We start from the raw sequence: 54,829 nt of genomic DNA on the forward strand, positions 1-54,829 counted from the left end.
ATCTTTCCCACACGCCACGCCGGCGTGATGACGCTGCTCGATCTCATCCGAGGACGCTTTCGGGACGATGCCGCCCTGGTCTATGCGGGGCGCTCCGGCTTCATCACCTTGGAGCAAGCGGCCGGGGCAAGCGCCGACATTGCCTCCGCCAACTGGCACGCCACGGCCTCTCTCGTCGCCGCGCACGTGCGCGATGCGCTCTTCGTCGATATGGGGTCCACCACCACCGACCTCATCCCCGTCTGCGACGGGACCGTGGCGAACGCCGGCTACACCGATGCCGAGCGCCTTCTGACCGGGGAACTCGTCTACCAGGGCTTTACGCGCACCTTCCTGTTCGGCGTCGCCGCGTCGGCGCCGGTGGGTGGCTGGCTGACCCCCCTGATGAACGAGTATTTTGCCTCGATGGCGGACGTCCATCGCATTCTCGGCGTGCTCGACGAGGACGACGACAGGCATCCTGCGGCGGACGGCAAGGAGAAGACCCCCGCCGCCTCGATGGCGCGAGTGGCGCGCATGGTCGGCCGCGACGCGTTCGAGCTTGGTGGCCGCGAATGGCGGGACGTTGCCCGATGGTTCAGCGAGCAGCAGTTGCGGACCCTGCACGACGCGGCATTCCGGGCCGCAGCATGCGTTCCCGATGGAGCACCCTTGGTCGCCGCCGGCAGCGGACGCTGGCAGATCAGGCGGCTGGCGGAGCGGCTCGACCGTCCCTTTGTCGACTTCGCCGACATCATCCCGGTCGAGGATGCGGTCCGCAGCGCCGCCAGCAGTGCGGGGCCGGCCGCTGCGGTGGCGCTGCTGGCAGACAGCGCTTGAAGCTGCTGCGGGAACGCCTGCTATGCCCGCGCGTTGTGAGGCATGAGGACAATCGTTCTGGGCATGATGATTGCCTATGTGGCTACGCCGCACGCGCTGGGCCAGGACGGTCAGATGGCCTTCAACAACAGCTGCCGCACCTGCCACACGACGAAAGAGGGCGACAACCGCCAGGGGCCGCACCTTGCCGGTATTGTAGGCAGAAAGGCCGGCTCGCTGCCGGACTTCAACTACTCGTCATCCATGAAGCAGTCCGGCATCACCTGGGACGAGGCGACCCTCGACAGGTTCATCGCCGATCCCGACGCCGTCGTCCACGGCAATACGATGAAGCCCTATGCCGGGATCACCGACGCGGCACAGCGCACGTCAATCATCGAATTCCTGAAATCGGGCGGCTGATGCCGGGGAGCTTGGGGGAAGATCCTAGACCTTCCTCCGAAAATGCCTGGTCACGCGCTCCATGAGCCAGCCCCAGGCTTCCTTCTCCTCCGCCCCGGCAGTCTTTTCAATGGCGATCGCGAGGTAGGCGATCTCCGCCTCGATCTTTTCGCGCGGCAGCATGTCCAGCCGGCTCACCAGGATGGCGAGTTCGAGGACTGCGGCCTTGGCGCGGTTGAAGCCGGTGAACGGCGCATGGGTCGCTTCGCCGACGATGCGACAATGGTGGCGCGGCCGCATTTCGTCGTCGGTCACGCTTGTCACCTCGAGCGCCGAATGGGCGAGGGCGGCTTCAAGTCTCGGAACGGGAAACCCTTTTACAGGAACGGTCGGCCAGTCTTTCCGGCCGGTCAGGCACCCGGCAAAAATGCGAACGTCGTCGGTGTAGCTCGCCACGGCGAACGGTGTATCCGCGAGATTGTCGAGGGTGATCGATGGACGGAAGGGCGCGATCACCCAGCCGTCCCTCTCGGCGATGATGCCGATCGGCGCGATGTGGACCTTGCCGCTCGAGTCAACGGTCGTGATGATCGTCTCGCGGATGTAGGGCATCGCCTATTTCGCCTTCCTGGCTTGAAGCGTGTGGCCCGCCTCGGCCAGCCGCGTGCGGTCCGTTTCGGTCGGCGGCGCGGCCACGCCCCAGGACAGCGGCTCGTCCTGCACATAGCGTTTGCCGAGGCGCCAGGCGATTTCCGCCTTCATCAGTTCGGCGCCGAGATAGAAAGCGTGCGCGCCATCGGCTTCGACGCCGAGGCCGGGGAAGAGGTCGAACGCGTCGGTAGCGTGGGCGCGGCCTCTCGCATTGAAGACGTGGATTCCGTCCTGCGCAGTCATGATGCGAAAGTTGGCGTCGCGGATATCGGCCGCCAGGGCGTCGATATCCTCCGTCGAGGCCGGGTACGGCTTACGATCATGGACCTGCAGGAGCCCGAGATGGTAGCCGCGCGGCAGCGCGCTGTCGGAGCGGGCCGCGAACATGGTGCGGCGGGCGGCGTCGTGTTCTTCCACCGTGCGCACCGTATGCGGGCTCACATGCACCACCAGAACGTTGCGGATCGCCAGTTCCGAGCAGAACCCGGCGAGCATGGCGGTGACGCCTGAGCTGTCGGCGTCGGTCAGTTCCGTGAGGTTCCCCGTGCCCATGAGCAGTTCGACCTCCGGCCAGCGCCGTCGCGCCTCGAGGAAGCGGCCGAGCGAGGCGGCGAAGCCGAAATGGATCGGATCGAGCACGGCGTCGGCAATGAACGGGATCCCGGCTTTCTGCGCCCCCTCGATGGCCCGGCCGAGCGAATCGAGATCACCGGGAGTCGCCGGCACGATGATCGGCGTTACCGGATGCTCGAAGGCGAGCGTCAGTGTCTTCTCGTCGAGGCTCAGCAGGAAATCGGCGCCCGCCGCGGCGCCCGTGCGCAACTCGTCGGCGTTTGCCGAATCGACGCTGACCGAAAACCCCTCAGCCTTCAGCGTCTGCACGGCTTCGCCCAGCAGCGGAAATGGCGTCTCCGGCAGGCAGCCGAGGTCGATCACGTCCGCGCCAGCCGCGGCAAGCCTGGTCGCCTGCTCGAGCACTTGTTCGATCGAGAGGGCGGGTGCGTCCACGATCTCGGCGAAGATGCGGATGTCGTGGCGGGACAGGTCCGGCGGCGCTCCTTTGCGGCCGAGGTAGCCCGGCAGGTCGGCGATCTCGTCGGGGCCGCGAAGGAAGGGTACGCCGAAATGCGCCGTGAGCCGGTCGAGCTCACCCCGATAGCGGCCGGGGAGGATCACCCGTGCCTCGCCGCCACCGAGCTTCAGCCGGCGCTTGATGATCTCCTCCGTCATCAGCGCGGCGACTTTTACGCCGATGTCGACGATCTCCCACGAAAACTCCGTCTCGCCGAGGCCGGCAAGCAGCCTCTCCAGCCGCGCCCGGGCGAGGTGTCCGGTGACGAAGATCAGCCGTTCAGCCATCGGCTTCCAGCTCTGCCTGGCGATTGCGGACCGCCGCCCTGAGCTCCGCCAGCGACTCGACCACCAGGGTGCGCTGGAAACCCTTCAATCGCTCGGTATTCTCCAGGTCGATCGGGCGAGGGTAGACTTTCACGAGACCGTGCGGCGCCATGGTTTCGAGCTCCGGCGCCGTGTCGCAGGCAAAGACGATGGCTGGCACGCGGCATTTGCCCGCCTGGGCAAAGACGTTGGTGGCGAGGGTGTCGGAGATGCCCGACACGCATTTCGCGACCGTGTTGGAGCTGGCCGGAGCAATCACCACCGTATGATAGACGCCGTGGTAGAACTCTCCGACCGGGACAGCGCTGGCGGTTTTGTCGTGCAGCACGCGCATGGTCTCGGGAAAATCGAGCTTGAGCTTGTACATGCGCAGCACCTCGTTCGCCGCTTTCGAAACGAAGATATCGCAGTGCTCGAGTTCGTGGATCAGCTGAAAGCTCTCGGTGAAGAAGTGGCCGGACCCGGTCAGCACCCATGCCCAGCGCGGTTTGTGCAGTTTAGCCATCAATCAACCGGCCCTGCGCATGCGGGCAGCGCGCAGCCGCAGTCCGGGAAGCGTGCCCGAGGCCAGCGCGGTTCCGGCGGAGGCAGCGTCATCGGGGCCTGCGAGCCAGAGCTCCACGCCCCGAGGCAGCATGGCCGCGAAGGCAGCGTCGACGATGCCCCTGGCGGTCAGGTCGTGTAGATCGTCTTCCTCTTCGAAGCGTCTGGTCTGCTTGACGAGCAGCAAGGTGTCGGCCCTGACTTGGCCCGCGAGCCAGGCAGCCAGTGAATCCGACGTAACCCTCCAGGAGGCGGCAATGTCGGCTTGCGCAAGGGCGAGGGACGAGGGCAGCCAGACGGGAATGCGCTCGCCTGCGGTCGCCCGGTCCATGTCCGCCAGCGAACGACTTGCGACGAAGCGAGCGTGCCGGTCCAGGATCACGTGGCCGAACTGGTCCATGGCGAGGATCGCCATGGCGTGCGCAGCCGCGTCCGAGTAGCCGATCTGCCGTTGTTCGTTGCGAACCTGGTCGGCGAAAGACCCGCCTCCGGGTACGATGACGAGCGGCACGCTGGAGGCGGCCAGCCCTGTGATCCACGCATCAAATTCAGGCCCCGTCGCCGTGCTGCCACCCAGCTTGACGACGAGCCGCCTCACAATCGCGTGCCCTGTATGCCTCGCGGGCTGACTGCCGCTGGGTCGTCCGGCACGGCAGGCCGCAGCGACGCGTGCTGCTGGCGCGTCCGCTTGCGCTCGATCTCGACGCCCACGCCGCCCGGACCGAGCTCCAGCTTCTCTACCTTCACCACCACCCGAACCACGCGGGGATCCTCCAGAACATGGGCCGCGACCTGCTCGGCCAACGCCTCGCTCAGTTCGACATGGCCGCGCGCGACGATGGTGCGGATGCCGTCCAGGATGAGATCGTAGGAGACGACATGGCGCATGTCCTCAGGGTTTGAGGTCATCCGCAGCACGTCGGCGGCAACGTCGAAGCGAACTTTTTGGGTGTGGCCGTGTTCGAAGCTATAGGCCCCGATGTTTACGGGCAGGACGAAATCCCGCACGAAGATCCTGTCGGTTCCGAGCGCCGCGTCGGCCGCACCCGGCGAATAGCCGCGCGCGGCGAGGAGGCGGTAGTCGACGGTCGCGGAACGACCCGCCAACGGTTCCGCGGGGATAAGCGCCCGGATTGCGCCGACTGCTTCCGCATCGATCGATGCCGTGCGCCGGGCCCGGACGCAGAGTGCGCCGCGGAAGCCAAGGAAGTCGGGGGAAAACGGCAATAGCCGTGGCACATCAGGAGGTTCGATGGATCCGCTGAGGCCTGTCTTGAGGCCGAGCGCCTGCGCGGGGCCGACGAAGTCCGGCATGCGCTCCGGCGGCAGATGATCGAGCAGCCGACCCTTGGACTTGTCTGCGGTGTCAAGCATGGCACCGTGGAAGCCATGTTGGGCGAAAGCCGGAAGCAGGCCGAAATCGGGCGCCCGGTCAGCGAATAGCACGGCGATCAGCTTCGTCCCGGCGGCGAGCGGTTGCAGCGCCTTCATGCACGCTTCGACGGCATCCGTCGGAAAGAAGCCCACCTTTACGTAGTCCACGCCGGTCCCTGCGATTTCCTCTGCCTTCATACGCAGTGTTTCCGGCTCCATCGGCAGGTCGCCGCAGACGGCGCTGGTTTCGCACCGTCCCGCAATGGCGAGGACAGTGCGCCGGATCGTCTCGATCGCGAGTGCGCCCAATGCCCCGGCCGTCGGGTCTTTCAGGTCGATGATGTCGGCACCGCCCCCGATCGCGATTTCGGCTTCGTCCGCGCCGGTCACGCTGGCCAGCATTTGGGTCATTTCTTCAGCTTCTCCAGGCGGGGCCACAGCAGGTTCTTGTAGAGGTAGTCGATGGCGCGGCGCCAGGATTCGTCGGTGTTGCCGCGAAAGTCCACGGCTGCGCTGGTCAGCGGCGTCGCCGTGGCGGCGTCGTGGACGCGCACGTTCATGCTGAGGATAAGCTCCGAGACCTTGTTGACGACGCCGGTGATGGCGTAATCCGCCCCGAGTTCCTGGGCCCAACCGTCCGCGCACGCGCTACATGACCGCAGGTTCGTCGCCGCCGCCTTTTCCGCTACGGGCCCGATGTCGACCATGGAGAGCCCCGAAGCGGCAAGGTGTTCGCGCAGGCGCTCGCTGATCATGATCAGCCGCTTTTCCTCCGCTGTCCGATGGTCGGGCGCACCCTGGACCAGATCGCCGTGCTGAATCTCGAATGCGAACACCGCAACACGTTGCGTCGCCTCCGCCGGAAAATGGGAGAGGATGGCGCAGACAACTGCACAAAGAATTGAACGGACGGGCTTTGTGATCTGAAAAAGTCGGGTTACGTTCATGTCGGCACCATTTTCCCGCACCGGTTGAACCGACCTAGGTCGGCCGACGTCGTGCGGCAAGCGGACAATTGGCTTTGAAGAGCATGGTGCCAAACACTCTCGCAATCTTCATCGGACTTTTTTTGGCGGGCGTCAACGCAGGCGGCGCGCTGGCGCAGGAGAGCGGGCAAGCCGCGCAGACGACGGCGGCAAAGGCTGAAAAGGCGGTCGTCGAGATCAGGATCGGCTATCTGCGGGCCTACGCGCCGCAGTTGGCCCTGTCCGTCCTAGACGTGCCGCCGCGTGACGAGGGCGTCGCCGGCGCCAATGTGGCGATCGGCGACAACAACACGACGGGCAGCTTCCTTGGCCAGAAGTTCACGCTCGACGTCACCGAGGTGAAGCCCAGCGACGATGTCGTCCCCGTGTTCAAGGAGATGGTCGCCAGGGGCGACCGCTATCTTGTGGCCGACATTTCAGCCGCCCAGCTGCTGTCGATCGCGGACCTGGCCCGCGACAACAACGTGCTGATCTTCAACGCGGGCGCCGTCGACGACATCCTGCGGGAAGAAGAATGCCGGGCCAATGTCTTTCACACGGCTCCGACGCGAACGATGCTGGCCGACGGCCTGGCGCAATACCTCATCTGGAAGCAATGGCCGCGGTGGGTTTTGCTCTACGGCTCGCACGATCGGGACAAGCTTTTCGCCGAGGCCTTGCGCCGGGCCGCAACCCGCTTCGGCGGCGAGATCGTCGCCGAAAAACTGTTCGCGGACACCGGCACCGCCCGGCGCACGGATTCCGGCGTCGTCCAGATCCAGCGGCAGATGCCGGTGTTCACACAGGACCTGCCTGACCACGATGTCGTGCTGGTTGCCGACGAAAGCGAGGTATTCGGCACATTCGTGCCGTTCCGGACCTGGATCCCACGACCTGTCGCCGGCACGGCAGGGCTGATCCCCTCCGCCTGGCACCCGGCCAGCGAGCAATGGGGCGGAACGCAGATCCAGAACCGGTTCGCCAAGGTGAACGGCAGGCGCATGCTCTCGAAGGATATGTCGGCGTGGACCGCAGTGCGGATCCTGGGAGATGCCGCGACGCGTACGCAAAGTGCCGACCCGGAGAAGATAGGCGCCTTCATCAGGGCCGACGATTTCTCGATTGCTGCCTTCAAGGGGCAGAAGCTGACGTTCCGCAAGTGGAACTGGCAGCTCAGGCAGCCGATCTTCCTCGGCGACGGGCGCTCGGTCGTGACGACGTCTCCCCAGGAGGGATTCCTGCACCAGGTGTCTGAACTGGACACCCTTGGCATCGCTCAACCGGAGACCAAATGCACGCTTAGATAACCGTGAAAAAGGGAGGAAGCGCATGCGACGACGACTATCGATACTGACAGCCGCCATGCTGGCGGGACTGACTGCCACGCCGGCGTCGGCCTACATGGTCTACGTCTCGAACGAGAAGGACAACACCATCAGCGTCGTGGACGCCAAGAGCATGGAGGTCGTCAAGACGGTCGATGTCGGCCAGAGGCCCCGCGGCATCACCATCTCCCACGACGGCAAGTTCATCTATCTGTGCGCCAGCGACGACAACACCATCGAGGTCATCGACACCGCGACGCTCGAGATTATCGGCTCGCTGCCTTCGGGCCCCGACCCTGAACTGTTCGTGTTGTCGCCCGACGGCAAGACCCTCTACGTCGCCAACGAGGACGACAACCTGGTGACGGTCATCGACGTCGAGGGCAAGAGCGTGCTGAGCGAAATCCCGGTTGGCGTCGAGCCCGAGGGCATGGGCGTGAGCCCCGACGGCAAGACCATCGTCAACACGTCGGAAACGACCAATATGGCGCATTTCATCGACACAGCGACACATGAGATCACCCACAACGTGCTGGTCGATTCTCGGCCGCGCTTCATCGAGTTTACGCCCGACGGCAAAGAGGCGTGGGTGAGCGCCGAGATCGGCGGCACGGTCTCCGTCATCGACAACGAGACCCGAGAGATCAAGCACAAGATCACCTTCGAGATCCCCGGCCTGCGTGCGGAATCGATCCAGCCGGTCGGCATTCGCATAACGGCCGATGGCAAGAAGGCCTATGTGGCCCTGGGTCCGGCGAACCGCGTGGCGGTGATCAATACGCAGACCTACGAGGTGGAGAAGTATGTGCTGGTAGGCCAGCGCGTGTGGCAGCTCGCCTTCACCCCGGACCAGAAGACGATCATCAGCACGAATGGCGTCTCGAATGACATCACCTTCATCGATGTTGCCTCCGACGAACCCGTGCAGTCCGTGACCGTCGGCGCGCTGCCGTGGGGGGTCGTGGTTTCACCCAACTGAGCTTTCAGAAATCAATGGAAGGGCAGGATATCATGAGGAAATTTCAGGCATTCGCACTCGCTTCGCTGGTCGGCCTGGCGTTGAGCCTCGGGCAGGTCTGGGCGCAGGACAACGACGATGACGACGACGCGCCAGCCAAGGCCGAAGCATCCGCCGCCGAAAAGCCCACCCGCGCCAGCAAGGACGTGCCGGAGCTGATCCTCGGCGCCAAGGATGATCAGTTCACGGTGAACCAGAAGGACTTCGAGCTCATCTCGGGGCAGGGCTACCGTTGGAAGATCTCCGCGGCGGGCGGCCTGGAATACAAGTTCCACACGGATCTTTTCCGCAACGTCTGGAACAACCAGATCGTTATCAGCGATCTCGAGGTGCACATGAATGGTGCGCCGGCATGGCTGGAGTTCGACGCGGACGGGACGATCCAGGTCCAGTTCACCACGGTCAGGCCGGGCGTATATACATGGTCGGTACCGGACCTCGTCGACAAGGGCATGAAGGGCAGGATCACGATCAAGTAGGAGCGCGCTCCTTCCCTCGATGACCCGGAGGAAGCAAGGCACGTGCAGCATGTGAGGACAGGTGGACCCGGGAATGGCGTGGCTGCGCTGGACGTGGCCGGCGTCAGCCATTCCTACGGGCAGAAAAAAGCGCTGGACGATGTCTCGTTCTCGATCGCACCGTCCACCTTTACTGTGCTGCTCGGCCTGAACGGCGCGGGCAAGACGACGCTGTTCTCGCTCATCAGCCATCTCTACAATACGCGGCATGGCGCGATCCGTGTGTTCGGACACGATATCAGCCAGACGCCCGGCGAGGCGCTGCGCCGCCTCGGCATCGTGTTCCAGGCGCGCACCCTCGACCTCGACCTCAGCGTGTTCCAGAACCTGTCGTATCACGCCTCGCTGCACGGAATTGGCTCCGCCGAGGCGCGCCAGCGGATCAATGCCGTCCTCGATACGGTCGAGATGGCGGGACGCCTTGGCGACAAGGCGCGCAGCCTGTCGGGCGGGCAGATGCGGCGCATCGAGATCGCGCGTGCCCTCCTGCACCGGCCGCCCCTGCTTCTGCTCGACGAGGCCACCGTGGGCCTGGACGTACAGTCGCGCGCCGGCATCCTCGCCAACATCCGCAGGCTGGTGGCGGCAGAGGGCATCAGCGCCTTCTGGGCAACGCATCTGATCGATGAAGTCGACGAAGGTGACCATGTCGTCGTGCTGGACGAGGGCAGGGTGGCCGCCGACGCCAGGGTGAGCGAGGTCGTCCGCGCGACGGGCGCGAAGGACATAGGCGAGGCGTTCGCAAAACTCTGCCGCAAGCCCTCTGCGACCGGGGTGGAGCGTTCGACATGACGACGCCGTCCGCCGGCGCGGCCGAATCCCGCGCAAGGCCGCTGCCGGCGTCGGCTTTCGGCATCCGCGCCTATCTGGTCTGCCTGAAGGGAATCCTGGTTCGGGAGGGATTGCGCTTCCTCAACCAGCGCGAACGCTTCATCTCCTCGCTGGTGAGGCCGCTGCTTTGGCTCTTCATCTTCGCCGCAGGTTTCCGTCAGGTGCTCGGCGTCTCCATCATCCCGCCCTACAAGACCTACGTCCTCTACGAGGTCTACATCACGCCCGGGCTCTGTGGCATGATCCTGCTCTTCAGCGGCATGCAGTCGTCGCTGTCCATGGTCTACGACCGCGAGATGGGCAACATGCGCACCCTTCTGGTGAGCCCTTTCCCACGATGGTTCCTCCTTGTCTCGAAACTGCTCGCAGGAGTGAGCGTTTCGATCGCCCAAGTCTACGTCTTCCTGCTCATCGCGCGGTTCTGGGGGGTGAAGGCGCCGCCGCTCGGCTACCTTATGGTGCTGCCGGCGCTTTTCCTGGCTGGCCTGATGCTGGGGGCGCTCGGACTGCTCCTGTCGTCCCTGATCAAGCAGCTGGAGAATTTCGCCGGCATCATGAACTTCGTGATCTTCCCGATGTATTTCGCCTCGCCGGCTCTCTACCCACTCTGGCGGATACAGGAATCGAGCCCCCTCCTTTACAAGATTTGCCTCGCAAATCCATTCACTTACGCGGTGGAGTTGATCCGTTTCGCGTTTTACGGGCAGGTCGAATGGACGTCGCTGGGCGTCGTCGCGGCGTTCGCGGCGCTGTTCATGGCCGGCGCGATCCTCGCCTACGATCCGTCGCGAGGGCTGATGACGAGGAAGCAGGACACGGGAGGCAACGGGTGATACGATCGATGCTCATGCTGCGCGCGCTCGCCGCTACGGCGTTCATAGGGACGGGGGCGCTCGCCGCGTCGGGCAGCGATCCCGACTGGCCCTGCATCCAGCGCAAGGTGCCGGAACTGTCGATGGGGCAGATCTGGAACGGACCCGAATTGCCATCGGCCGCACGGGATTGGTCGAAAGACAAGGATGTCTCGGATCTGATCAAGGAGGTCGCGGCCCGGCGGGTGCCGCTGGCTGAGGCGCAGCAGGAGATCCGCGAGTTTATCGCGAAGCTGCCCGCCGGACAGTCGCACGATGGCATGACCAAGCTGGTGCAGGGATTGTTCGAACACATGAACGCGGAGCGTTCGCAGATCATCTCGGGCATTGCGCGGTATGCGCACAGGCAGCGCGACCTTGCCGGGGCGTTGCGCAAGGAAGCCTCGGAGCTGGACGCATTGCGCACCAGTCCCGATGCGGACGCCAAAGAAGTTGACGCGCGCACCCAGCAGCTGACGTGGGAGACCCGCGTCTTCGAGGAGCGGGTCCAGTCGCTGACCTACGTCTGCGAGGTTCCCACGCTCATCGAGCAAAGGCTTTATGCGCTGGCGAAGACCGTCGCGGACGTGATGGCCGGGAAGTGAGCGGCATTCCAGGCATCGCCGGGACCGTTGCCTGGCCAGCCGTGCTGACGCGCCGTATCAGGAAGGGCGTGCCGAGCAGCGGGTTGCACCGCAGCCTACGCATCAGACGACCTCTACAATCCCTTTAAGATCTGGCTATACCTCATTGTTACAAAGTCATGTATTCGTCCGCTGACGCTGGAACGAAACATTTCCATGAACGCCAAGTCGCGACCGTTACGGGTGTTGACCCACGGATCAAGGGCGATCTTCGGAGGCTGAAACCCGGCCGCCGCGCCGCAGGATGAGCCTTCGTTGGGCAGACGTCCGCGCGATCCAGGCGCTGGCGTCCTCTGCTTACGGGAATTGCTTCAGATAGGCGATCACATTGGCGATGTCGGCGTCGTCCTTGAGGCCGGGGAACGCCATCTTGGTGCCCTTCACGATCGCCTTCGGCGCCCTCAGGTATTCCGTCAGCTTCGCCTCGTCCCACACCAGTCCGCCCTTGCCGGCTTCGACCATGGCGGGGGAATATTTGAAGCCCTCATGTGTTCCGGCCGTCCTGCCGATGACGGCCTTCAGGGATGGTCCGACCTTGTTCTTGTCCTCGTCAGCGATATGGCAGGCCTTGCACTTGGCGAAAACCTTTTCGCCCGCTGCGGCGTCCTGGGCCGACGACTGGCCGGTCGCCAGCAGGGTGAGGCATAGTGCGGAGAATGCTGCGGTGATGCGCATGGCGTTTCCTCTGTCGATCCTCATGGGTGCCCTGAGTGATCATTGCATATGCCGATGCTGATACCCGCCGACATAGGCATTTTGGCGCGGGAAAGCGCATGTGCCGATTTTCCTTACAGGACCTGCGGCGCTCGCATGAGGCGAAAAGCTAGACACGCCTAGGGCGAAGTCAACCGTACCAAGGTGCAGTGCCAAGCGGGCGGCCCCGGAAGCCGCAGCGCGTGTTGACGCTCGATAGTCAACCGCGTAGCCTTCGAAAGGCTCTCCGCTCGGGCACCTGCGGAAGCACAGGACGATTGATGCTCCATGTGGGGCGGGCATGCTTCGCGCAGGCGAGGCAAAGGTGCTGAAATGGACATGATCGACCTTGTCTTGACGGTCTGCCTGATCGCCAATCCGGCCGAATGCCACGAAGAGCACCTCTATTTCGAGAGTCACGGATCGCTGGTGCAATGCACCTTCCTGGCGCCGCCGCAAATTGCGAGATGGGCGCTGAAGCACCCCAAGTTCCAGATCGCACGCTGGAAGTGTTCTTTCCCGGACAAGGGCAGGGAGATATGACCGGCGCGCCGCCCTTTCAGATTGACGCCGGAACGAAGACGATGATTTCAAGACGCAACGCGATCTGCCTCGCTGCTGTCGGCGCCCTTTCCGCCCTCGTTCCACACGCGGCTGATGCCGCGGTTGCCAAGGTTCGTGTGGGAGCGCTGAAGTTTGGGACTGTCAGCTGGGAGCTCGATGCGCTCAAGCACCACAGGTTCGATGCGGCCAACGGGATCGATCTGGAAGTTGTCTACTTTGCGGGAGAGGACGCGACGAATGTTGCGATGCTGGCCGGAGAGATCGACGTGATCGTCTCCGACTGGCTTTGGGTATCGCGGCAGCGTTCGGAAGGCAGCGACGTCACGCTTGTCCCGTATTCGACCGCAGTCGGCGCCGTCATGGTCCAGGAAGGTTCACCAATCCGGACGGTTGCCGACCTCAGGCAAAGGAAGATCGGCGTTGCTGGCGGGCCGCTGGACAAGAGCTGGCTGCTGATTCAGGCCCTTGCGTTGCGTGACTACGGCATCAACCTCCCGCAGGATAACGAAATCGCCTACGGCGCGCCGCCGCTGCTGTCGGAGAAAGCCCGGCAGGGCGAACTCGATGCGGTGCTGAACTTCTGGCACTTCTGCGCCCGCCTCGAGGCCAACGGCTTCCGGCGCGTGATCGGCGCCAATGACGCCGCCATCGCGCTCGGCGCCTCGGGGCCGGTGTCCACTCTCGGCTACGTCTTCCATGAGCAATGGGCGACAGAAAATCCCGCTGCGGCGATGGCGCTGGTCATGGCTTCGGCCGACGCCAAGCGGCTGCTGGCGCAATCCGACGCGGAATGGCTGCGCCTTGCGCCTCTCGTGCGCGCCGAGGGCAGGGAACTCGACATCCTGCGCGACCGCTATCGGGAGGGCATTCCAGGGCGGCCCGTGTCGGAGGATCAGGCCGACGCGGCCAGGCTCTATGCCGTTCTTGCCGAGCTTGGCGGCGAGAAGCTGGTCGGCCAGGCGATGGCGATGGAGCCGGGGACGTTCTGGTCAGGGTTGATGAAATGACGGCGCCCGATACCGGCGCGGAAGAATCCCTGGCGCGCGTTCCTTCGACCCCTTCCCGCGCCACTCCAACGCTGTTGCCGCTTGCGACTGTCGCGGTGTCCTTGCTCGGTCTCGGCCTGGTCTGGGGCGTTGCCGCGGCGATCTGGCCGAGCCGCACATTCCCGTCGCCACTTGCGGTTTGGACGGTCCTCGTCCGCGATGCGGCGAGTGGCGAGTTGCCATTCCATCTCGCCATGACGCTGGGTCGCGTGGCGGCAGCCTTCATCGTCGCCATGGTCGTTGGATCGGTCATCGGTGTCCTGCTCGGCAATCACCGGCGCGCCGATCGCTTCTTCGATCCGTGGGTCGTGCTGTTCCTCAATCTTCCGGCCCTGGTCATCATCGTCCTTGCCTACATCTGGTTCGGGTTGAACGAAGCGGCGGCCATCGGCGCGGTGGCGCTGAACAAGATCCCGAATGTCGTGGTGACGATGCGCGAGGGCGCACGCGCGCTCGATCCCCGCTATGCCGAAATGGCGACCGTCTATCGCTTCGACGCGCTCGACCGGCTGCGACATGTGCTGCTTCCCCAGCTGCAACCCTATATTGCTGCGGCGTCGCGCTCGGGGATCGCGCTGATCTGGAAGATCGTGCTGGTCGTCGAGCTGCTCGGTCGTCCGAACGGCGTCGGCTTCCAGATCTACCTTTACTTCCAGATGTTCGACGTCGCCGCGATCCTGGCCTATACGCTCGCCTTCGTGGCCGTCATGCTCCTCATCGAACTGCTCGTGGTACAGCCCTTTGAACGACATGCGACCCGTTGGCGTCGGCGCGCCGCTTAGCGTCGACATCGCCGAAAAGACCTTCCGGTCGGCGGAAGGCGTCTCGGTGGTGGCGCTGCAGAACCTCTCCTTCGAGGTGCGGCAGGGAGAGTTCGCGTGCCTGCTTGGTCCGTCCGGTTGCGGCAAGACCACGACGCTGCGCATCCTGCTCGGGCTCGATCGGGATTTTTCCGGCACGGTGCGGTTGCCGGAAGGCAGCGCCGATCGCATGGCCGTTGTGTTCCAGGAGCCCACGTTGCTGCCGTGGCGCACGGTCGAGCAGAACGTTCGGCTGGGATTTCCGAAAAGCCGCCGAAATGTCGATCTGAGTTGGCTTTTCGAGAGTCTTGGACTTGCCGGCATGCGCTCCCTCTTCCCGTCGGAACTCTCACTGGGCCTGGCGCGCCGCGCGGCGTTGGCCCGGGCTTTTGCCGCCGAGCCGGCCCTGATGTTGCTGGACGAGCCGTTCGTTTCGCTCGACGAAGCGACGGCCGAGCGGCTTCGCCACCTGCTGCTCAGCGTTTGGTCCAGGCGTCCGACCACCGCTCTCATGGTCACGCACAATCTGCGTGAGGCGCTGATGCTGTCGGACCGCATCATCGTGTTGTCCGGACGCCCCGCATATGCGCGCGGCGTGTTCGAGGTAGCGACGCCGCGGCAGCATCGAAGCCAGGACGTCATGAGCGAATTGCTGCGCCAGTTTCACGAGCGGTTTCCCGACGTGACCTGACAGTGCATGGCCGTCCTGGCGACGGAGGGATTTGGAATGAGCACCGATCCGAGTGGCCCGAGTGAAATCGCGCGAGCTCTTACGGGGTTCGCCCCCGACGTGATGTCGAACTCCGGCGGGCTTCGAAAACACGACGCAGGTCGGCGCGGCCTCATGGCGAGCCTGGGTTGTGCGGGGCTCGGCGTCGGGCTGGGCCTGTGGCCATGGCGGCAACTCCTGGCCCGCGCCGGCGCGGCGTTCGCGGTCCACGAAATCGCCGAGGGTGTCTTCGCCTTTCGCGGCGCGGATGAGATGATGACCGCCGCCAACGAGGGAGCGATCGCCAATCTGGGATTCGTCGTCGGCGCCGATGCGGTCGCCGTCGTCGACAGCGGCGGCAGCGCGGTGGAAGGCCGCAAGCTGTTGGACGCGGTGCGGGCGGTGACGCGCAAGCCGATCCGCTACCTGATCAACACCCACATGCATCCAGACCACATCTTCGGCAACGCCGTGTTCAGGGACGCAGGCGCGGCAATCGTGGGGCATCGCAACCTGCCTGCGGCGCTGGAGGCAAGGGGCTCGTTCTACCTTCGCCGTTTTCGCGAACAGATCGGCGCTGCGATGATGGAAGGCGTCGAGATCGTGCCGCCGTCCATGCTGGTCGATGACCGGCTGGAACTCGACCTTGGCGGCCGGTTGCTCGGACTCCGCGCCTGGGCTGCTGCCCATACGGACAACGACCTGACGGTATTCGATCGCAACATGCGCACGCTGTTTGCCGGCGATCTCGTGTTTCTCGGGCATCTGCCGACGCTCGACGGTTCACTCCTTGGCTGGATGCGCCAGCTTCCCGAACTCGCCGGCATGGAGGCGACGTCAGTGGTAGCTGGCCACGGTCCCGTACCGGCCGAATGGCCGGGTGCGCTGAAAGGCGAGCAGCGATACTTCGAGGCGCTGGCCGGCGACCTGCGCAAGGCCATCGCGGCTGGCGTACCGCTCGCCGAAGCGGTGAGAACGGCGGCCCAGGCAGAGCGGGGTAACTGGGATCTGTTCGATGAATACAACGAGCGCAATGCCACGGCCGCCTACGCCGAGCTCGAATGGGAGTGAGGTTTGCCGCAGGGCGGCGCTCGGGACGGCAAAATTTGCCAAGCCGTCGGCGCAGGCTTATGATCCGTGCAGCATGGGCACCACCTCTCGCGTTCGGTGGAGGCACTAACATGCAACGCGAAGTCACCAGCCAACGGCACCCGCTCTCGCCCGTGCTGCAATTTCTGGCGGCGCTGCTTCTCACCCTGGCGGCCATTCTCAGCTACGTGGCATCCGCGCAGGCCCAGCAAACCATGGCCTCCTCGGAAAGGATCTGGTCCGGACTCCGGGGCGATGTCTTCGGCGACAGGGAGATCGTGACCGACACGGGGTTGGTGAGGATCGTAGCGCCCAAGCGCGCTCAGGATGCTGCGATCGTGCCCGTCGACATCTATCTCGATCCCTCCAGGGCGCCGGACGGCGTCAAGGCTGTCACCATGATCATCGACGCCAATCCTGCGCCGGTCGCGGCGACATTCGAGCTAGGCCGCGACGCGGGGGTCACCCACCTGTCGACGCGCGTCCGCGTCAACGACTACTCGTTCATCCGGGCGATCGCGGAGCGCCGGAACGGCGAGCTGCACATGGCGCAGACCTTCGTCAAGGCGTCCGGTGGATGTTCGGCGCCGGTCGTCAAGAATTCGGCCGAGGCGCTTGCATCCATGGGGCAAATGAAGCTCCGTCAGTTTTCGGCTGACGAGACGATGAGCAAGGCGCAGGAGTTGCAGCTGATGATCCGCCACCCGAACAATTCGGGGCTGCAGCGCGATCCGCTGACCCAGTATTTCATTCCCGCGCACTTCGTCCAGAAACTCTCCATCTCGCAAGGCGACAGGCCGATCCTTTCCATGGTCGGCGGCATTTCGATCTCCGAGGATCCGAACTTCCGCTTCGAGTTCGCGGCGCAGGGGCAGGGCGAGATCCGGGTCGAGGCGGTCGACACGGACGGAAAGGTCTTCCGCGAGCAATGGTCGCTGGAAACGACCGGGCTTTGAGCGGTCAGAAGCAGCGTATGTCGGCTTCGGCCTGTGCGCGGCGGAGTGCGGTGCCCGCGGCCTTGGCGGGGGCGCTCTCGCGGAACAGCCCGCTGGCCTCACCGGTCGTCAACGACATCCGCCTGAATGTCTCTGCGCGCTCGTAGTCCTCGTAGGGGATGATCGACGCGATGACGTCGATCGAGCAGGAGCAGCGCTCGAGGGCCTCGCGCGTTTGGCCATTCGCCTTCATGCAGCCGAACACGTAGTCGGCGAGCGTGGATGTCGGATAGTCGTCTGCGGCACGCGCCGGTGCGGCAAAGGAGAGGCAGGCCGCAATCAGGAACGGCAGCATCGGACGTGCGCTTGGTTCAGCCATGGAGCGGTCTCCTTCTGTTTCGGCTACCGGCGCACTCGCCGCGGGTCCAGCGAGCCGTCCCAGTTGGCAATGCAAGTCGGCCTCAGTCAAGCAGTCCGTATAGGACCAAAGGAGGAATGGCGTTCGGGGCGGAACATGGTCGCGCACCGCCCGGGAGGGATCAGATCGGCGATGTTCCCGCGAAGGGCATATCCATGTCCCGGCTTAATATCGCGAAGCAGCATCTCGCGTTCATACTTTGGAGGATCTGAATCCCGTGTAGTCACTAAATAGTGGCGATATACAATCGGTGCGCGAATTCAACCAAATGACATTGGCGTGCCGTCTCTGATGAACTTGCGCAGCAAGCTATATATGTCTCACCAAGAAAACTGATGTGGATAGTTTGTTGTGTGCGCCGCATCATTTCAATACTGCGCTGCAGCAATCGAAATGGCCTTTTTGCTTGCCTGCATTATTCAAATGACATAGCCTTCCCTCGTTTCCGGCTTCAAGGGCGTCACCGTCATAGGGAGCGGCGACAGTCTTTCGTAGGCCAAGTGGGGTGGGCAGCAACGGTGCCCTCTGCTCATCTGGCTTAGGTCGTGACACGCTGCCGGAAATACTTCCCACCACAAGGATCGCTTGGGCAAGCCCATGGGGCTCAACACTCGATTCCTGGTTGTGAACCTCGGGAGGATTCGAATGCGTGTGTTCAGGAAGACCATCTGCATTTCCTTTGCCGTGGCGCTGCTGACGGGCGCCTCGGCCGTTGGCGCGTCGGCCAACGAGGAACTGTCGAAGCTTGCATCCGATGCCAAGAACTGGGCGATGCCGACGGGTGACTACGCCAACACCCGCTATTCCAAGCTGAACCAGATCAACAAGGACAATGTGAAGGACCTCCAGGTGAAGTGGACCTTCTCCACCGGCGTGCTGCGCGGTCATGAAGGCGGTCCGCTGGTGATCGGCGACGTGATGTATGTCCACACGCCATTCCCGAACATTGTCTATGCCCTCGACCTCAACAACGACGGCAGGATCCTGTGGAAGTACGAACCGAAGCAGGACCCGACCGTCATTTCGATCATGTGCTGCGACACGGTCAATCGCGGCGTGGCCTATGGCGACGGCAAGATCATCCTCAGTCAGGCCGATACAATGGTGACTGCCCTCGACGCCAAAACCGGGAAAGTCGCCTGGTCGGTGAAGAATGGCCAGGCTACCGACGGCAGCATCTCGGAATCGAGCACGTCGGCGCCCATGATCGTCAAGGACAAGGTGATCATCGGAATCTCCGGAGCGGAATACGGTGTCCGCGGTCACATCTCGGCTTACAACCTGAAGGACGGCTCGCTGGCTTGGCGGGGCTATTCGACAGGCCCGGACTCGGAGACCCTGATCGACCCCGAGAAGACGACCCATCTCGGCAAGCCGGTCGGCAAGGACTCCGGCATCAACACCTGGGAAGGGGAGCAGTGGAAGACCGGTGGCGGTACGACCTGGGGATGGTATTCCTACGATCCCAAGCTCAACCTCATCTACTACGGCACAGGCAATCCCTCCACCTGGAACCCTGTCCAACGCCCAGGCGACAATCGCTGGTCGATGACGATCTTCGCTCGTGATGCCGACACCGGCGTCGCGAAGTGGCTCTACCAGATGACCCCCCACGACGAGTGGGACTATGACGGCGTCAACGAGATGATCCTCGTCGATGGCATGCAGATCAATGGCGCGGCCCATGACGTCCTCGTCCACTTCGACCGCAACGGCTTCGCTTATACGATGGATCGTGCGAGCGGCGAGTTGCTGGTGGCCAAGAAATATGACCCAACGGTCAACTGGGCGACTGAAGTCGTGATGGACAAGAGCAGCGACCAGTATGGTCGTCCGCAGGTCGTCGCTAAATATTCGACGCAGCAGAACGGCGAAGACACAAACACAACCGGTGTGTGTCCGGCTGCGCTCGGTACAAAGGACCAGCAGCCGGCGACCTATTCGCCGAAGACCGGTCTTTTCTACGTGCCGACCAACCATGTCTGCATGGACTATGAGCCTTACAAGGTCAGCTACACCGCGGGCCAAGCCTATGTCGGCGCCACCGTCGCGATGTATCCGACACCCGGCAGCCATGGCGGCATGGGTAACTTCATCGCCTGGGATGCGGCAAAGGGCGAGATCGTCTGGTCGAAGCCCGAGCAGTTCTCGGTGTGGTCCGGTGCACTGGCGACCGAAGGCGACGTCGTCTTCTACGGGACGCTGGAAGGCTACATCAAGGCGGTCGATAACGAGGGGAAGGAACTCTACAAGTTCAAGACCCCGTCCGGTATCATCGGCAACATCAACACCTTCGAACATGGCGGCAAGCAGTATATCGCAGTGCTGTCCGGCATTGGCGGCTGGGCCGGAATCGGCCTCGCCGGCGGCCTGCTGCAGGCGGAAGGCGCTGCGGCGTGGCAGGCGGCGGTTGCGGGCCAAAATGCTCCGACTGACGAGGCGAAGTCCATCTCGACCGCGGGCCTCGGCGCAGTCGGCGGGTACGCTGCACTTGCCGATTACACGACGCTCGGCGGACAGCTGACTGTCTTTGGTCTCCCGGACTAGGAGCCATCCGGCACAAGAAGCGAGAGCCCGGCCGACCGGGAAGGTTTATCGGGCTCTCGATTTCGCCACGCAATCACGAAGCACATGTACCGCCGCATCCCGACAGCACACCTGCGTCCGTGGCGAAATCAACAAAGAGGTCTGAATGTCTGTTCGAAGTGGAGTGTTGGTCGTTGTCATGATCCTTCTGTCTCTCACCGGTTTGAGCTCGGCTTCTGCCGAGGACACCAAGGAGAAAGCGGCTGCGGTGACCGACGAAGATGGCAAGTGGTTGGACGCTGACGGCAATCCGACCTTCAAGATCCAGGACGACGGCACCGTCGATTGGTACACCTTCAGCGGCTACCGTCGCTATCACTCCGACTGCCACGTCTGCCACGGCCCGGACGGCGTCGGTTCCAGCTACGCGCCCGCCCTGGCGGATTCCGTGAAGAACATTGACTACGGCACGTTCATTTCGATCGTCGCCGAAGGGCGGAAAAACATCTCCGCGGGCAAGGAAAACGTCATGCCGGCCTTCGGCGACAACAAGAACGTCTATTGCTACATGGACGATCTCTACGTCTATCTGCGCGCTCGCGCCGTAGGCGCGGCGCCGCGCGGCAGGCCACCCAAGAAAGCCGACAAGCCGCAGTCCGCCAAGGACCACGAAAAGTCGTGCATGGAAGGCTGACCGATGTTCGTCTTCGGCCCCCTCCGCATCCTGCAACTGGCCCTGGCCGCGGCGTTTGCCGCATGCCTGCCGGTCGCGGCAGGGGCGCAGGGGGCGGGGCTCGGGGCTGCGGGCGAACTGGTCGATCCCGATGTGCTGCGCGTCTGCGCGGACCCGTCGAACATGCCCTTCACCGACAAGAGCGGTGAAGGCTTCGAGAACAAGCTCGCGGAACTGGTGGCGAAGGAAACCGGCCGCAAGTCCGTCGCCTACACCTGGTTCCCGATGGTGATGGGCTTCGTGCGCAACACGTTGCGGGCAAACCATTGCGATGTAATCATGGGTTACGCGCAAGGCGACGAACTGGTTCAGAACACCAATCCCTACTACCGCTCGACCTATGTTCTCGTGTTGCCGAAAGGCAGCGGTCTTGAGGATGTCGAGACCATCGAGGACCCCCGTCTGAAGGGGAAGCGGCTCGGTGTGGTCCAGGCGACCCCGCCAAGTTCGAACATGGCGGTCGCAGGTCTCATGAAGACGGCGAAAATCTATCCTCTCACAATCGACACGCGTCTCGCGCCGTCCATGGCCGAGGTGATGATCAAGGATCTAAAGGCGGGGACAATCGACGGGGCCGCGCTATGGGGCCCCATGGCAGGATACTACGTCCGGAAATCCGGCCTCGATCTCGTGGTGGTACCGCTGGTCAAGGAGAAGACCGGCTCGCGCATGGTCTACCGGATCACCATGGGCGTGCGGCCTTCGGACCAGGAATGGAAGCGGACGCTGAACCGCGTCATCAAGGACAAGCAGGAGGACATCAACCGGATACTGCTCGACTACGGAGTGCCATTGCTCGACGAGCGCGACCAGCCGATCACCCAATAGGGAGCCGACATATTGATCGAATCCGGAACGCGAGTGACCAAGGCGGGAAAGGCGATCTGGCTGGCTCTGGTCGTCCTTGGGTCGACGGCTGCAACCGGATGGACCGTAGAGATAGTGGAGCCTGCCGGCTACCGCATGGACGCCTACAAGGCTCCGGTTCCGGCGACGCTCCAAGGCGCTACCGTTGTCAGCACGGCGGACGCACAAAGACTGTGGCGTGAGAAGAAGGCGGTGTTCTTCGACGTCATGCCACATACACCGAAGCCGGCAAACCTGCCGTCCGGAACGGTATGGAAGGAGAAGGACAGACAAGACATCCCGGGCAGCATCTGGCTGGCCAATGTCGGTTACGGCGCGATCCCGGAGGAGACGGCAGCCTACTTCCAGAGGGCTCTGGACCTCCACACGGGATCGGACAAGACGCACCCGGTTCTTTTCTACTGCATGACGGACTGCTGGATGTCGTGGAATGCCGCCAAAAGGGCGATCGAATGGGGGTATCGTTCGGTGCTCTGGTATCCGTCGGGCGCAGACGGTTGGGAAAAAGCGAATCTGCCGCTGGAGGAGAACAGACCCTACGCGGTGACCGATTGAGCTATGAAGTTTCGGATTGAATGTTCAAAATGTGATCATTTCTTCTCGGGATTTTGATGACGTTTTCCTTCATTTGTCCATTTTTCGACGGAATGGACATGCCGTTGCACAAAGGTGCCAAGCAACGGCGCCAACGACAGGAGCGGCTCCCACCGGAGCCGGTTGCGAAGGAGGAACTTGATGAAGAAGAACTGGAAGAAGCCGGCAATGTGCCAGGTGGCTGCAGGCTTCGAGATCACGCGGTACCTGCCTGCTGAAGTGACTCCCAAGAAGTAGGCTGCGGAGGTGCGTGCCCCGGTTGGGGCACGCACCTTGCGCAAGACGTGTCCATGACAAGCCTCGGCGCATATGGTGGCCGTGAGGAGTTGGCCGCTGCGACGGCCGGGGAGGGAGAGCTCTGCAGCTCGGGCGTCGGCTTACGGCTGAAGGTCATAGGATCGGCGGCCGGGGGCGGATTTCCGCAGTGGAATTGCAACTATCGGCTGAGCCGCGCGGCGCGCAACGGTGCAGCGGGGGTACGACCGCGTCTGCAGTCCAGCCTCGCCGTGACCGCGGACGGTCGCGGGTGGGTGCTGTTCAACGCGTCTCCCGACATTCGTGAACAGATCGCGCGGACAGCGGAGCTCCAGCCGGCGCCGGATGCGCCGCTGCGCTCGACCCCGATCCGAGCCGTGATGCTGACCAATGCCGATGTCGATCATGTCGCCGGACTTCTCAGCCTGCGCGAGCGACAGCCTTTTGCCATCTACGCGACGGAACAGGTGCTGCAGGTGCTGGACGCTAACCCGATCTTCAAGGTGCTCGACGCCGCTATCGTGCCGCGGCGCAGGCTGGACACGGACTCGGAGATCGAGATCCTTGACGCTGACGGTGGAGGCACGGGCATCGTCGTCGAGAGCTTTGCGGTGCTCGGAAAGGTCGCTCTCTACATGGAGGATGCAGCAAGGCCCGAGAACGACCTCCGCTCCGATCGCGGCAACACCGTCGGCGTGCGCATCGCCGGCCGCCGGGGAGGCGGCTCCGTTTTCTATATACCGGGCTGCGCGGGCGTCGATGCGGCGCTACGCGATCGGCTCCGGAACGCCGCCTGCCTGCTCTTCGACGGCACCGTCTACACCGATGATGAGATGGTCGCGGCGGGCGTCGGGCAGAAGACGGGCGCGCGCATGGGGCATCTCGCCATGTCAGGGGAGGCGGGTTCGATTGCGGGACTTGCGGGCCTAGAGATCGGTCGCCGCATCTTCGTTCACATCAACAACACCAATCCGGTGCTGGATCAAAACTCGGCCGAATATGCGGCGGTGCGGGCGGCCGGCTGGGAGATCGCATGGGACGGCATGGAGGTCGAGATTTGATCGGGTTCCACGATGCTGCGCGCAACGGATTGAGCGCCGTCGAACTCGAGGCGGTCCTGCGGCAGGTCGGGGCTGAACGCTATCACAACCGCCATCCCTATCATCACCGGATGGTGAGCGGTGCTTTGTCGAAGCAAGAGCTCCAGGCCTGGGCGCTCAACCGATACTGCTACCAGGCCGTCATTCCCCGCAAGGACGCCGCCATCCTCACGCGCTGCGAAGACCCGGCATTCCGGGCAGAGTGGCGCAAGCGCATCGAAGACCATGATGGTTGGGATGGCTGGAGTGGCGGTATCGCACGCTGGCTGCATCTGGCGACGTCGCTCGGTCTCGATGCCGACGCGGTGAAGAGCCAGCGGCTGGCATTGCCGGCAACACGCTTCGCCGTCGGGGCCTATCTTTCCTTCTGTTCGGAACGAACTCTGCTGGAGGCGGTCGCGTCCTCGCTGACGGAGCTGTTTTCGCCCGTCATCATCGGCGAGCGGGTGCCGGCGATGCTGGCCAAATATGACTATGTGACCACGGACACGCTCGCCTATTTCACGAAGCGGCCCGAACAGGCCGCGCGCGATTCCGACTTCGCGCTTGACTATGTGCTGCGGCACGCGGACACCCCGGAGCGACAGCAGGCGGCGATAGACGCGCTGGTGTTCAAATGCGATATTCTGTGGGCCATGCTGGACGCCCTTCAGCACGCCTACGGAGAAGACGGCCATGTTCCGCCAGGCGCCTTCCTGTCGGAGCGGGCCGGATGAACCGGCTGCGTGAAAGATCGCTCGTCTCGGCGGGCTCGATCCCGTCTCTGCCGAGGCACGTGCGCATTCAGCTCGACCCCGTTCGAAAGGCATATGCGGTCTTGTCTCCCGAGAAGGTGTTCTGGCCGAACGAGATAAGCCTCGACATATTGCGCCGCTGCGATGGACGGGCTTCCGTAAGCGAGATCGTTACCGGGCTTGCGTGCGAGTATGACGCGCGGGCGGAGGATATTTCTGAAGACGTCGTTGCGTTCCTGCAGGAGTGGGCTGACAAGCTCCTGGTGAAGCTATGAGCGAGCCGCTGCTTCCCCCGATCGGCATGCTGGCGGAGCTGACCCATCGCTGTCCGCTGCAATGCCCATATTGCTCGAACCCGATCGAGCTCCTGAAGGCCAATCGCGAACTCGACACGGCGACGTGGATCGACCTCTTCGACCAAGCCGCTGACCTCGGCGTGCTGCAGGTGCACCTTTCCGGAGGCGAGCCCACCTTGCGCCGCGACCTGGAACAACTGATTGCACATCTTTCAGCGCGCGGCGTGTACACCAACCTGATCACCGCCGGCGTCGGGATCGCCGAAGGGCGCATCGAGGCATTCGCCGAAGCAGGCCTCGACCATCTGCAACTGAGCTTCCAGGGCGCCCGGCCGGAGACGACCGACCGCATCGGCAATCATCGCGGCAGTCACGAGAAGAAGCTGGAAACAGCGCGCCGGGCGCGGCTCGCCGGCCTCCCGCTGACCATCAACGCGCCGATCCATCGCCACAACATCGAGGAAGTGCCGGAGTTCATCGAACTGGCGCTGGCGCTGGATGCCGAACGTCTGGAAATCGCCAACGTGCAGTATGCCGGTTGGGCGCTCGCCAATCGCGACGCGCTGATGCCCGACCGCGCGGCGGTCGATCGCCAGGCGGCGATCGTAGAAGCAGCGCGCGCGCGCCTGACTGGGGTCATGAACCTCGACTTCGTGACGCCCGACTATTTTGCCACCTATCCGAAACCGTGCATGGGCGGCTGGGCGCGCGACGCCTTCATGGTGACGCCCGACGGGACAGTTTTGCCTTGCCACGCCGCGCAGACCATTGCGAACTTGCGTTTTGAGCGCTTCGGGGAGCGATCGCTTGCCGATATCTGGACCTGTTCGTCGGCTTTCAACGCGTTTCGCGGCACGGACTGGATGCGGGAGCCTTGCCGCAGTTGCGAGCGGCGCGAGGTCGATTGGGGCGGCTGCCGCTGCCAGGCGATGGCGATTGCCGGCGACGCGGCGGCGACGGATCCGGCGTGCATCAAGTCGCCGCTGCATGGGCGCATGGCGATGCTCATCGAGGCTGCTCAGGCGTCGGCGCAAGCCGTGCAAGGGGAGGGGGCGGCAGAACCGTTCATCTATCGGCGGATTGGAAGCTCACTACAGGAGTCCCCCTCGGCCACGCGAACGCCGACGCCCGGTGCGCCTGCACCCAAACCGGCGCTAACCGACTGAACCCTTCTCCCGCTCCAGGACCGCATCGGCAAAGGCGAGCGCGTCGCGGTTCATCGGGACATTGTGGACGCGGAAGATATGAGCACCCTTCTGGCGAAGAATGACACTGGTGGCGACGGTGCCGACGTCCTGCGATTGCCGGTCGCCCCCCGAGAGGTGCCGGATCATGCGCTTGCGCGACGTTCCGACCAGCAGGGGAAAGCCGAGGCCGTGCAATTCGCCAAAGCGGGCCATGAGCTGCAGATTTTCCTCGGCATCCTTGGCGAACCCGAAACCGGGATCGAGCACGATCCGATCGTCCGAAATTCCGGCGTCGCGTGCAATCTCGACGGATTTCGCCAGGAACAGGAACTGATCGGCGATGACGTCCGGAAGCTTTTCGCGGTCGCGCCCGGTATGCATGATGACGAGGCCCGCGCCTGTGTCCCGCGCTACCTTGGCTATGTCGGGTTCGCGCTGCAGGCCATGGACGTCGTTGACGATATGCGCTCCAGCAGCCACCGCCAGCCGCGCCGTTTCGGCCCGGTAGGTGTCGACCGAGATGATGGCCTGGCCCTCTGCCGCCAATGTCTCGATCACCGGGAGGATGCGCGCCTGTTCCTCTTCCGCAGTCACGGCCTCGGCCCCCGGCCGGGTCGATTCCCCGCCAACGTCGATGATGGCGGCGCCTTCGCCAAGCATCTTGCGCGCCTGTGCGAGCGCATTGTCCATGCTGAAAAACTCGCCGCCGTCCGAGAAGCTGTCCGGCGTGACATTGAGGATGCCCATCAGCAGCGCCTTGCTGCCGAGTTCGAGATGGCGGCCGTGGCCGAGTTGCCAGCGCGTCACGTACAAGCTCCGTAGGTGTCGATCCGCCCGGTCATAAGCAGCCATCGTTTCGAGGAAAAGACCGGTTGCCTGCTCATCGGGGAAAAAGCAGCTCCCCCCGGCCGGAGACGGCGTTGTCGCCGCCATATCTTCGCGGCGCTTTCCCGAGCAAAGGCGCGTCGAGGACACCGTCGTCAACCAGGTAGCGGTCGATCAAAGCGGCGAAGACCAAGTCCGGTGCGCCGGTCTCCACGAAGGAAGGTGACAGGCCGCCCGGCGCGCCGTCGAGCAGAATGGAGCCGCGCCGCATGAGGTAGCCGGGCATTTCGCCCACACCGCCGGTGACGACGAGCGTACCGGCGATCATGCGGCAGCCGGCGTGGTCGCCAGCGCCGCCGAGCACCGCGACCAGTCCGCGCCGCAGGCGATCGGCGGTAAAGGCGCCGGATTTGCCGCGCACGATCAGCACGCCGCCGTTCATGCCCGCGAGCTCGCCGGCAAGCGGGGCGCCGAGATGATCGCCCGCATCGCCTGCAATCTCGACGCGGCCGCCGCGCATGCCCGAGCCGGCGTGGGGGCCGGCGTCGCCCTCCACCAAAAGGCGTCCCCCGCGCATCAGCCGCCCCGCCTGGGCGCCTGCGTCTCCGATCACGCGAACCTCTCCAGAGTCCATTTCGGCGGCCACCCGGTCGAAGCGGCCGCTGCCGCCCTCGAAGACGATGTTTTCGGGGTCGTCCCCGGAGATATGGAAGACGTCCCCTGCCACCGACGCCCGTTTCGATTGACCGAGACGGATCGTCGCGATGTCGCGCAGCGCCATGCCAGCCAGTCGCCGCGGCGTCAGGGGCGAAAGATCCAGACGTTCCGGCGGTTCCTCCCGAATTGTGAAAGTCAGAGCGGTCACGGCAGGAGATCCTTGAGGTGGTACAGGAACTTGCCGAGCTTGCCTCCAAAGTTGCCGGCGCTGATGCGGATGGCGCCCTTTTCCGGGCCGAGCCCGGTCACGGCTCCCAAACCTGCCCGCATGGCGGCGGCAACGGCATCAGCGGTCTCGCCGTCGATGACTATCTCCAGGACCGCATTGATGTCCGTTCCGAGCGCGCTCTTCACCGCGCCGCGCAGCGTCGGGGCGAATGCTTCGTTGGTCGAGGCGATTATTCCCTTATACTTGCCGCCGATCTTGGATCCCGACCGCACGACGCCGCCCGGGAACGGCATGATCGCGCCGGGAACCGTGTTGATCGCGGCTACCGCGGCTTCGGCGGCAGCCAGGGCATTGGCGCTGCTGTCGGCCAGCAGGAGGAGATTGCCGCCGCCGACCGCCTCCTTGGTCATGCCGGTGGTCGCCTCGCACAGGAATTCGCCGTCCATCACGGGGACCCGCCAGAAATGCCGACCGCCGATCTTCTTGGAGATCTGCCAGCCGTCGCCGAAGTAACGGAGCGCCGCGCCGAGCTTCAGCAGGTTCGGTCCGTCGAGGCCCGCGAAGCAGGCGCTGCCCGGGGACGTCAGCACGCACTGGGCGACCCGCGCCTGCAACTGCTTCTGCAATTCGTCGGTGCTGACGGCGAAAAGCGTCACGCGAAAGCCGGGGCGTCCATCCGGCGTCTCGGATGGCTCCAGTTCGACGTCTATGGCTGCTTCGCACCCACAGCCGATCACCGAGGTGGCAAAGCCGGTCATGCTTACCGCCGCCTGGCGCGCCCATTTCCGGTTCGGGCCGGTGATGACGATGGCTGTGGCGCGCATCCCAAAGGCCTCGGCAAAGGTGTCGTCGATGGCAACGCCGTTGACTTCTAGCTGCGGCATCGGACCTCGCCGAAGGGCTCGTGCCGCTCAATGGCGGTGTCAGGAAACGTGAACCAGTCGATCGACAGGCCGTAGCGCTCCCGGTAATAGTCGTCGAGGCGGCGCACGATGGCCGCATCCTTCGGCGGATCGAGCCGCAGCGCCTTGCCCCAGCGGTAGTGCTTCACCTCTCCGTTGACGACCACCAGGTCGCCGTCCTTGAAGACCAGGGCCGCGGCGCCCAGCATCTTCGCGATGTCGGGGTCGCGCCGGTAGACCGCGATGTCCGCGATCGCGCCGGGGCCTAGATGCCCGCGGTCCTCAAGGCCCAGCAGCCTGGCCGGCGCGGCGCGGGTCATGATGGCGATCTCCTCAAACGTGTATTCGCGGTCGATCGACGCCAGCGTCGAGAGCGCCAGCGCTGCACGGGGCAGGGTGGACATCGCCTCGCTGCGCGCCTCGCGGCTCATCAGCAGCTCGAAGAGTTGCGGGTAGACCGTGAAGGGCGCGCCGTTTGGATGGTCGGTCGTGAAGAATACGCGCCAGGGATCGTTGATCAGGAGAAAGAGCTCCAAACCGATCGCCCATTGCAGCGAGCCGTAGAAATCCGGGCGGTAGCGGTGAGGGACGATGCCGCCGCCATTGCCGTCGCCGTCGTAAATCACGGACTTTCTGGGGTGCGCCGTACTCCTGGCCGCAAACTGCCGCATGGCGTCGGAGGAGATGGTGACGGTCTGCCCGAACATCACCTGACCGACGTCGATCGTCACCTCGGGCGCGGCGTTGACAAGCTCGGCCAGCTGCGCGCCGGCCGACGAGAAGCCTCGGCTGCCTTCCGTGCCATAGCCGTAGAACTGCAGATGGGCGAGGTGGAGGGGGAGGCCCTCGGCCGCCGCGACGGTCTCGGCCGCGGTCGTGGCTGCGCCCGGAACGCCGAGATTGTTGCAGTGGACATGGAGCGGATGGGGAATGCCGAGCCGGCCGACCGCTGCCTGCAAGGTCTTGACGATGCCGCGCGAACTGACGCCGTAGGACGGCACCACATCGTCGAATGAAAACGTCCGCACGTTCTCCTTGAACGCTGCGGCCGCGCCGGCATTGATCACCTTGACGCCGAGCGCCCGCGTCGCCGCCACGGTCCAGGCGACATAATCATCGATCATGGCGGACGAGGCGCCGTCGCGGATCATCGACAGCAGGAAATCGTCGTTGCCGAGGATGACGAGGGTCGCCTTGTCGATGATCGGGATGTCGGCAAGTTCGAGATGAGTATGCAGGGCGGCGCCCGGCGACATCGCCGGCTCGACCACTGTGGTGAAGCCCATTCGCGCATAAAGGCAACCGGTCTCGAACGTCGACCAGACCGCATTGGAGAGCGGTGTCGTGGCCGGTCGCGGCAGATGCGCGGCGTGATGCTCGGGCAGCAGCAACCGAGCCGTGTTCACGTTGCCGCCGCCGATATGCGAATGGATGTCGATCGCTCCGGCCATCACGATGCAGCCCGATGCGTCGAACGTGCGGTCTGCCTTGCCGCCGGGCGGAGACGCCACGATCCTGCCGTCGCTGATCCAGAGATCGCCCGTGCCGGCGCGGTCGTTCGCGGGATCGATGATCTCCCCACCTGAGATCAGGGTCAGCATGCCGGCGCATCCGCCTGAGGGAGGTGTTCCGCGATGGCTCGGAGAATGGACGCTGCAGACGGCAGGTCCGAGGCGGCGCTCGCCCGCACCGCCGCGAGCGTTCCGATGCGGCTGGAATAGAGGACGCCGTCGTGGTCGATGCCCGCCTCGCCAATGGCGATCGTCACTTCCGCGTCCGCAACCGGCCTAGTTGCGCTCTCGATGGCGATAAGCGCGACATCGTCGACGTCGGCGCGTCTCATCCCGGGGTTTCGCGCGACGCGCAGATGGACGTCCGCCTCGCCTGACCCGATCATCCGGCTCGCGTCGAAACGCCAGGGATCATGTTCCGGGAAGCCGCGTCCGAAACCGGTGCGCGGCGGGAAGCCGGTGCTCCATGTGGAGGCAAGCGTGCCGCCCCAGCCGCTGTCGCTCGCCGGCAGGTGCAGCGCCGATGCGCGGGATTTTCTGTTGATGTCGCCGATCAGGCCCTGGAGCATTTCCAGCGCAAGCGGGTCGCAGGCTTCTCCGGAAAACAGGAAGACGGGGAAGCGCGCCTGGCCGAGAGCCACTTCGAAGGTCGCGAAATGTGAAGCGGTGGATGTGACCGGCCGGCCGGCATGCTGGGCGCGCGACGTGGCGAGCGTCGCCGCGACGCCGCCCGGACAGGCGAGGCGGGTGACCTGGCGTCCGGCGATCGACCGGGGGGCGGAACCATCGCCGATGAGGAAGAACGCGCGCGCGTTGCCCGGGGAAAGGTCGGGCGCAGTGTCGGCGAGCGCCGCCACGAAGTCCAGATGAGCCTCGGGCAGCGCGCCGACGATGACAACGACATCCGCGCGCCGTCGCACTTCGCCGGGCGCAATGAACATGCCGCCCTTGTCGGTAAAGAGCGCGGCTTCGCGAGCGAGTGCCGTGCTGGAGTTTTCATGGTCGTAGGCCGCGCCAACCCGCTCGGCGAGGGCGATCGCGGCGCGCGTCCCGTGTATGTCCGTGTCGAATGTGATGACCGGGCACCGGCTTGAATGCAGCAACGCCGCGGCGCGTTCCGCCGCGTGCTCCACCAGCGTTTCCCGGTTGCCGATCCAAGCAACCGCCATTCGCGAAGCTACTTTCCGGTGCCGCCACGATTCTAGACGAAACGGGCTGGGCCGTGAACCCCGCCCGCTCCAGATTCGCGAATGTGCTCAGTCCCGGCGGCGCTCCGGCCGTTCAGTCATACTTGACGTAGGCGAAGCGCTGATCCGTGGGTGGCGTGCCCTCCAGGGCGCCGCCCTCCTTGCCAGGCTGCCATTGCACGACATCCTCGATCTTCTTCGCCAGTTCGAAGTCCTTGTCGGTGACGCCCTTGGCGGCATGGTTCATCAGCCGCACCTCCACCCAGGCGTAGGACGCCGTGATGTCCGGATGATGCCAGGCGGCCTCGGCCAGGTGCCCGACGGTATTGATCACCATCAGGGTCGATTTCCAGCTATGGGTCTTGTATTTTCGGCGTATCCAGCCGTTCTCATATCGCCATTTGGGCAGGTCGCGCTCGAGACGCGCGACGATCTCGGCTTCCGAGTAGACTCTTTCCTTTGCTGCCTCGCTCATCGCGGCCTCCACGTCCTTCGATCCAGCAGGCGCGGCGTCAAAATGGATGAAGCCGACGCACATGTCCGCTTGCCCCTTCGAGGAAAGCGACTATCATGATGTCCGGGCACCTAAACCTTCCGTGACGCATATGCGTCCGTCGAGGGCCAGATGTCCAATTCTGTTACCATAAGCGTACCTGCCCGCCTACATCTCGGTTTCCTCGATCCGGGCGGCGGCGAGCGACGCCGTTTCGGCAGCCTCGGCCTGCCGCTAAGCGAGCCCGAGACCGTGGTGAACCTCACCCGTGCGGGCGAGACGGTCGTGATCGGGCCGCAGGGCGACCGGGCGGCACGCCATCTCGAGTCGCTCAGGCGACGTCTCGGCATTCGCGCCCAGCACCGCCTGGTCATAGAGAGGGCGATCCCTTCGCATGCCGGCCTGGGGTCCGGCACGCAGATCGCGCTGGCGGTTGCGGCGGCAGTACGTACGCTGCACGGCCTGCCACTGGACACTGAAGGCGATGCGATCCTGCTCGGCCGCGGCGGCCGTTCTGGCATCGGCATTGCAAGCTTTTCCGAGGGCGGCGTCATCATCGATGCCGGCAGCACGGACCGCGGCAAGGCGCCGCCGGTTATCGCCCGGCTGCCCATTCCAGAAGAATGGCGGGTGATCCTCATTTTCGACCGGGCTGCGGACGGACTGCACGGCGACAGCGAGATTGAGGCGTTCAGCTCGCTTCCGCCCTTTCCCGCGACGGGCGTCGGGGAGATCTGCCGGCGCGTCCTGATGGGCGTCATGCCGGCTCTGATCGGTCGCGACCTCGCTGGCTTCGGCGCAGCCGTCACCGACATCCAGATGCTGGTCGGCGCACATTTCGCGCCTGCCCAGGGCGGCGTCTTCATGTCGAAACGAGTGGAGGATGTCGCGCGCAGGCTTGCTGCGGTGGGAGCCGTCGGCATCGGGCAGAGCTCGTGGGGCCCGACCGGCTTCGCCTTCGCGGCGTCGCAAGCCGAGGCTGCGGCGATGGTCGCCAGCGTCGGCGAGAGCGACGGAGCCGGATTGGAGATCAAGATCGCACAAGGCAGGAACTCGGGCGCACGGATTGCTTCGGCGGGGCTCGGGCTCGTCGGCAGTTGAACGTTGGGGGAAAGACCGTCTCGGACTGGAGACAAACATGGCCAACAAGCACATCCTGCACATGCTCACCCCGCTGAAGCATATGAGTCCGTTCGACGTGAACATGGCGCTCGATGCCGGCTTCGACGCGGTGCTTCCCTATGTCGACGTTGGTCTTGCCGAAGTTTCCGGGCTGATTCAGGACGCCATCTTCTCACGACCGCCCGACGCGGGCGTCGATACCGGCATCTTCATCGGCGGCAAGGATGTGTCGTTGGCGCTCGACATGTTCGACGCGGCGAAGAAGGCGATGGTGCCGCCCTTCAAGATTTCGGTGTTCGCCGATCCGGCGGGGTCCTTCACAACTGCTGCGGCAATGATCGCCAAGGTCGAGAAGTCCCTCGCGGCAAACTTCGACCGCAGCCTCAAGGACACGCGTGTCGCAATCTTCGGCGCCACCGGAGTGGTCGGATTCTGCACTGCCGTGATCGCGGCAAAGGAAGGCGCTGACGTCACCATCGTTGGCCATGACGGCGTAGAACGCGTGGACCGAGCTGCTTCGGCCATGAAGAGCCGGTTCGCCGTCGATGTGAAGACGGCTGACGGCTCGACCGATGCGCACAAGTTGAAGCTGATAGTGGAGGCCGAGGTGATCCTCACGGCAGCAAAGGCGGGCGTCCAGGTGGTGTCGAAGGCACAGCTGAAGGAGGCGCATACGCTCCTCATCGCGGCCGACGTCAACGCCGTCCCTCCGGCCGGCATCGAAACGGTGGCGGTCAGCGCCAACAGCGAGCCGATCGAGGCGACAAAGGCTGTCGGGATCGGTCCGCTTGCCATCGGAAACGTCAAGTACAGGGTGGAGTCGGGCCTCTTCAAACGAATGATCCAGGCGGATGCGGCCGTCACGCTCGATTTCCAGGATGCTTTTTCCCTTGCACGCGAGATCGCGAAATAACGCCCGAACGGTTCTGATCGCGGCGATCTCGGGCCGCGCGCTGGCCGCGGCGGCAGGGCTGGCGGGCTATCGTCCGCTGGTCGCGGATTTCTTTGGCGATACCGACACGGTCGCTCTTGCCGAACGCTCCGCAAAACTTCCGGGCGACCTGCAGGCGGGCATCGACGCGGATCGCCTGATCGACACGCTTCGACATCTGGCCGGGGACGAGGAGCCGGCCGCGGTCGTTCTGGGCTCCGGCTTCGAACGCAAGGCGGACGTCGTCGATGAAGTCGCAAGATACTTCCCTCTGGCCGGCAATGGCGCCGCCGCGATACGGCGCGTCAAGGATCCGGCAGCGCTTGCGGCGGACTGCGCCGAACTCGGCATTCCGCACCCTGGCTACAGATGGAGCGCGCCGCCCGACCCCCAAAACTGGATCACCAAGACCACGGGCGGGGCGGGAGGGGCGCACGTCCGGCACGCCAAAGGCGACATCCCCGCCACGGGGCGCTACTTCCAGCGCATGGTCCGCGGCCCGAGTCTGTCGGCCCTGTTCATCGGCGATGGCCGTGCCGCGCGCGTCGTCGGCTTCAGCCGGCAGTGGACATCGCCCATCGCCGCCGCCCCCTATCGCTACGGAGGCGCGGTGCGGCTGCGGCGCTTCGACCGAGGCGTGGCCGCCACGATCGGCAGATGGCTGTCCAGTCTGACGATGCGCGTCGGACTGGTCGGCCTGTGCAGCGCGGACTTCATCAGATCCGTGGACGGTTGCCAGCTCATCGAGATCAATCCGCGACCGGGCGCGACGCTGGACATCTTCGACAGCGCCGAAGCGCCGTTGTTCGAAGCGCATCTGCGCGCAGCGCGCGGAGACGTTTTCGACCTACCGCGATTCGAGGACTCCATGGCTTCCCTGATTGCCTACGCTTCCGCGCCGGTCGCACAATTTCCCGACCTCGCATGGCCCGAATGGACGGCCGATCGCCAAGCGGCGGGCAGCAGCCTGATCGCGGGCGATCCGGTCTGCACAGTCTTTGCCCGCGGCTCGAATGCCGGTGTCACCCGGCGGAGCGCCGAGGCCCAGGCCAGACAATTGCAGCGCTGCTGGGAGGCGAGCCCGACATGAAGGCGGGAATGGCGCACCTGAACGACAATGCACAGCGCATCGCCGAGGACATGATCCGGGATGCCGAACGATTGCGCATCGCGGTCACCAAGGGCGCCTCAGGCGAATGCCTGATCGACGTAGGGGCAAGCGTCGTGGGCGGCATAGAGGCCGGATTGCGCCTGGCAGAGGCGGCGATGGGCGGTCTCGGTAGGGTCGCCGCCGTCATTGACCGATCCGGCGACAAGTGGCCCTTCGGCATCCAGGTAGGGAGTTCCCAGCCTGTCCTTGCCTGTCTCGCCTCGCAATATGCAGGCTGGAACCTATCGACCGAGGACTATTTTGCGATGGGCTCCGGGCCCGCGCGCGCTCTGGCTCGCGTCGAGCCGCTGTTTTCGACACTTGCCTACCGGGACAGGGCATCGTCGGCCGTGCTCCTGCTCGAGACCGCCGAACCGCCACCCCCGGCCATCGTGGAGAAGGTGGCCAAGACCACGGGTTTACCGCCGGACAAGCTTACCTTCCTCTATGCCCCCACCCAGAGCCTCGCCGGCACGGTGCAGATCGTGGCAAGGGTGCTGGAAGTCGCCATTCACAAGGCCAATGACCTGAAGTTTCCGCTGGACCGGATCGTCGAAGGGATCGGATCAGCTCCCATTCCCGCGCCGCATCCCGATTTTCTCACCGCGATGGGCCGAACCAACGACGCCATCATCTATGGCGGGGTCGTCCAGCTCTTCGTTACCGGGCCCGGAAAAGCCGCCAGGCAACTCGCCGAAAAACTGCCGAGCCGGGCCTCACGCGACTACGGGCAGCCTTTCGCGGAAATATTCAAGCGCTTCAACGGCGACTTCTATGCGATTGATCCTCTGCTCTTCAGCCCCGCCGAGATCGTCGTGACCGCCATCGAAACGGGCGATACATTCAGGGCCGGCGCCAGGGATGTGGCGATGCTCGAGAAGAGCCTCGGATAGACGTGATACCCAATATCCTCATCTTCAACGACAATTCAGACTCGAGGGGGCTCGCATCGCGGCTGCGAAGGCGGGGCGCGGTGGTCGCGACGACGTCGCTGGCCTCCATCGCCTTCGATACGGAGCGCCCGCATGGGCTGGCGATACCCGGCTTCGAGCACGGACTGCCCGACGCCGTGCTGGTCCGTTCGATCTCGGCCGGATCCTTCGAGGCGATCACGAGGCGTCTGGGGGTGCTCCATGCTCTGGGCGGGCTTGCGGTCCCGGTGTGGAATTCCGCGCAGGCCATCGAGCGCTGCGTCGACAAATCGATGACGACTTTCCTCCTGCAACGGGCCGGCCTACTTACACCCCCCACCTTCGCCGTGGAAGGCCTGGCGGCTGCCGAGGCGATCGCGCTGCGCGAACTTGCCGTGTCGCCGCTGGTGCTAAAACCGCTGTTTGGCGCGCGGGGGCGGGGGATCCGGCTAGTCCAGGGACTTGCCGATCTGCCCGCGGCGGACGAGACGAGCGACGTCTACTATCTCCAGCACTATGTGCCGCGCGCCGGACCGCCCTTCCGGGACGTCCGTGTCTTCGTCTGCGCCGGCAACGCCGTGGCCATGATGAGCCGGCGCGGCGCCGACTGGATCACCAATGTGAACCGCGGGGCGGCGCCGGAGCCGGTTGCCGGCCACGACGTGGCGGAGCTGGAGCGCCTTGCCGTCGCGGCCGCCCGCGCCGTGGGCGCCGACTTTGCCGGCGTCGATATCCTGCCCGCCGCCGATGGCCGCCTTTTCGTGCTCGAGGTCAACAGCATGCCGGCCTGGTCCGGCCTGCAATCCGTCACCGCCGTCAACATTGCCGACGTTATCGCCGAGAGCCTTCTGGCATGCTTGGCCCACCGCGCGCAGCAGGAAGCGTCTTCGGGACGTCCACTCCGCTTCGTCGCGCCGGCAAACCGATGACGCATTCGCGCGAGCGCATCCAGGCCGCCTATGAAGCCGCCTGCCGCATGGAGATCGAGGCGCTGAAGCCCGGCAACGTCCACGTCTTCGCTGACGGACACCGCATGTCGGCCGAGCAGTTCCTCGTCAGCGCACGCGTCTCTTCGGGGCCGCTGACGGATCCTGCGCTGTCGGTCGGACGGCGCATTCTGAAGTCCGTTCAGGCCACGCGCCGGGCGGTCGACGCCAACACCAATCTCGGCATCATCCTGCTGTGCGCTCCGCTGGCGCGGGCCGCCGAGATGCCCGGGGAACTCAGGCCGAATCTGCGCCTTCTCCTCGACGCCATGGATGTCGAGGACGCGGCCGAGGTGTTCGAGGCGATCGTCCTGGCGTCTCCGGGCGGGTTGGGATCCGCCGACGCGCATGACGTACGCGTACCGGCGCAGGCGCCGCTTCTGGCGGCGATGCGCGAAGCGGCCGATCGCGACAGGATCGCACGTCAGTATGCGACCGGCTTCGAGGACGTGTTCGGCGTCGGCCTGCCGGCGCTCGCAGGGGCCATCTCGAAAGGCGAGGGCGGTATGTGGCCGACGATCTTCGCCTATATGGCCTTCCTTTGCGGCTTTCCGGACAGCCACGTGGCGCGAAAGCATGGGACCGCGATCGCCGCGGCGATCCAGGACGAGGCACGCGCTGTGAGCGCCGCTCTGGAGACCGCAGGCGACGAGGCGACCCGCGTGCGCCTCCTCACTGACCTCGATCGCAGCCTGAAGGCTCGCGGCCTGAACCCCGGCACCTCGGCCGACCTGACGGTGGCTTCTCTTTTGGTCCATATGCTTGGCGATCGCCTTGCATAAAGGGAGGCTTGATGGTTGAATTTCGGCAGCAGGGACAGGGTCTCTGCGGCTATCTAGCCAACCGGTCCGGCTTGCCCGGACGCTGCCAACAAGGATAGTCGTCCATCGAGCGTCCGCTCGGTTGCGGCGTCTTTGGACTCCTTAAAAAATCTTGGAGGAAAAGGCATGGCAAAGATTTCTAAGGTGATGGTCGGTGAATCGCTGGTCGGCGACGGCAACGAAGTCGCCCATGTGGACCTTCTGATCGGCCCAAGGGGCAGCGCCGTCGAATCGGCGTTCTGCCACGCGCTCACCAACAACAAGGATGGTTTCACCAGCCTGCTGGCGGTGATCGCGCCCAATCTGGCCTGCAAGCCGAACACGATCCTGTTCAACAAGGTGACGATCAAGGGCGCCAAGCAGGCGGTGCAGATGTTCGGTCCGGCTCAGCATGCGGTGGCCAAGGCCGTGCAGGACTGCGTGGCCGAGGGCATCATTCCCGCCGAAGAGGCGGATGACGTGTTCATCTGCGTCGGCGTGTTCATCCACTGGGACGCCGCCGACGACGCCAAGATCCAGGATTTCAACTATCGCGCCACCAAGGAAGCGATCCAGCGCGCGGTCGAGGGCAAGCCGACTGCCGCCGAGGCGACTGCGCAGCGCGACAAGGTAAAGCACCCGTTCGCCGCCTGACCGGCGCGTCCGGGAACGACCCGACCACACACGAGAGCCCGTCTTCGCGAGGAGGCGGGCTCATGTCGCGATACGAGAGCAGGCTCCTCGACACCAGACGAGCCCGTCTGCCTGCAAGTGCGCTACTGAGGCGTCAGCGTCTCCGTTCCGGCGCCGTCGCTGCCGGTGATTGTCCAGGCGCCGTCAAGGGACCCGTCGGCCTGCACCTTGTAGACGACGAGGCCGACCTCGTCGCCGAGCACGTAACCGGCCGAGAACGCATCCTCGTAGAGCATGCAGATACCCTGCGAGGTCGTCCCGCCCGTCTGCCACTCGATCATGCACGTGGTCTCGCTGGTCAGCGTGATGGCGGCTGTCCCGGAATAGGCGGATCCGTCGAGATTGGTGCCCTTCACGTCATACACGCCTTCGCGGACTGTCTGCGCGGCTGCGGGCATGGCAAGGCCGACGCCTACAACGGCGGCTGTCAGATAGCGTTTCATGAATTCCCCCAAGAACTGCCGACTATGGCCGGCGCGCGATTCTATGAGGGACCTGGGGAAAAAGGAACGGCAATCCAGGAGAAATCTGCGCTGACGCGCCGGATTCGCCGCCGCACGGGGTAGCGATTTCCGCGGATCGCGCCGAGCAGCCGCATTCTACTAGCCTGGGAGGACCATAGCCCTCTGGGATTTTCAGTGATGCGAACGGTACGCATTAGTTTTGAAATCCAGTCGGTAGCGCTTGCATGTGGTTCGGCTGGCGGAAACGTTCGGGGCCCATAGCCCCTGAACGTGCTGCCGGGCACCCGACCCGTATCAGCTGCGCGATCCTGACTGTGGCGACAGAACGTCAGCAGGCGGCGTTGCCGACAAGACCGCTACCCGTCGACCTATTCGACAAGATGCCTGCCAGTCCTTGCGCAGCCATGGTGATCCGATCCTTGAGAGCCTCTGCATGCGGAATGCCCTGCTCGAACTCGCCATCGCTAGCGTATACCGACGTGGCAATCGTATTGGCGTTGAAGAAGCCCATCAGGGGTCGCAGTTGATGCTCTACGATCAGAGCATGGCGAAGCCCACCGCCCGTTGCGCCTACGATCACAGGCTTGTTTATCAGTGCATCGGGCGCGAGAAGGTCCACGACGTGCTTGAACAACCCGGAATACGAACCCTTGTAAGTCGGCGATGCCAGCACAAGGCCGTCAGCCGTCTCCAGATCCTGGAGGATGGCCAGAGCCTGTTCCGACAATTGGTCCCGGCTGAAGGCCGTGCCAAGGCTCTCTCCGAAGTCGAGCACGTCATAGTACTGGGTTTCGACCGGTATGATCTGACCGACCGAGGCGAGAAGCGAACCGACAAGCGCCTGCGTTTTGGAAGGGCGGTGCGTGTTGCCGCTGAAACCAACGATCCGCATCGGATAAAGAGCGTTCATCGGAGTGATGCCTTTGTGCTGAAAGGGTTCGGTAACTTGGTGGCTCATGACATTCTCTCCAGTGCCTATGTCTTTGACGATGCGACGGAGTTCAGCCGCGCGATCCAGTTGTCCAGGAGTTGTCTTCCACCTGCACCCGGGTGTGCCGGCCCGCCGTGGATGGCGCCGGGAGTGCGGGAAAAGCGCGGCGCCGCCGATGGCTGGAAGAGCTTGTCCCTAGTGACATAGGTCTCGCGCGCCTTGAGATGATCGAAGCCCGCGAGTTCATCGACGTCGAGGACCGGGCTCACGCAAGCGTCGGAGCCGTCGAATATCGCGATCCACTCGTCACGCGTTCGCGTCCGAAACGTTTCGACGAGAAGCCCAGTCACCTGCTGCCAGTCCTCAGGCGCCTGGCTGGGCACGCTCTCGAGGCCGAGCTTGCCTGCGAAAGTCGACCAGAACTGCGGTTCGATGGCGCCGAGAGCGATCCACCTTCCGTCCGCGCAGACGTAGCTTCGATAGTACGGAGCGCTGCCGTCGAGAAAGTACTGGCCGCGCCGCGTCCCGGTGCCGGTCCGCGCGCCCTGATGATGCGACAGGAGCATCGCGAGCATGCTCGCGGTTCCATCCACCATCGCTACGTCGATGACCTGCCCCATACCAGAGCGCTGCCGCTCGAGCAGCGCGCTGAGGATGCCGAATGCCGCATAGAGGGCGCCACCGCCGAAGTCGCCGACGAGATTGATAGGCGCGACAGGCGGGGCTCCGTCCGGCCCGAACGCGCCGAGGGCGCCGGCGACGGCGATGTAGTTGATATCGTGGCCCGCAGTGTGGGCAAGCGGGCCGCCTTGTCCCCATCCGGTCACGCGCGTGTAGACAAGATGCGGCGCTTTGACGAGGACGGTGTCGGGGCCGAGGCCCAGTCGTTCCATCGCGCCGGGGCGAAGTCCTTCCATCAGGACATCGGCGTGGGCAGCCGCCTCAAGAGCCTGCTCCCTGCCGGCCTGTGTCTTGAGGTCGAGGATCATGGACGACTTGCCTCGCGCCAGGATGTCCGACGGTCTTTCCGGCGTGCCCGGCCGGTCGATGCGCAACACTTCAGCGCCGAGGTCCGCAAGCAGCATGCCGCAGAATGGCACCGGCCCGAGGGCTGCGAACTCGACGACACGGATTCCCGCCAGAGGGCCCTGCGTATTCATTGCGCGACCATCCCCGCATGTTCGCGCAGCATGGCGCGCGCGATGACCAGTTGCTGGATCTGGGTGGTGCCCTCGTAGATGCGCATCACCCGCACGTCCCGGTAGAATCTCTCGATACCAGAATCGCGCAAGTAGCCCGCGCCGCCAAAAATCTGCACGGCCCGGTCGGCGACGCGGCCGACCATTTCCGAGGCGTACATCTTGCAGCAGGAGGCCTGTTTGGCGACCGTCTCGCTGTTGTCGTAGCGGCGCGCCGTGTCTGCCACCATGCATTCCGTGGCGTAGAGCTCGGCCTGGCTGTCAGCCAGCATCGCCTGAACCAGCTGGAACTGCGAGATCTTCTGCCCGAACTGTTCCCGCGTCTCGGCATAGGTAAGGGCTTCATGGAGGATTCTCCGCGCCTGTCCCACACACGCCGCCGCGACCGCGATCCTGCCGCGATCCAGGGCCTTCATGGCGGTCGAGAAGCCTCGTCCGGGGATGCCGCCGATGATGTTTTGGGCTGGAACAAAGACATCGTCGAAGTAGACGTCCGCGGTCGCCGCGCCGCTTTGCCCCATCTTCTTGTCACGCGGGCCGACTGTGACGCCCGGGGTTCCCGCCGGTACCAGGAAGGCCGACACATGCGCGTTGCGGGGCAGGGGAGACGCGTTGGTGCGGGCCATGACGATGAACAGCCCTGCCAGCGGCGCATTGCTGATGAACCGCTTGCTGCCGGTAAGGCGATAGCCGCCTTCGACCGCGGCAGCATTCAGCTTCAGCGAGGCGCTGTCGGAGCCGGATGACGGCTCGGTCAGACAGAAGGAGGTGATCGTCTCGCCGCTCGCGATGCGGGGCAGCCATTCACGCTTCTGCTCCTCGGTGCCGTCCTCGGCGATCGCCTTGGCGCCAATCCCGATGTTCATCGCCACCACAGATCGGAAAGCAAGGGACGCCCAAGTCAGTTCATAGACCAGCTCGATTTCCTGCGAGAGGGGCAGGCCCAGCCCCCCATACGCCTCAGGGACGGTCAGGCCGAAAAGGCCCATCTCCCGCATCTCGGCTATCACGTCGTGGCCGACACGGTCCTGTTCCGCTACCTCGGACTCCAGTGGCACCAGCCTGCCACGAACATACGATCTCAATCCTTGGAGAAGTTCCGAGTTGCCGGTCGTGTGCGTTGTCATGGGAGGTCCTAGATTCTATTGGTATAACCGGCCCAATAGGGCTCGCGCAGGACGCGCTTGCGGATCTTGCCGCTGTCATCGCGGGGCAGGGAGCCACGGATTTCAACAATCTTCGGCTGCTTGAAGCGCGGCAGGTGTTTCGCCAAGTGGGCTCGCAGGTCGCTTTCCTGAAGGTCTGAGCCCGGGTGTGCTTCCGCCAGCAAGGCTAGCGCCTCGCCAAACTCGGCATCAGGAACCCCGAATACGGCGCAATCGGCGATGCCGCTGTAGCCCATGGCTGCGTTCTCGATCTCCACAGGATAGATGTTGACGCCGCCCGAGATCACCATGTCACGCTTGCGATCGCACAGGAACAGGTAGCCATCGGCGTCAAAATAGCCGACGTCGCCAGTCGCGATGAGGCCCTGCCGGTCGAGAACCGCGCGTGCTGCGGCATCGTTGTTGTAGGTGAAATCGGGGTAGTTTGCGTTGGCGCCATAGACCTCGCCCGCGACGCCCGCCGGCACGGCGTTGCCTTCGTCGTCGAAAATCGCCAGCGTGACCCCGTCAATCGCGCGGCCGACGGTACCGGGACGCTCCATCCATTCGGGCGCGGTGACGAATGTCAGCGGGCCATGCTCGGTCGACCCGTAATATTCGATCAGCTTGGGACCGAGCCACGCGATCATCGCCCTCTTCACGCTGACCGGACAGGGACTGCCGGCGTGCAGAACGCTTTCAAGCGAAGACAGATCATACTGCGCGCGATGCTGCTGCGGCAGCGCGAGGAGCCGCGTGAAGATGGTCGAGACCGCGTAGAGATCAGTAATCCTGTGCTTCTCGATGAGTGCGAGGAATTCGTGGGGGTCGAAACGTGCTGGTAGAACCAGCAATTCCGCTTCGCGGACCGCACGCGTCGCATACATGTTCGGCGCCGTGTGATACATCGGCGCCGTCAGGAGTACACGGGATGCCTTGCCGATCCGGGTGATGGCATGCCGCATCCGCGCAATGGCGGGGACCTGATCCGGATTCGGGACCGCGCGCCGGACGCCCTTCGGCAGGCCCGAGGTGCCGGAGGTGTAGAACAGGCTTTCAGCGGCCACGGCGGGGACGGTCTCAATGGGTACCTGCGCCACGACGAGGGCGCGCCAGTCGATCGTACCGGCAGGAGCGGTCCAGTCGGGGTCGCGCCCGCCCGAACCAGTGTCGCTTTGGCGGTCGACAACAAAGATGGGAATGCCGGGAAGCCGTTCCCGCACCTCGTGGGTCAGCAGGTCGTCATGCGCGATGAGCGCCTTGACCCCGGCGTCACGCAGGACATGTGCGATCTCGGCATGCGCAGCATGCCAGTTGATAGGCAACACGTAGCAGCCGAGATGCTGCAAAGCTGCGCTTGCCTCCACGAATGTCAGCCCGTTGCGCAGAAGCAGCGCGACAGCATCAGAGCGGTCAATCCCGTATGAACGTAGAACTGCTGCAGCCTTTCGACCTCGTTCGGGCAGTTCGCCCCCATCCAACCGGTTCTCGCCGAAGACGATTGTGCTCATACGGAAAGATCCCTGGAGGGCGCCTGGCTGATGCTGTCCAGAACGATTGCGCTGCCTCGATCGAGGGCAAACTTGCTGCGCTCCATGACAGTCGTGGTGAAACGTCCATCGGGATAAATGTCGTGCAGCAAAGTCTCACCCGGAAAGACCAAGGCCGTCATTCGCGCGCTGAAGGAGCGCAGGCGCTGCGGTTCGTACGCGCACAGGCAGCGCAACACGGCGCGGCAGGCCATCGCCAGGCTGCACATTCCATGCAGGATCGGCCTTGCGAAGCCGGCGCGTTCGGCGCGGTCGGGGTCCGCATGGATAGGGTTCAGGTCACCGTTCAAACGATAGAGCAGGGCCTGTTGCGGAAGTGTGCGCGTCTCGACAGAACAGGCTGGCTGGCCAGGTGCTTCTACCGTGCTCTTCACAGGGGGTTCGCCGCCGAAGCCACCGTAGCCCGCCAGCATGTGCGATTGGCGAACAACAGCAACCGGGCGACCGTCGGCATCGCTGATGTCGCGCCGCGATTGCAGGAGCGCGCCCTTGCCCCGACCGAGGTCGAACAGGTCGGTCACCCGCGTGTGCCCAATGACGCGGCCGGCCGGCGCAAGTGGCTCCAGGATCTCGATCGATTGCTCGACATGCAGGATGCGGCCGAGATCGAGGCCGGTTTCCTGGTGGCCGAGCCAAAACCCCGGATACCCGAGGATCAGCGCCATACTGGGCGTCACGCAAAAGTCTTCCCTGGCGTGATCAACGAATTTGAGTTCCCGGCGGTCGAGCGGGTCGTCTCCAAAGCCGACGCTCAGCGCATAAAGCGCGGCATCCCGTCGACTGTATTCGTGGCTCGTCGCCGGCACCTGCCAATTGCGCAGGCGCCGCGCTTGCTCGGCGGTCATGCTCATCGCTGGGGCGCCTCGAGGATGGTGACGACGCAGGCCGCCTCTTCTACCCCGTGGAAGCCGCCGCCGTTTTCCGCAAGGCCGAGCTTGGGCGTCGCGACCTGACGCTCTCCGGCTTCGCCGCGCAACTGCGTCACCAGTTCGACGATCTGGATCGCGCCGGTTGCGCCGATCGGATGTCCTTTCGAAAGCAGGCCGCCTGACACGTTGATCGGGAGCCGGCCGCCAAGCGTCGTATCGCCGCTTTCGACCAGTGGTCCCCCTTCGCCATAGGCGCAGAAGCCGACATTCTCGCTGTGAATGATCTCGGCGATGGCCGACGCGTCGTGGAGTTCGGCGACCGAAATGTCGGCGGGGCCGACACCGGCCCGTTCATAGGCGCGGTCGGCCGCGACCCTGGTCAAGTGCTTGTCATATTCCTCGATCGACCGGTCGCTGCTGCTGCTCACCCCGATGCCGCGTATCGCGACGGCGCGCCTGGAGCCAAGGCGCGCGACCGCCCCTGCGGACGCGATGACCAGCGCAGCGGAGCCGTCGCTCATCGGAGCGCACATCGCGCGCGTGATTGGCCACGCAATCAGACGGTCGGCAAGAACCTCATCCACCGTCATCGGGAAGCGGTATTGGGCGTTGGGGTTGAATTGCGAGTGGCAATGATTCTTGGCGGCGACAGCGGCGATCTGGCGCCGTGTCGTGCCGAATGTCTTCATGTGAAAGCGGGCCTGAGCGGCATAGATGTCCATGAACACCGAGCGCTCGCCGGCTGCCTCCGATGCCTCCGGAGGGAGTTCCATACCTTTACCCGCAGCAAGCAGCGCCCGCATGTGCTGGTCGGCGAGATCCCGGTCCCAGCTTCCCTTGAAGGCCTCGAACATCTGCTCGCGCTTCTCGGGATAGTTCATCTTCTCAGCGCCGACGACGAGCGCAATGTCAGCGAGACCCGCCTTGACGGCCGCATACGCCTGCATCAGCCCCGAACTGGAGCTGGCGCAGGCGTTGTCCGTATTGAAGATGGCTATGCCGGCGAAGCCACATGCTCGCAGGGCTGCTTGACCGCGCACCCCGTGCTGGCCCTCGAGCGCGCCTTGTCGCGTGTTGCAGAACCAGGCGGCCTGAACATCGTCGCGCTCGATTTCGGCGTCGGCCAGGGCGGCGTCCACCGACAGCGCCGTCAGATCCTTCACCGACAGCGTCAGATGCTTGTTGAGCGGCGTCATTGCCGCGCCAATGATGTACACGTCGCTCATTGGGAGTCAGCGATCAAAATTTGTCGTGTCGGGTGGCGCGCCGTCGCCGCCCATCGCCCGTTCGATGTCTTCCGCGATCGAACGCAGTCGAAGACCGATCTCGCCGAGGCGTTCGATCGGGACAAGATATGCCGGCCCTCCGGCGTTGAGCGCGTAGACGCGGCCGTCCGGAAGACGGATGGGAGCGGCCGCGGCATGAATTTCCGGCCGCCATTCGCCGGCACTTGAACAGTAGCCAAGCTCTTCCAGATCGCGCATCGCCTGATCCAGTCCTGCGCGCGTCGCCTGCCATTCTTCCGGCGTTTGCGTTTCCCGCACCTGACCCAGGATTTCCTCGCGCTTTTGGGGTCCGTAGGCGAAGAGAATAGCGCGCCCCATCGATGTCTGCGGCAGCGGCAGACGCGTTCCGGAATAGAGCCGCAGCCCGATCAGCGGATTGCCCTCGTATGCGTCGATGTACATGATCTGAAGCCGGTCCTGCATGCCCAGGCCGACGTTGAGCGCCATGTCATTGGCCAACTGCTCGAGATAGGGACGAGCGACGTCGCGGACGCTTGTGTTTGCGAGAGCGGTGCTGCCTACCGCGATGGCGGATGGACCGAGGCTGTAACGGCGGCTTTCCGGATCGAAGACGAGGAAGCCCGCAGCGGTTAGCGTATATGCCAGGCGCGAGACGGTCGCCTTGGGGAGCAAGACGCGCGCCGCGAGCTCAGCATTGCCCAGATACTGGTCCCCTCGACGAAAAGCCTGAAGCAACAGCAGTCCGCGCTCAAGGGCTTCGACCTTGTGAGGATCCTTTGCCGGCTCGACCTGATCCATTTCGTCGTGCCCTGATTGCGGATTCGGTTCGCCAGCCTTGGTCGCGTTCCGTCTTGGACGCATCTCTCTTCCTTCAGTGAAATCGTGTTTCGTTTATGATGGAATTGATTTCCATTGACAACAACAATCTTTCCCGACACCATAAATGCACATTCGGGGATGGCTGCAGCAGCGAGCATGATGGAACTTGGAATTGAGGGAAAGACGGCGCTGGTTACAGGTGCTGCCGGCGGCCTGGGCGCGGCAATCGCCGAGGCATTGGCAGCGCAAGGGGTCGTGGTCGCCGTAGCCGATATCCGGCTCGACCTGGCGGGTTCGGTCGCAGGCCGCATCCGCGCGATGGGCCATCGCGCCTTTGGCGTCGCGATGGATGTGACGGATGCAAGCTCGGTCGACGGCGCGTTCCAGGAGATCGAGGATCAGGCTGGATCGCCGGATATCCTGATCAACAACGCCGGTTTCACACGCGACAACCGCATCGGCAAAATGCCGGAATCGGATTGGGACGCGGTCGTCGATGTCGTGCTCAAGGGCGCCTATCTCTGCACGAAGCGCGCTCTGCCGGCGATGGTAGCGCGAGAGTGGGGGCGCATCGTCTCCATCTCGTCACGGGCGCATCTCGGCAATCCGGGGCAGGCGAACTACTCGGCCGCGAAGGCCGGGCTGCTCGGCTTCACCCGCGCCATGGCGCTGGAGAACGGCAGGTTCGGCATCACCGCAAACGCCATCGCCCCCGGCATCATCGATACCGCGGCGGTGCGCCAACTCCCGCACTATGAGCGCATCGTGGAAAACGCCAAGGCGACCCTGCCCATCCGCCGCATCGGTTGCCCGCAGGACATCTCCGACGCGGTCTCGTTCCTGGCGTCTGAGCGCGCTTCATACATCACCGGCGAAGTGCTCCACGTCACCGGGGGGCGGTATTGAGCCTCGGCCAGAGGCGTGATGGAGCGCCGTTTCCTCGAAAATAGCTTCGGTCGACAGGGCACGAAGAACGAACCTGGCCTTCTGAACAGAAGGCAATTCATCCCAAGGAATAGTAAAATGACATCTGCATATCTTGTTCTCGACCTGCAGAACGACCTCGTCCACGACGACGGCGCTAGCGGAAAGGGTCCGCTCGGCGAAGCCGTCCGCAGCCGCAGGATTATCGAGAACACGAATAAGGTGATCGCCAAGGCTCGCGCGGCCGGCGCGCCGGTCATCTTCGTGCGTGTCGGCTTCTCCGAGGACTATCGCGAGTGCTCGTCAACCTCGCCGATGTTCTCGGGACTGCGCAAGGCCGGCCTAATGAAGCTCGGCAGCTTCGGTACGGAAATCCACCCCGATCTCGAACGCAGGCCGGAAGACGTCCTGATCACCAAGCATCGCGTTAGTCCCTTCTACGGCACCGAGCTTGAAGTGATCCTGCGGGCGAAGAAGATTTCGAGGGTTGTCGCATCGGGCGTTTCGACGCCGGCCGTCGTACAGGCTTGCATCCGCGAGGCTCACGATCGCGACTATGAATGCGTCGTCGTCGAGGACGCTTGCGCAGCTCCTGGTGCCATCGAGCACGACGAGTCCATTGCCGTGCTGAAGCGGTTCGCGGCTGTCTCAACGGCCGACGAAGTCAGCTTCGCCTGATCCGTCTCCATCCAGGCAGTTACCGGGAGGACTTCCGTGAATAGAGAGCAATTGCGCGCGTATCGGGCCGAGCATGTCCCGCTGTTCAACAGCCAGAAGCTCAAGCTCGGGGTCTTCGCGCTGAACTGCAGTGGCGGCAGCATCATCACCAATTTCCCGACCGACCGGCAGATGACCTGGGACTACAACAAGTCGGTCATCCAGCTTGCCGACCGCATGGGGATGGAGGTCGCGCTGCCGATCGGCCGGTTCAAGGGGCAGGGTGGTTCGTCCAATCACAACGGCAACAGCTACGAGGTCTACACCTGGGCTGCCGCCATGGCGGCAGCCACCGAGAACATCATGTGCTTTGCGACCTCGCATGTGGCGCTCACGCACCCGGTCATCGCGGCCAAGCAGGCCGCGACGATCGATCATATCTCGAACGGCCGCTTCGGCCTGAACGTCGTGATGGGATGGTTCGCGCAGGAAATGGCGATGTTCAACGTCGCCCTGCGCGAGCATGACGACCGTTACCGGTACGGCGACGAGTGGCTGACCGTGGTCAAGCGCCTGTGGAGCGACGACAGCGTCTTCGACTTCGAGGGGGAGTATCTCAAGCTAAAGGGGCTCGAAGCGCAGCCCAAGCCGATCCAACGCCCCGGCCCCATTCTGGTGAACGCGGGCACATCTCCGGCCGGCGTCGATTTTTCGGCGCGGAACGTCGACGTCTGCTTCGGCTCTCCAGCCAAGCCAGAGGACATAGACAGGCTTCTGGCCGTCCGCACCATCGCGGACCAGAAGTTCAACCGCGACGTTGCACTGATGTGTTCCGCGCTCGTTGTCTGCCGGGACACGGAAGCGGAAGCCCAGTCCGCCTATCAGGAGATCCTGGACAATGGCGATTGGGACGCGGCGCACAGCATGCTGGCCGCATTGGGCGTGCAGAGCGGTTCGTTCAAAGAGGGACACGATGAACGCATGAAGCGCTTCGTGGCTGGCTACGGCACGCGTCCCCTTGTCGGCACGCCGGAGCAGATCGTCGACATGCTGATCGACTATTCCAACCGGGGTCTGCACGGCATCGTCTTCTACTTCAAAGACTACCTGGCTGAACTCACGTACTTCTCCGAAAAGGTGATGCCCCTCCTCAAGCAGGCGGGACTAAGACATTGAGCGGCTCGTCGGGTACTGCCGGCCGCCTGGCGGGCAAGATCGCTCTCGTCACCGGCGCCTGCGGCGGCATCGGCATGGCGATCTGCCGCCGTTATACGCAGGAGGGGGCAACCGTCATCGGTGCGGACGTTGCGCCGCCGACGGCCGTCGATCCTGCTGTCATGTCCGCGTGCGTTCATCTCGACGTGGTATCGGAGTCGTCCGTACGGGGGCTGCGCGATCACGTAGCCGGCGTCCACGGCCGACTCGACGTGATGGTGAACAATGCCGGCGCGATGGTCGGCCGGCCGCTCGTCGAAACCAGCGTCGCGGAGTTCGACCGCCTCTACGAAGTCAATCTTCGCGGACCCTTCCTGGTCATGCGCGAACTCGCACCCCTGATGGGCGACACCGGCTCGATCGTTAACATGTCCTCGGCTGCTGCCGTCCGCAACACCAGCGGGATGAGTGCCTATTCCGGAACAAAGGCGGGCCTCGTGGCTCTTTCACGAATTGCCGCAATTGAGCTTGCGCCGATCCGGGTCAACTCAATTCTTCCCGGTGCGATCGATACGCCGATGCCCCGTGCCTTTCTGGCGAATCTGCCGGACACGAAGCAGGCACAGGCACTGCAAGCGCTGGGCGAGCAGCGGCTCGCCAAACGCCTTGGTCGACCGGAGGAAATTGCCGATCTGGCCGTCTACCTGGCTTCGGATGAAGCCGGTTTCGTCACGGGCTCCGACTTCGTCATCGACGGGGGGCGAGCCTGATCGGCGCGCCAGCGGGACTAACCGATCAAGTTCTCAAAACATTCAAACGGGAGGAAACAAGTGAAACTAAAAGGGCTTCTTGCCGCCGTTGCGCTATCGGCGGCACTACCAACACCGGCGTCTGCCGATTTTTCCGGCAATGTCGTGAAGATCGGCGTGCTGACCGATATGTCCGGCCCATTCTCGCACCAGACCGGACCGGGTTCGGTGGCCGGCGCGGAACTGGCGATCGCCGAGATCAAGGGCAAGATCGGGGACGTGCCGGTCGAACTAGTCCTTGCCGACCACCAGAACAAGCCTGACATCGCGCTCAACCTCGCGCGCCGGTGGCTTGACGTGGACGGCGTCGATTTGATCGTCGACCTTGCCAGTTCCGCGGTCGCGCTGGCGGTGCAGGACGTCGTCAAGGAGAAGAACCGCATGGTCATCTTTTCCGGACCAGGCACCGACCGTCTCACCAACGACGCATGTTCGCCCAACGGCATCCACTGGACTTATGACACCTACGCGACCGGTCATTCGATGGCCCAGGCAATCATCGAGTCGGGCGGCAAGAATTGGTTCTTCATCGGCAATGACAGCGCCTTTGGACGATCGATTGTCGAAGTCATGAGCGGCGCAATCGCCAAAGCGTCCGGCAAGGTCGTCGGAGAAGTGTGGCATCCGACCGGCGCGAACGACTACTCATCGTTCATCATGCAGGCACAGAGTTCGGGCGCCGACGTTCTCGTTCTGGCCAATTCCGGAACCGACTTCGTGCGCGCCGTCAAGCAGGCGCGCGAATTCGGCGTCGATGGCGACGCATTGCGCCTTGTCGGTCCCTCGATCAGCATGGCCGACATATTGGCGCTCGGGCCGGAAGACGCAGAGGGCCTTCACTATATCGACGCTTTCTACTGGAACCTGAACGACAAGACGCGGGAACTGACGAACGCCTTCCTGGAAAAGCGCCAGGCGATCCCGGCGCAGGCTCATGCCGGCGTCTACTCAGCGGTCCGTTCCTACCTCGCCGTGGTTTCCGAACTTAAGTCCGACGAAGCCTCGGCTGTCATGGAGAAGCTTGGCTCCACGGAGATCTCGGACGGGTTCACGCCCTCGGGCAAGATCCGCGCGGACGGTCGCATGGTACACGACATGTACCTGATGCGGGCAAAGGGTCCGGATGCCGACAAGACCGCTGACTGGGATGCCGTCGAACTCGTAGCAACGGTCCCCGGTGACAAGGCGTACCGGCCACTCGCCGAAAGCCAGTGCCCGCTGGTCAAGTAGTCCCACCAAAAAATCCACCGGGGGAGGCGGGTCTCGACCCGCCTCCCTGCAGGTCACCGTCGAGAGAGACGACAAATGGAATCGATTTCGGTTCAGATCTTGGCTGGCCAACTGCTGATCGGTCTGATCAACGGCTCCTTTTACGCCATTCTCAGTCTCGGACTGGCGATCATCTTCGGCCTGTTGAACGTCGTGAACTTTGCGCACGGTGCGCTGTACATGCTCGGCGGGATGTGCGCCTGGATGCTGATGACATATGCCGGCATCGGCTACTGGTGGGCATTGATCATTGCGCCTCTGGTGGTAGGCGCATTCGGCATCGTCCTTGAACGAGCGCTTCTCGCGCGCCTGCGCGACGTGGACCACATCTACGGATTGCTTCTGACCTTCGGCGTGGCGCTCATGCTGCAGTCGCTCTTCCAGGGCATCTATGGTTCGGCTGGCATGCCTTACGCGATCCCCGGCGAACTCAAGGGCGGCTGGAACCTGGGCTTCATCTTCCTTCCCAAATACCGCGCCTGGATCATCGGCGTTTCCGTGGTGATCTGCTTCGGCACCTGGTACGCGATCGAGAAGACGAGGCTGGGCTCGTACCTGCGCGCAACCACCGAGAACCCCGAACTCGTCGAGTCCTTCGGCATCAACGTCCAGGTGCTGATCGCGCTGACGTTCGGCGTCGGCACGGGACTAGCCGCGCTCGCCGGTGTGCTGGCCGCGCCCGTCTACTCCGTCAGCCCACAGATGGGCGTGGAACTGCTGACCGTCGTCTTCGCCATCGTCGTCATCGGCGGCATGGGATCGGTGCTCGGCGCCATTCTCGGCGGCTTCTCGCTCGGCATCATCGAGGGCCTTACGAAGGTTGTCTATCCGGAAGCCTCTTCAGTCGTCGTTTTCGTCGTCATGATCCTGGTCATCATGACCCGTCCTGCCGGCCTCTTTGGAAAGCACTGATCGTGTCGAACGCGAAAGAACTCGATGAATACGAAAGGGGCTCCGCTATGGCATCGGCGCTCCTCAACCCGAACGAGTCCAGGGGCCATTTCGTCTGGGTGTTCCTGGCCCTTGCGGTGGCGACCGCAATTCTCCCTGCATTCGTCTACCCGCTGTTCCTCATGAAGATGATGTGCTTCGCGATGTTCGCGATCGGCTTCAATCTTTTGCTGGGCTATTGCGGTCTGCTCTCGCTTGGCCATGCCGCATTCTTCGGCGCTGGCGGCTACACCGCCGCCTTCGTCGCCGCGAGTTGGGGCCTTTCTCCTGAGGCGGCAGTCCTGTTCGGCACGCTGGCCGGGTTGATACTGGGCGTCGCCTTCGGGCTTCTCGCGATCCGACGGCACGGCATCTACATGACGATGGTGACACTCGGCCTGGCGCAGATGGTCTACTTCATCGTCCTTCAATCGCCCTACAGCGGCGCAGAGGACGGAATACAGGGCGTACCACGCGGAACCCTGTTCGGCCTGTTCGACCTGCGCAGCGACATGACGCTCTATGTCGTCGTCTCGGTGGTGTTCATGCTGGTTCTTCTGGGCTCCTACCGTCTGACCTATTCTCCTTTCGGGCAGGTACTGCGGGCAGTACGCGACAGCGAAAGCCGGGCGACGTCGCTCGGATTGAACGTGCGGACCATCAAGCTCACGGTTTTTGCGATCTCGGCCACCATCTCCGGCCTCGCCGGCTCGATGAAGGCAATCATCTTCCAGATTGCGACCCTGGTGGACGTCCACCTGACCACCTCCGGCGAGGTGGTCCTGATGACGCTGATCGGCGGCGTGGGCACGGTGCTCGGCCCTGTCGTCGGCGCCGCTGTCCTGGTGACCAGCCAAAACTACCTAGCGGGCTTCGGCCAGTGGGTCACGTTCATCCAGGGGTTCATTTTCGTAGTCCTGGTGCTTGCCTTCAGGGAAGGCATCGTCGGTCTTCTCATTCGTCTCTGGAGGAGGCCGCTGTGACCGATCTTTCCGCCAACGGCATGCCGCGACGGAGCGCGCCGGACACCATGATTGAGACGCGCGACCTGACCATGGAGTTTGCAGGGTTCAGGGCGGTCGACGGCGTCAACCTAGCCGTCAAGCGGGGGGACATCCACGCCCTGATCGGCCCCAATGGCGCGGGCAAGACGACCTGCTTCAACATGATCACCAAATTCCTCACACCCACCCGCGGACAAGTGTTCCTTGAGGGCCGCGACGTGACGCGAACGCCGCCGGCCGAGATCGCGCGCGACGGCATCGTGCGTTCGTTCCAGATATCGGCGGTATTTCAGGATCTGACGGCGATTCAGAATGTATGCGTCGCGCTGCAGAGCAAGACGAAGCGCGTCTATTCGATGCTGCGTGCGGACACCGGACTGCAGGACCTAATGGTCAGAGCAGGCGATCTGCTGGAGATGGTCGGCCTGTGGGAATACCGATACGAAAAGGCCCGCTTCCTGTCGTACGGCCGCAAGCGCGCGCTGGAACTGGCGACAACCCTCGCGATGGACCCCAAGGTAATGCTGCTCGATGAGCCGATGGCGGGTATGTCGCCGGAGGACGTTCGCCGGGTGACTGAGCTGATCGTCCGGCTGCGCGCCGGCAGAACCGTCCTGATGGTTGAGCACAATCTCAATGTCGTGGCCGAGATTTCCGACCGCATAACCGTGCTTGCACGCGGAAAGGTGCTCGCAGAAGGCAGCTACCAAGACGTTTCCGGCAACACGGACGTGCAGTCCGCCTATATCGGAGCAGGATATGACTGAACGCGGCAGCGCCGTGGACCTCGCTCTCGAACTCAGGGACGTCGTCGCGGGCTATGGAGAGACACAGGTCCTGCATGGGATCGACCTGCATCTGCGGCAGGGCGAGATCGTCAGCCTTCTCGGCCGCAACGGCGCGGGAAAATCCACCACCCTCAAGGTGATCGCGGGTCTGCTCCGCAATCGAAAGGGGTCGATCAGGATTGACGGAAAGGAAGCCATCGGGCTCCCGGCCCGCCAAACCGCGCGTCTGGGCTTGGCCTACTGCCCTGAGGACCGGGGCATTTTCTCGTCTCTGACGGTGCACGAGAACCTGCTCTTGCCCCCCGTCCTGAAACCTGGCGGCCTGACGGTCGAGGAACTCTACACGACGTTCCCGAACCTGTGGGCCAGACGTGACAGCGGCGGCACGAAACTGTCGGGCGGCGAGCAGCAGATGCTGGCGATCGCCCGCATCCTGCGTAGCGGCGCCAAGATCCTGCTTCTCGATGAGCCGACCGAAGGGCTCGCTCCCGTGATCGTGGAGGAGATAGGATCGCTCATTCGGACCCTGCGCGACCGTGGCTACACGATCCTGCTGGTCGAACAGAACTACAGGTTCGCGCGGGCGTTCGCCGACCGCCACTACATCATGGAGACCGGTCGCGTCGCCGACGAAATCGTCACGGCCGACATGCCCGCGCGCGAACATGACATCCGGGCGTATCTGGGTCTATGACGAACGAGGAGAGACGGACATGGCCTCACTGCGCCAGATGATTGCGAACAAGGAGTTCGTCCTCGCACCGGGGGCCTACGATTGCCTGACGGCCGGCGCCGCGCAGCGAGCCGG

62 protein-coding genes (2 of these 62 only partly in view) are annotated in these 54,829 nt (G+C 64.1%); 40 read left to right on the plus strand and 22 right to left on the minus strand.

Annotated features, from left to right (window positions below; translation table 11 throughout):
• A protein-coding gene (locus PD284_RS14290; protein ID WP_274628855.1) for a hydantoinase/oxoprolinase family protein crosses the window boundary here: on the plus strand, positions 1-819 show its 3' portion. The gene continues 231 nt to the left of window position 1, outside the view; only the last 819 of its 1,050 coding nucleotides appear in the window; the start codon falls outside the window, past its left edge; it ends in the stop codon at positions 817-819.
• A gap of 42 nt (positions 820-861) precedes the next feature.
• On the plus strand, positions 862-1,221 hold the full coding sequence (locus PD284_RS14295) for a c-type cytochrome (RefSeq protein ID WP_274628856.1): 360 nt from the start codon (positions 862-864) through the stop codon (positions 1,219-1,221).
• 24 nt (positions 1,222-1,245) lie between these two features.
• Here PD284_RS14295 and PD284_RS14300 read toward each other — a convergent pair whose 3' ends face one another.
• The 6 genes from PD284_RS14300 to PD284_RS14325 are packed head-to-tail and all read right to left on the minus strand — an operon-like array spanning position 1,246 to position 6,173.
• Positions 1,246-1,812, minus strand: coding sequence for a DUF447 domain-containing protein (locus PD284_RS14300; protein ID WP_274628857.1), 567 nt, complete (start codon positions 1,810-1,812; stop codon positions 1,246-1,248).
• A gap of 3 nt (positions 1,813-1,815) precedes the next feature.
• Complete coding sequence (locus PD284_RS14305; RefSeq protein WP_274628858.1) at positions 1,816-3,210, minus strand: DUF6513 domain-containing protein; 1,395 nt, start codon at positions 3,208-3,210, stop codon at positions 1,816-1,818.
• A complete protein-coding gene (locus PD284_RS14310; protein WP_274628859.1) occupies positions 3,203-3,754 on the minus strand; it encodes a flavoprotein in 552 nt (183 codons plus the stop codon). Before PD284_RS14310 ends, PD284_RS14305 begins: the two co-directional genes overlap by 8 nt.
• 3 nt (positions 3,755-3,757) lie before the next feature.
• Complete coding sequence (locus PD284_RS14315) at positions 3,758-4,390, minus strand: amino acid kinase family protein (protein WP_274628860.1); 633 nt, start codon at positions 4,388-4,390, stop codon at positions 3,758-3,760.
• The gene (locus PD284_RS14320) at positions 4,387-5,577 is read right to left on the minus strand and encodes a (5-formylfuran-3-yl)methyl phosphate synthase (protein ID WP_274628861.1); all 1,191 of its coding nucleotides are present in this window, start codon (positions 5,575-5,577) and stop codon (positions 4,387-4,389) included. The genes PD284_RS14315 and PD284_RS14320 overlap by 4 nt, the downstream gene beginning before the upstream one ends.
• Entirely contained in the window at positions 5,574-6,173 is a 600-nt protein-coding gene (locus tag PD284_RS14325; protein ID WP_274628862.1) for a DUF3280 domain-containing protein, read from the minus strand. The genes PD284_RS14320 and PD284_RS14325 overlap by 4 nt, the downstream gene beginning before the upstream one ends.
• Before the next feature lie 23 nt (positions 6,174-6,196).
• On the opposite strand from PD284_RS14325, the gene PD284_RS14330 reads away from it, so the two are divergent.
• From PD284_RS14330 to PD284_RS14355, 6 genes are all read left to right on the plus strand, one after another.
• Positions 6,197-7,438: an ABC transporter substrate-binding protein gene (locus PD284_RS14330; RefSeq protein ID WP_411956208.1), complete on the plus strand. Its 1,242-nt coding sequence runs from the start codon at positions 6,197-6,199 to the stop codon at positions 7,436-7,438.
• Between the two features lie 22 nt (positions 7,439-7,460).
• Positions 7,461-8,435 (plus strand): YVTN family beta-propeller repeat protein, encoded by a 975-nt coding sequence (locus PD284_RS14335; RefSeq protein WP_274628863.1) that lies wholly within the window; start codon positions 7,461-7,463, stop codon positions 8,433-8,435.
• A gap of 32 nt (positions 8,436-8,467) precedes the next feature.
• Entirely contained in the window at positions 8,468-8,953 is a 486-nt protein-coding gene (locus PD284_RS14340) for a cupredoxin domain-containing protein (RefSeq protein ID WP_274628864.1), read from the plus strand.
• A gap of 78 nt (positions 8,954-9,031) precedes the next feature.
• Positions 9,032-9,784, plus strand: a complete 753-nt coding sequence (locus PD284_RS14345) for an ATP-binding cassette domain-containing protein (RefSeq protein WP_274628865.1) — start codon at positions 9,032-9,034, stop codon at positions 9,782-9,784.
• Positions 9,781-10,656: an ABC transporter permease gene (locus PD284_RS14350; protein WP_274628866.1), complete on the plus strand. Its 876-nt coding sequence runs from the start codon at positions 9,781-9,783 to the stop codon at positions 10,654-10,656. The genes PD284_RS14345 and PD284_RS14350 overlap by 4 nt, the downstream gene beginning before the upstream one ends.
• Positions 10,657-10,670: 14 nt before the next feature.
• Positions 10,671-11,279, plus strand: coding sequence for a hypothetical protein (locus tag PD284_RS14355; protein ID WP_274628867.1), 609 nt, complete (start codon positions 10,671-10,673; stop codon positions 11,277-11,279).
• Positions 11,280-11,615: 336 nt separating this feature from the next.
• On the opposite strand, the gene PD284_RS14360 is transcribed toward PD284_RS14355, so the two are convergent.
• The gene (locus PD284_RS14360) at positions 11,616-11,993 is read right to left on the minus strand and encodes a c-type cytochrome (RefSeq protein WP_274628868.1); all 378 of its coding nucleotides are present in this window, start codon (positions 11,991-11,993) and stop codon (positions 11,616-11,618) included.
• Positions 11,994-12,350: 357 nt separating this feature from the next.
• Between PD284_RS14360 and PD284_RS14365 the strand changes: the two genes are divergently transcribed.
• From PD284_RS14365 to PD284_RS14390, 6 genes are all read left to right on the plus strand, one after another.
• A complete protein-coding gene (locus PD284_RS14365; RefSeq protein ID WP_411956209.1) occupies positions 12,351-12,554 on the plus strand; it encodes a hypothetical protein in 204 nt (67 codons plus the stop codon).
• 41 nt (positions 12,555-12,595) lie between these two features.
• Positions 12,596-13,582 carry an ABC transporter substrate-binding protein gene (locus tag PD284_RS14370; protein WP_274628870.1) on the plus strand — a complete coding sequence of 329 codons (987 nt, stop codon included), beginning with the start codon at positions 12,596-12,598 and terminating at the stop codon, positions 13,580-13,582.
• A complete protein-coding gene (locus PD284_RS14375; protein ID WP_274628871.1) occupies positions 13,579-14,403 on the plus strand; it encodes an ABC transporter permease in 825 nt (274 codons plus the stop codon). Before PD284_RS14370 ends, PD284_RS14375 begins: the two co-directional genes overlap by 4 nt.
• Positions 14,372-15,112, plus strand: a complete 741-nt coding sequence (locus PD284_RS14380) for an ABC transporter ATP-binding protein (RefSeq protein ID WP_274628872.1) — start codon at positions 14,372-14,374, stop codon at positions 15,110-15,112. Before PD284_RS14375 ends, PD284_RS14380 begins: the two co-directional genes overlap by 32 nt.
• A gap of 153 nt (positions 15,113-15,265) precedes the next feature.
• A complete protein-coding gene (locus tag PD284_RS14385) occupies positions 15,266-16,201 on the plus strand; it encodes a quinoprotein relay system zinc metallohydrolase 2 (protein ID WP_274628873.1) in 936 nt (311 codons plus the stop codon).
• 110 nt (positions 16,202-16,311) lie between these two features.
• Positions 16,312-17,175: a quinoprotein dehydrogenase-associated SoxYZ-like carrier gene (locus tag PD284_RS14390; RefSeq protein WP_274628874.1), complete on the plus strand. Its 864-nt coding sequence runs from the start codon at positions 16,312-16,314 to the stop codon at positions 17,173-17,175.
• A gap of 4 nt (positions 17,176-17,179) precedes the next feature.
• On the opposite strand, the gene PD284_RS14395 is transcribed toward PD284_RS14390, so the two are convergent.
• A complete protein-coding gene (locus PD284_RS14395) occupies positions 17,180-17,533 on the minus strand; it encodes a hypothetical protein (protein ID WP_411956210.1) in 354 nt (117 codons plus the stop codon).
• Positions 17,534-18,343: 810 nt separating this feature from the next.
• Here PD284_RS14395 and PD284_RS14400 point away from each other — a divergent pair.
• The 9 genes from PD284_RS14400 to pqqE all read left to right on the plus strand — a co-directional run bounded on the left by PD284_RS14400 (position 18,344) and on the right by pqqE (position 25,843).
• On the plus strand, positions 18,344-20,119 hold the full coding sequence (locus PD284_RS14400; RefSeq protein ID WP_411956273.1) for a methanol/ethanol family PQQ-dependent dehydrogenase: 1,776 nt from the start codon (positions 18,344-18,346) through the stop codon (positions 20,117-20,119).
• A gap of 178 nt (positions 20,120-20,297) precedes the next feature.
• Complete coding sequence (locus PD284_RS14405) at positions 20,298-20,792, plus strand: c-type cytochrome, methanol metabolism-related (RefSeq protein ID WP_411956211.1); 495 nt, start codon at positions 20,298-20,300, stop codon at positions 20,790-20,792.
• A gap of 3 nt (positions 20,793-20,795) precedes the next feature.
• The gene (locus PD284_RS14410; protein WP_274628877.1) at positions 20,796-21,659 is read left to right on the plus strand and encodes a substrate-binding domain-containing protein; all 864 of its coding nucleotides are present in this window, start codon (positions 20,796-20,798) and stop codon (positions 21,657-21,659) included.
• Positions 21,660-21,692: 33 nt separating this feature from the next.
• On the plus strand, positions 21,693-22,253 hold the full coding sequence (locus PD284_RS14415; RefSeq protein ID WP_274628878.1) for a PQQ-dependent catabolism-associated CXXCW motif protein: 561 nt from the start codon (positions 21,693-21,695) through the stop codon (positions 22,251-22,253).
• A 180-nt stretch (positions 22,254-22,433) separates the two neighbouring features.
• Positions 22,434-22,529: a pyrroloquinoline quinone precursor peptide PqqA gene (locus PD284_RS14420; RefSeq protein ID WP_274628879.1), complete on the plus strand. Its 96-nt coding sequence runs from the start codon at positions 22,434-22,436 to the stop codon at positions 22,527-22,529.
• A 53-nt stretch (positions 22,530-22,582) separates the two neighbouring features.
• On the plus strand, positions 22,583-23,608 hold the full coding sequence (gene pqqB, locus PD284_RS14425) for a pyrroloquinoline quinone biosynthesis protein PqqB (RefSeq protein WP_274628880.1): 1,026 nt from the start codon (positions 22,583-22,585) through the stop codon (positions 23,606-23,608).
• The gene (gene pqqC / locus PD284_RS14430; protein ID WP_274628881.1) at positions 23,605-24,363 is read left to right on the plus strand and encodes a pyrroloquinoline-quinone synthase PqqC; all 759 of its coding nucleotides are present in this window, start codon (positions 23,605-23,607) and stop codon (positions 24,361-24,363) included. The genes pqqB and pqqC overlap by 4 nt, the downstream gene beginning before the upstream one ends.
• Complete coding sequence (pqqD, locus tag PD284_RS14435) at positions 24,360-24,656, plus strand: pyrroloquinoline quinone biosynthesis peptide chaperone PqqD (RefSeq protein ID WP_274628882.1); 297 nt, start codon at positions 24,360-24,362, stop codon at positions 24,654-24,656. The genes pqqC and pqqD overlap by 4 nt, the downstream gene beginning before the upstream one ends.
• Positions 24,653-25,843 carry a pyrroloquinoline quinone biosynthesis protein PqqE gene (pqqE, locus tag PD284_RS14440; protein ID WP_274628883.1) on the plus strand — a complete coding sequence of 397 codons (1,191 nt, stop codon included), beginning with the start codon at positions 24,653-24,655 and terminating at the stop codon, positions 25,841-25,843. The genes pqqD and pqqE overlap by 4 nt, the downstream gene beginning before the upstream one ends.
• Here pqqE and folP read toward each other — a convergent pair.
• The 6 genes from folP to PD284_RS14470 form a co-directional block, all read right to left on the minus strand.
• On the minus strand, positions 25,832-26,677 hold the full coding sequence (gene folP, locus PD284_RS14445) for a dihydropteroate synthase (protein WP_274628884.1): 846 nt from the start codon (positions 26,675-26,677) through the stop codon (positions 25,832-25,834). The genes pqqE and folP overlap by 12 nt on opposite strands.
• 67 nt (positions 26,678-26,744) lie before the next feature.
• Positions 26,745-27,554, minus strand: coding sequence for a formylmethanofuran dehydrogenase subunit C (locus PD284_RS14450; RefSeq protein WP_274628885.1), 810 nt, complete (start codon positions 27,552-27,554; stop codon positions 26,745-26,747).
• The gene (gene fhcD, locus PD284_RS14455) at positions 27,551-28,459 is read right to left on the minus strand and encodes a formylmethanofuran--tetrahydromethanopterin N-formyltransferase (protein ID WP_274628886.1); all 909 of its coding nucleotides are present in this window, start codon (positions 28,457-28,459) and stop codon (positions 27,551-27,553) included. Before fhcD ends, PD284_RS14450 begins: the two co-directional genes overlap by 4 nt.
• Complete coding sequence (locus tag PD284_RS14460) at positions 28,447-30,078, minus strand: formylmethanofuran dehydrogenase subunit A (protein WP_274628887.1); 1,632 nt, start codon at positions 30,076-30,078, stop codon at positions 28,447-28,449. The genes fhcD and PD284_RS14460 overlap by 13 nt, the downstream gene beginning before the upstream one ends.
• Complete coding sequence (locus PD284_RS14465) at positions 30,072-31,157, minus strand: molybdopterin-binding domain-containing protein (RefSeq protein WP_274628888.1); 1,086 nt, start codon at positions 31,155-31,157, stop codon at positions 30,072-30,074. The genes PD284_RS14460 and PD284_RS14465 overlap by 7 nt, the downstream gene beginning before the upstream one ends.
• A 112-nt stretch (positions 31,158-31,269) precedes the next feature.
• Positions 31,270-31,650 (minus strand): 4a-hydroxytetrahydrobiopterin dehydratase, encoded by a 381-nt coding sequence (locus PD284_RS14470; RefSeq protein WP_274628889.1) that lies wholly within the window; start codon positions 31,648-31,650, stop codon positions 31,270-31,272.
• A 150-nt stretch (positions 31,651-31,800) separates the two neighbouring features.
• On the opposite strand from PD284_RS14470, the gene PD284_RS14475 reads away from it, so the two are divergent.
• The 7 genes from PD284_RS14475 to fae all read left to right on the plus strand — a co-directional run bounded on the left by PD284_RS14475 (position 31,801) and on the right by fae (position 38,222).
• A complete protein-coding gene (locus PD284_RS14475; protein ID WP_274628890.1) occupies positions 31,801-32,769 on the plus strand; it encodes a beta-ribofuranosylaminobenzene 5'-phosphate synthase family protein in 969 nt (322 codons plus the stop codon).
• A gap of 37 nt (positions 32,770-32,806) precedes the next feature.
• Positions 32,807-33,703 carry an NAD(P)-dependent methylenetetrahydromethanopterin dehydrogenase gene (locus PD284_RS14480; RefSeq protein WP_274628891.1) on the plus strand — a complete coding sequence of 299 codons (897 nt, stop codon included), beginning with the start codon at positions 32,807-32,809 and terminating at the stop codon, positions 33,701-33,703.
• Entirely contained in the window at positions 33,681-34,811 is a 1,131-nt protein-coding gene (locus PD284_RS14485) for an ATP-grasp domain-containing protein (RefSeq protein WP_274628892.1), read from the plus strand. Before PD284_RS14480 ends, PD284_RS14485 begins: the two co-directional genes overlap by 23 nt.
• Entirely contained in the window at positions 34,808-35,764 is a 957-nt protein-coding gene (gene mch / locus PD284_RS14490) for a methenyltetrahydromethanopterin cyclohydrolase (RefSeq protein ID WP_411956212.1), read from the plus strand. Before PD284_RS14485 ends, mch begins: the two co-directional genes overlap by 4 nt.
• Before the next feature lie 2 nt (positions 35,765-35,766).
• On the plus strand, positions 35,767-36,711 hold the full coding sequence (locus PD284_RS14495) for an ATP-grasp domain-containing protein (RefSeq protein WP_274628894.1): 945 nt from the start codon (positions 35,767-35,769) through the stop codon (positions 36,709-36,711).
• The gene (locus PD284_RS14500) at positions 36,708-37,550 is read left to right on the plus strand and encodes a triphosphoribosyl-dephospho-CoA synthase (RefSeq protein WP_274628895.1); all 843 of its coding nucleotides are present in this window, start codon (positions 36,708-36,710) and stop codon (positions 37,548-37,550) included. Before PD284_RS14495 ends, PD284_RS14500 begins: the two co-directional genes overlap by 4 nt.
• Before the next feature lie 165 nt (positions 37,551-37,715).
• Complete coding sequence (fae, locus tag PD284_RS14505) at positions 37,716-38,222, plus strand: formaldehyde-activating enzyme (RefSeq protein ID WP_274628896.1); 507 nt, start codon at positions 37,716-37,718, stop codon at positions 38,220-38,222.
• A 122-nt stretch (positions 38,223-38,344) separates the two neighbouring features.
• Here the strand turns inward: fae and PD284_RS14510 are convergent, their stop codons facing one another.
• The 8 genes from PD284_RS14510 to PD284_RS14545 all read right to left on the minus strand — a co-directional run bounded on the left by PD284_RS14510 (position 38,345) and on the right by PD284_RS14545 (position 46,527).
• On the minus strand, positions 38,345-38,704 hold the full coding sequence (locus tag PD284_RS14510) for a hypothetical protein (protein WP_274628897.1): 360 nt from the start codon (positions 38,702-38,704) through the stop codon (positions 38,345-38,347).
• A 349-nt stretch (positions 38,705-39,053) separates the two neighbouring features.
• Positions 39,054-39,683, minus strand: coding sequence for an NAD(P)H-dependent oxidoreductase (locus PD284_RS14515; protein ID WP_274628898.1), 630 nt, complete (start codon positions 39,681-39,683; stop codon positions 39,054-39,056).
• Between the two features lie 17 nt (positions 39,684-39,700).
• Positions 39,701-40,816 (minus strand): CaiB/BaiF CoA transferase family protein, encoded by a 1,116-nt coding sequence (locus PD284_RS14520; RefSeq protein WP_274628899.1) that lies wholly within the window; start codon positions 40,814-40,816, stop codon positions 39,701-39,703.
• Positions 40,813-41,982: an acyl-CoA dehydrogenase family protein gene (locus PD284_RS14525; RefSeq protein ID WP_274628900.1), complete on the minus strand. Its 1,170-nt coding sequence runs from the start codon at positions 41,980-41,982 to the stop codon at positions 40,813-40,815. Before PD284_RS14525 ends, PD284_RS14520 begins: the two co-directional genes overlap by 4 nt.
• Before the next feature lie 8 nt (positions 41,983-41,990).
• The gene (locus tag PD284_RS14530) at positions 41,991-43,511 is read right to left on the minus strand and encodes an AMP-binding protein (RefSeq protein ID WP_274628901.1); all 1,521 of its coding nucleotides are present in this window, start codon (positions 43,509-43,511) and stop codon (positions 41,991-41,993) included.
• Positions 43,508-44,401 (minus strand): MaoC/PaaZ C-terminal domain-containing protein, encoded by an 894-nt coding sequence (locus tag PD284_RS14535; protein WP_274628902.1) that lies wholly within the window; start codon positions 44,399-44,401, stop codon positions 43,508-43,510. The genes PD284_RS14530 and PD284_RS14535 overlap by 4 nt, the downstream gene beginning before the upstream one ends.
• Entirely contained in the window at positions 44,398-45,645 is a 1,248-nt protein-coding gene (locus PD284_RS14540) for a thiolase family protein (RefSeq protein WP_274628903.1), read from the minus strand. Before PD284_RS14540 ends, PD284_RS14535 begins: the two co-directional genes overlap by 4 nt.
• Before the next feature lie 6 nt (positions 45,646-45,651).
• Entirely contained in the window at positions 45,652-46,527 is an 876-nt protein-coding gene (locus tag PD284_RS14545) for an IclR family transcriptional regulator (protein ID WP_274628904.1), read from the minus strand.
• Positions 46,528-46,644: 117 nt separating this feature from the next.
• Here PD284_RS14545 and fabG point away from each other — a divergent pair, with 117 nt between their 5' ends.
• The 10 genes from fabG to PD284_RS14595 all read left to right on the plus strand — a co-directional run.
• A complete protein-coding gene (fabG, locus tag PD284_RS14550; RefSeq protein WP_274628905.1) occupies positions 46,645-47,391 on the plus strand; it encodes a 3-oxoacyl-ACP reductase FabG in 747 nt (248 codons plus the stop codon).
• Positions 47,392-47,508: 117 nt separating this feature from the next.
• On the plus strand, positions 47,509-48,087 hold the full coding sequence (locus PD284_RS14555; protein WP_274628906.1) for a cysteine hydrolase family protein: 579 nt from the start codon (positions 47,509-47,511) through the stop codon (positions 48,085-48,087).
• 36 nt (positions 48,088-48,123) lie between these two features.
• On the plus strand, positions 48,124-49,242 hold the full coding sequence (locus PD284_RS14560) for an LLM class flavin-dependent oxidoreductase (protein ID WP_274628907.1): 1,119 nt from the start codon (positions 48,124-48,126) through the stop codon (positions 49,240-49,242).
• The gene (locus PD284_RS14565; RefSeq protein WP_274628908.1) at positions 49,239-49,991 is read left to right on the plus strand and encodes an SDR family NAD(P)-dependent oxidoreductase; all 753 of its coding nucleotides are present in this window, start codon (positions 49,239-49,241) and stop codon (positions 49,989-49,991) included. The genes PD284_RS14560 and PD284_RS14565 overlap by 4 nt, the downstream gene beginning before the upstream one ends.
• Before the next feature lie 60 nt (positions 49,992-50,051).
• Positions 50,052-51,260 (plus strand): ABC transporter substrate-binding protein, encoded by a 1,209-nt coding sequence (locus PD284_RS14570; protein WP_274628909.1) that lies wholly within the window; start codon positions 50,052-50,054, stop codon positions 51,258-51,260.
• 75 nt (positions 51,261-51,335) lie between these two features.
• Positions 51,336-52,211 (plus strand): branched-chain amino acid ABC transporter permease, encoded by an 876-nt coding sequence (locus PD284_RS14575; RefSeq protein ID WP_274628910.1) that lies wholly within the window; start codon positions 51,336-51,338, stop codon positions 52,209-52,211.
• A 47-nt stretch (positions 52,212-52,258) separates the two neighbouring features.
• Positions 52,259-53,212, plus strand: coding sequence for a branched-chain amino acid ABC transporter permease (locus PD284_RS14580; protein ID WP_274628911.1), 954 nt, complete (start codon positions 52,259-52,261; stop codon positions 53,210-53,212).
• A gap of 20 nt (positions 53,213-53,232) precedes the next feature.
• Positions 53,233-54,000: an ABC transporter ATP-binding protein gene (locus PD284_RS14585; protein WP_274630641.1), complete on the plus strand. Its 768-nt coding sequence runs from the start codon at positions 53,233-53,235 to the stop codon at positions 53,998-54,000.
• Complete coding sequence (locus tag PD284_RS14590; RefSeq protein WP_274628912.1) at positions 53,993-54,715, plus strand: ABC transporter ATP-binding protein; 723 nt, start codon at positions 53,993-53,995, stop codon at positions 54,713-54,715. The genes PD284_RS14585 and PD284_RS14590 overlap by 8 nt, the downstream gene beginning before the upstream one ends.
• A gap of 19 nt (positions 54,716-54,734) precedes the next feature.
• Positions 54,735-54,829, plus strand: the 5' portion of a protein-coding gene (locus PD284_RS14595; RefSeq protein ID WP_274628913.1) for an isocitrate lyase/PEP mutase family protein. Its footprint extends 763 nt past the window's final position; only the first 95 of its 858 coding nucleotides appear in the window; it begins with the start codon at positions 54,735-54,737; its stop codon lies off the right edge, out of view.

The organism is Mesorhizobium shangrilense (assembly GCF_028826155.1).
GTDB classification, from domain to species: Bacteria; Pseudomonadota; Alphaproteobacteria; order Rhizobiales; family Rhizobiaceae; genus Arvimicrobium; species Arvimicrobium flavum.

Bases quoted from the DNA above. Each gene is read 5' to 3' on its own strand.
- PD284_RS14530 (WP_274628901.1), bottom strand. From the start codon at position 43,511: ATGAGCACAATCGTCTTCGGCGAGAACCGGTTGGATGGGGGCGAACTG.
- PD284_RS14390 (WP_274628874.1), top strand. From the start codon at position 16,312: ATGCAACGCGAAGTCACCAGCCAACGGCACCCGCTCTCGCCCGTGCTG.
- PD284_RS14385 (WP_274628873.1), top strand. From the start codon at position 15,266: ATGGCGAGCCTGGGTTGTGCGGGGCTCGGCGTCGGGCTGGGCCTGTGG.
- PD284_RS14535 (WP_274628902.1), bottom strand. From the start codon at position 44,401: ATGAGCATGACCGCCGAGCAAGCGCGGCGCCTGCGCAATTGGCAGGTG.
- pqqD (WP_274628882.1), top strand. From the start codon at position 24,360: ATGAACCGGCTGCGTGAAAGATCGCTCGTCTCGGCGGGCTCGATCCCG.
- PD284_RS14465 (WP_274628888.1), bottom strand. From the start codon at position 31,157: ATGGCGGTTGCTTGGATCGGCAACCGGGAAACGCTGGTGGAGCACGCG.
- PD284_RS14305 (WP_274628858.1), bottom strand. From the start codon at position 3,210: ATGGCTGAACGGCTGATCTTCGTCACCGGACACCTCGCCCGGGCGCGG.
- PD284_RS14460 (WP_274628887.1), bottom strand. From the start codon at position 30,078: ATGCTGACCCTGATCTCAGGTGGGGAGATCATCGATCCCGCGAACGAC.
- pqqE (WP_274628883.1), top strand. From the start codon at position 24,653: ATGAGCGAGCCGCTGCTTCCCCCGATCGGCATGCTGGCGGAGCTGACC.
- PD284_RS14310 (WP_274628859.1), bottom strand. From the start codon at position 3,754: ATGGCTAAACTGCACAAACCGCGCTGGGCATGGGTGCTGACCGGGTCC.
- PD284_RS14555 (WP_274628906.1), top strand. From the start codon at position 47,509: ATGACATCTGCATATCTTGTTCTCGACCTGCAGAACGACCTCGTCCAC.
- PD284_RS14365 (WP_411956209.1), top strand. From the start codon at position 12,351: ATGATCGACCTTGTCTTGACGGTCTGCCTGATCGCCAATCCGGCCGAA.
- mch (WP_411956212.1), top strand. From the start codon at position 34,808: ATGAAGGCGGGAATGGCGCACCTGAACGACAATGCACAGCGCATCGCC.
- fhcD (WP_274628886.1), bottom strand. From the start codon at position 28,459: ATGCCGCAGCTAGAAGTCAACGGCGTTGCCATCGACGACACCTTTGCC.
- PD284_RS14330 (WP_411956208.1), top strand. From the start codon at position 6,197: ATGGTGCCAAACACTCTCGCAATCTTCATCGGACTTTTTTTGGCGGGC.
- PD284_RS14360 (WP_274628868.1), bottom strand. From the start codon at position 11,993: ATGCGCATCACCGCAGCATTCTCCGCACTATGCCTCACCCTGCTGGCG.
- PD284_RS14525 (WP_274628900.1), bottom strand. From the start codon at position 41,982: ATGACAACGCACACGACCGGCAACTCGGAACTTCTCCAAGGATTGAGA.
- PD284_RS14585 (WP_274630641.1), top strand. From the start codon at position 53,233: ATGCCGCGACGGAGCGCGCCGGACACCATGATTGAGACGCGCGACCTG.
- pqqB (WP_274628880.1), top strand. From the start codon at position 22,583: ATGACAAGCCTCGGCGCATATGGTGGCCGTGAGGAGTTGGCCGCTGCG.
- PD284_RS14515 (WP_274628898.1), bottom strand. From the start codon at position 39,683: ATGAGCCACCAAGTTACCGAACCCTTTCAGCACAAAGGCATCACTCCG.
- PD284_RS14540 (WP_274628903.1), bottom strand. From the start codon at position 45,645: ATGAGCGACGTGTACATCATTGGCGCGGCAATGACGCCGCTCAACAAG.
- PD284_RS14320 (WP_274628861.1), bottom strand. From the start codon at position 5,577: ATGACCCAAATGCTGGCCAGCGTGACCGGCGCGGACGAAGCCGAAATC.
- PD284_RS14480 (WP_274628891.1), top strand. From the start codon at position 32,807: ATGGCCAACAAGCACATCCTGCACATGCTCACCCCGCTGAAGCATATG.
- PD284_RS14500 (WP_274628895.1), top strand. From the start codon at position 36,708: ATGACGCATTCGCGCGAGCGCATCCAGGCCGCCTATGAAGCCGCCTGC.
- PD284_RS14375 (WP_274628871.1), top strand. From the start codon at position 13,579: ATGACGGCGCCCGATACCGGCGCGGAAGAATCCCTGGCGCGCGTTCCT.
- PD284_RS14300 (WP_274628857.1), bottom strand. From the start codon at position 1,812: ATGCCCTACATCCGCGAGACGATCATCACGACCGTTGACTCGAGCGGC.
- PD284_RS14545 (WP_274628904.1), bottom strand. From the start codon at position 46,527: ATGCGTCCAAGACGGAACGCGACCAAGGCTGGCGAACCGAATCCGCAA.
- PD284_RS14295 (WP_274628856.1), top strand. From the start codon at position 862: ATGAGGACAATCGTTCTGGGCATGATGATTGCCTATGTGGCTACGCCG.
- PD284_RS14520 (WP_274628899.1), bottom strand. From the start codon at position 40,816: ATGAATACGCAGGGCCCTCTGGCGGGAATCCGTGTCGTCGAGTTCGCA.
- fae (WP_274628896.1), top strand. From the start codon at position 37,716: ATGGCAAAGATTTCTAAGGTGATGGTCGGTGAATCGCTGGTCGGCGAC.
- PD284_RS14380 (WP_274628872.1), top strand. From the start codon at position 14,372: ATGCGACCCGTTGGCGTCGGCGCGCCGCTTAGCGTCGACATCGCCGAA.
- PD284_RS14410 (WP_274628877.1), top strand. From the start codon at position 20,796: ATGTTCGTCTTCGGCCCCCTCCGCATCCTGCAACTGGCCCTGGCCGCG.
- PD284_RS14340 (WP_274628864.1), top strand. From the start codon at position 8,468: ATGAGGAAATTTCAGGCATTCGCACTCGCTTCGCTGGTCGGCCTGGCG.
- PD284_RS14335 (WP_274628863.1), top strand. From the start codon at position 7,461: ATGCGACGACGACTATCGATACTGACAGCCGCCATGCTGGCGGGACTG.
- PD284_RS14575 (WP_274628910.1), top strand. From the start codon at position 51,336: ATGGAATCGATTTCGGTTCAGATCTTGGCTGGCCAACTGCTGATCGGT.
- PD284_RS14470 (WP_274628889.1), bottom strand. From the start codon at position 31,650: ATGAGCGAGGCAGCAAAGGAAAGAGTCTACTCGGAAGCCGAGATCGTC.
- PD284_RS14475 (WP_274628890.1), top strand. From the start codon at position 31,801: ATGTCCAATTCTGTTACCATAAGCGTACCTGCCCGCCTACATCTCGGT.
- PD284_RS14395 (WP_411956210.1), bottom strand. From the start codon at position 17,533: ATGGCTGAACCAAGCGCACGTCCGATGCTGCCGTTCCTGATTGCGGCC.
- PD284_RS14590 (WP_274628912.1), top strand. From the start codon at position 53,993: ATGACTGAACGCGGCAGCGCCGTGGACCTCGCTCTCGAACTCAGGGAC.
- PD284_RS14510 (WP_274628897.1), bottom strand. From the start codon at position 38,704: ATGAAACGCTATCTGACAGCCGCCGTTGTAGGCGTCGGCCTTGCCATG.
- PD284_RS14580 (WP_274628911.1), top strand. From the start codon at position 52,259: ATGGCATCGGCGCTCCTCAACCCGAACGAGTCCAGGGGCCATTTCGTC.
- PD284_RS14405 (WP_411956211.1), top strand. From the start codon at position 20,298: ATGATCCTTCTGTCTCTCACCGGTTTGAGCTCGGCTTCTGCCGAGGAC.
- fabG (WP_274628905.1), top strand. From the start codon at position 46,645: ATGGAACTTGGAATTGAGGGAAAGACGGCGCTGGTTACAGGTGCTGCC.
- PD284_RS14420 (WP_274628879.1), top strand. From the start codon at position 22,434: ATGAAGAAGAACTGGAAGAAGCCGGCAATGTGCCAGGTGGCTGCAGGC.
- PD284_RS14355 (WP_274628867.1), top strand. From the start codon at position 10,671: ATGCTGCGCGCGCTCGCCGCTACGGCGTTCATAGGGACGGGGGCGCTC.
- PD284_RS14350 (WP_274628866.1), top strand. From the start codon at position 9,781: ATGACGACGCCGTCCGCCGGCGCGGCCGAATCCCGCGCAAGGCCGCTG.
- PD284_RS14400 (WP_411956273.1), top strand. From the start codon at position 18,344: ATGCCGACGGGTGACTACGCCAACACCCGCTATTCCAAGCTGAACCAG.
- PD284_RS14370 (WP_274628870.1), top strand. From the start codon at position 12,596: ATGATTTCAAGACGCAACGCGATCTGCCTCGCTGCTGTCGGCGCCCTT.